This window comes from Citrobacter sp. XT1-2-2 (assembly GCF_023516235.1).
Taxonomy (GTDB): domain Bacteria; phylum Pseudomonadota; class Gammaproteobacteria; order Enterobacterales; family Enterobacteriaceae; genus Citrobacter; species Citrobacter werkmanii.
In genome coordinates this window covers 1,839,527-1,897,197 of sequence record NZ_CP097324.1, presented here as the reverse complement: position 1 = coordinate 1,897,197, position 57,671 = coordinate 1,839,527, and the positions used below count along the sequence as shown (strand labels likewise).

The window sequence follows — 57,671 nt, the reverse complement described above, 5'->3', positions numbered from 1 at the left end:
CCATGTGCAAAACCTTCAGGAATCCACAATTGCTTTTTATTTTCTGCTGACAGATGTACGCCGACCCACTTTCCGAATGTTGGTGAACTGGTGCGGATATCGACTGCGACATCAAATACTTCACCCAGAGTACAGCGCACTAATTTACCTTGTGCATGCTCTCCTTTTTGAAAATGCAGACCTCTCAGTACTCCTTTGCGAGATTTCGAGTGATTATCTTGCACAAAAGATATTTTACGGCCAACTGCTTCCTCAAAAATTCTGTGGTTAAAACTTTCGAAAAAGAATCCCCGTTCATCGCCAAATACTTTCGGCTCAAAAATTAAAACGTCTGGAATTGCTGTTTTAATAACATTCATTTATTAGAAACCTTTAATCATTCTTTTAAGGTATTTGCCATAATCATTCTTTGACAAGGGTTCTGCAAGTTTTGCAACCTGTGCAGCATCAATGAATCCTTTACGATAAGCGATTTCTTCCGGACAGGAGACCTTCAGACCCTGGCGTTCTTCGATAGTGGCAATAAAGTTACTGGCTTCGATTAGGCTTTGATGGGTACCTGTATCAAGCCACGCATAGCCACGTCCCATCATTGCAACAGATAACCTTCCCTGTTCCATATAAATTTGGTTAATGTCGGTAATTTCCAGTTCGCCACGTGCTGAAGGTTTTAAGTTCTTTGCCATTTCAACAACAGCGTTGTCATAGAAATATAACCCTGTCACCGCATAATTACTTTTCGGCTCGAGTGGTTTTTCTTCAAGGCTAACTGCTGTACCACTTTTATCGAACTCAACTACACCGTAACGTTCAGGATCGTTAACATGATAGGCAAATACGGTTGCGCCGCTTTCTTGATTAACAGCTGTATCCATTAATTTAGGCAGGTCATGACCGTAAAAAATGTTGTCGCCAAGCACCAGAGCACAATCATCATTACCGATAAACTCTTCACCAATAATAAATGCCTGGGCCAGGCCATCCGGCGTCGGTTGTACTTTATACTGTATATTTAGTCCCCACTGGCTGCCGTCACCCAGTAACTGTTCAAATCGCGGGGTATCCTGTGGGGTACTAATAATCAAAATGTCACGAATACCTGCCAGCATCAGCGTGGAAAGCGGGTAATAGATCATTGGCTTATCATAGATCGGCAGCAGTTGCTTGCTAACAGCCATAGTGACTGGGTAAAGACGAGTTCCTGAACCACCAGCTAAAATAATCCCTTTACGCGTTTTCATTTCATCATCTCTTTGTGTACAAAATGTCCGTTAACGGGCGTTAAAAAGGTTCAAATCGCCGTTGTCGTGAACAATTCAGTCAGCATACGTTTTACACCCACGTCCCACTGAGGTAATACCAGATCAAAGTTATTCTGGAATTTTTCAGTGTTCAGGCGAGAATTTTCTGGACGGCGTGCGGATGTAGGATAAGCACTGGTCGGCACCGCATTTAACTGGGTTAATGCCAGTTTAATTCCTGCCTTACGGGCTTCCTCAAATACCAGCGCTGCATAGTCATGCCAGGTCGTAGTACCACCTGCAACCAAGTGGTAGAGTCCAGCCACCTCGGGTTTGTTCATCGCAACGCGGATAGCATGTGCCGTACAGTCAGCAAGAAGTTCCGCCCCGGTTGGCGCACCGAACTGGTCGTTAATCACCGAAAGCTCTGCGCGCTCTTTTGCCAGTTTCAGCATCGTTTTCGCAAAATTATTGCCTTTACCGGCATACACCCAGCTGGTTCTGAAAATCAGATGGTTGGCACAGTGCGTTTGTAGTACTTTTTCACCCGCCAGTTTCGTTTCACCGTAGACATTAAGCGGCGCTGTAGCATCTGTTTCTCGCCATGGTGTTTCGCCGGTACCAGGAAAAACGTAGTCCGTGGAGTAATGCACTACCCATGCCCCGATTTCTGCGGCAGCTTTGGCAATTGCCTCCACGCTGGTCGCATTTAGCAATCGCGCAAATTCTATTTCAGACTCGGCCTTATCTACTGCCGTATGGGCAGCTGCGTTGACGATAACGTCAGGCCAGATACGACGGACGGTGTCTGCCACGCCCAGCGGATCGCTGAAGTCACCGCAATAGTCAGTTGAATGTACATCTAACGCAATCAGGTTCCCCAGCGGGGCTAGTGCGCGTTGTAGTTCCCAACCCACCTGCCCTGTTTTACCAAACAGCAGAATATTCATTAGTTGCGTTCTCCGTAATTCTGCTCGATCCACGTCTTGTAGGCGCCGCTTTTCACATTTTCAACCCACTGCGTATTCGACAGATACCACTCAACAGTCTTACGGATCCCGCTCTCGAAGGTTTCCAGCGGCTTCCAGCCCAGTTCATCGCTGATTTTCGCTGCATCAATCGCATAGCGGCGATCGTGCCCAGGCCTATCCGCCACATACGTTATTTGATCGCGGTAAGAACCTTCTTTAGGCACAATCTCATCCAGTAGATCGCAAATAGTATGTACCACGTCCAGGTTTTTCTTCTCGTTATGACCCCCGATATTATAGGTTTCACCTACAATGCCCCTGGTCACAACGGTGTATAACGCTCGGGCATGATCTTCAACATACAACCAGTCGCGAATCTGATCGCCTCTGCCATAAATTGGCAATGCTTTACCCTCAAGTGCATTCAGGATCACCAGCGGAATCAGCTTTTCAGGGAAGTGATACGGGCCGTAGTTGTTGGAACAGTTGGTGACGATTGTCGGAAAACCATAGGTGCGTAACCATGCGCGAACCAGATGATCGCTGGAGGCTTTAGAAGCCGAGTACGGGCTGCTCGGTGCATAGGCCGTATTTTCCGTAAACAACGGCAAAGTGCTACCGGCTTGTACCTCGTCGGGATGTGGCAGGTCGCCGTATACTTCATCCGTGGAGATATGATGGAAACGAAATGCCTGTTTTTTATCTGCATCCAGCCCGTTCCAGTAGCCACGAGCGGCTTCGAGTAATACATAAGTGCCGACGATATTCGTTTCAATAAAGTCTGCAGGACCAGTAATAGAGCGATCAACATGACTTTCAGCAGCCAGATGCATTACTGCATCTGGTTTATGCGCGGCGAAAATATGTTCCATAGCCGCCTTATCACAAATATCCGCGAGTTCAAAATAATATCGACTATTTTCACTGACTTCAGCAAGGGACTCAAGGTTACCGGCGTAGGTAAGTTTATCGACATTAACAACAGTATCCTGAGTATTTTTAATAATATGACGAACTACTGCAGATCCAATGAAACCCGCCCCACCAGTAACTAGTATTTTCACGTTTTAATTCCGAATATCGTTTATATGAATACTATTAACATGCTGGCACATAATGCGCATCTGGGCATTATGCACGCTACCGCCCCTGGCCTTGCAGCAACCAGAGCACTACTTGAATGATAAAGATGTAACCTGCCCGCCAGCTATCGCAAAGCAGGCAAAATTCAAACGCTAATTGTCTTACCAAATGCTTACAGAAACAAGAAAAAATCCAACAAAAAACAGATTAAAATTAGTAGGTTAACTCGTTGTAATTCTTTATTTTTAATATGAAAAACGACAGTAACACTCCACTGCATAAATCATAGGCGTTGGGGTGTTAGCTGCCGCTATTTTTTCTGGCTTACCGTCACAAAGTCCTGTGAAACTCTACTCGTTAAGTAGCTTTTCGATGCTCTTGCGGAACTTAGCCCCTTCCTTCAGATTACGCAAACCATACTTAACGAACGCCTGCATATAACCCATTTTTTTACCGCAGTCGTAACTGTCGCCCGTCATTAACATGGCATCGACAGACTGTTTTTTCGCCAGTTCTGCAATCGCATCTGTTAACTGAATACGTCCCCACGCGCCAGGTTGTGTATGCTCTAATTCAGCCCAAATATCAGCCGAAAGCACATAGCGCCCTACCGCCATCAGATCGGAATCCAGCGTTTGCGGCTGATCTGGTTTCTCAATGAATTCAACGATACGGCTGACTTTACCTTCGTTGTCCAAAGGCTCTTTGGTCTGAATAACGGAATACTCGGACAGATCGCCATCCATACGCTTAGCCAGCACCTGACTGCGCCCGGTTTCATTAAAACGAGCAACCATGGCAGCCAGATTGTAGCGCAGAGGGTCCGCACTTGCTGTATCCAGAACGACGTCCGGTAATACAACGACGAACGGGTTGTCCCCGATAATTGGGCGAGCACAAAGAATTGAATGACCAAGACCGAGTAATTGCGCCTGGCGAACGTTCATGATAGTCACGCCGGGAGGACAGATAGACTGAACCTCAGCCAGCAACTGGCGCTTGACGCGCTGCTCAAGCAACGATTCGAGTTCATAAGATGTATCGAAGTGGTTTTCTACTGCATTCTTTGACGCATGCGTTACCAGAACGATTTCTTTAATGCCAGCAGCTACAATCTCGTCGACAATGTATTGAATCATCGGCTTGTCTACGATCGGCAGCATCTCTTTAGGGATTGCCTTCGTGGCAGGCAACATGTGCATCCCGAGGCCCGCTACCGGAATAACTGCTTTCAAATTAGTCATTAAGTCATTCACCTATTCAATTGTTGCTGAATTATAGCTTTTTAGCTTGTTTTAGCCAGTATGAATTACATTTCACCGATACAGCGCATGTTACGCCGCTTATCTGCGGAATGCAGTAATCTTAAGCTCAAGTAGGTTCAATTCGAGCCAGGAATGGTCGCAAAGTTACCTCCCCTGTCCCGGTAGTCGGAAATTCACCGCTTCAACATTAACCACCTGATGGTTTATACGGTCAATGTCAACTGAACTTTTCCCGGTTTCGTTTACCGCATGGATATTCGCCAGCGATAGCAAGGTATCCTGTTTAGCCATAAATTTTCCGCGTACATCCTGGCGAAGATCAAAATGCATCTTTAGCGCGGGTCCCGTCGTTGATTGCTGCATAACCTTGATGTTACGTAAGAAAAGGTGTTGCGGTTGGTTGTGCAACTCCAGCGTGGCGCGCTTCATCGCCACATTAGTGATGGCCACAAATGACGTGGCATTGCCCGAGGATATCTGAATGCCGCGTAATTTGTATTCAAGTTTTGAGTTATCCAGATGAATATTATTTAATTTAAAGTTTTGCGGAATGGATAAATATCGTCCTTTGATGACGCCATAGCCAATGAGCATACCGGCGCTATTCTCCATATTGATATTATCAATAACGAAATTATCACACCCATAAATCGCGACCGTTGCATTATCAATGCCCGCTTTCTTACTGAAATCCGGAGTGATATTTCGCGCGGTAATATTACGAATGACAAAATGTTTGCCGTTCTCCACATGGACTAACTGTCGACAGTCGGAACCGGTGATGTTCGCCACCACAAAGTTTTTTACCGCCAGTTCCTCGGGATAGCTATTGTCATAAGTACTCCCCGCCAGCCCGATACCGATGCCCCAGTTCACATTGCCGTTGGTACAGTTGATACGTTCGATAACATGGTCAGAAATGAGGATATTGCTGTCGTTAATCGCCACATTCCATTCGATAGCGTCCCCTTGTAAATCGCTAAAACGGCTGTTCGTGATCTTTACGCCGTCCATGCGGTTATGAAAGCCCTGACGCAGGATCCCATAGTTAGCGCGCGTGACGGTAATATCATCGATCGTCAGATTGCGCATCAGCCTTGAGGTTTTGCCGCCAATGTAGATTTGCGTCACCGGAGCAAAACCACTCATGGCAATCCCTTTTATCACGCAGTCCGAACCCCGCACATCGAGAGTAACGTTCCTCAGGCTACCGCCCTGCTCGCCCATGACCTTGCATCCATCCTGCAGAACAAAGCGCCCACGCCCGTTGCCGCTTATGCGGCCTTGCACCGATAGCGTTTTGCCTGGCGGAATAACAATCGCAGTATTGATATTCTTACATTCCAGCCCTTCGGGTACGACTACCGTTTGCCCTTCCGTGAATGCCTGCCTGAAAGATGCGACCCAATCCTTTGGGTTGTAATCCTGAATATTGACGCTGCCAGATGATTCAAGCGCCCGGCTAATGGGAGAGTGCAGCACGACAAGCGCAGAGCCTGCCGCCAGAAAACTACGACGTGAGAGTTTTTTCTCTGACATACAACCTCGATTTACATCGTTTGCAGCAGGCTGGCTAACTGTTTATTGATCGCTAACTGATTAAATTCAGCTTCAATTTTTTCTCGCGCGCATTGCACAATCGGCTGCACCTGTTCGCTGTCGAGCAGGCTGAATGCCGCTAACCGTTCAGCCAACGCCTGGGCATCGTTTTCCGGTGCCAGCCAGCCAGATTTACCCGACTCCACCAGCTCAGGGATCCCGCTGTGAACCGTCGAAATGACCGGGATCCCCACCGCCATCGCCTCCATCAGCGCTACCGGGATCCCCTCCATATCGCCATCTCTGCCGGTAATCGAAGGCAGCAGAAATACATCTGCTTGCTCAAGCATCTCCTTCACCTGATGACTGGGTTTAAAGCCAGGCATCTCAATCACATCATCGAGTTGGTATTGTTCGATCAGCGTCCGCAGACGACGTTCCCAGGGACCAATGCCAAGAATGCGATAGCGAAATAAGACGCCCTGCTCTTTCAACTGCCGGCAGGCTTCGATAGCGACGTGCAGCCCTTTTTTCTCGGTTAAGCGCGCGACAGAAATAATCTCCAACGGCGCGGCTGGCGATTTCAGTTGGCGCGGGGTAAAGCGCGTCATATCGATTCCCATACGCGAGACGGCAATTTTCTGCGGCGGACATCCCATGTTTTTTAAACGTCCGGCCCAGAGATTGCTGATGGGCAGCATCAAGTCACCGCGCTGAAACAGCTGCTGATATTCGGAGGTATAGCGGGCCAATACATCCCGGTGCGAAACATCAACACCATGAAATACCGTGGCTATTTTCCCGCGGATCATTCCCAGCTCACGCAATTTGGCAGCCGTCACGCCTGCAGGGCCAAAGTGCGCAATAAAGACATCCGCCTGAAATGCCTGCGGATTCCCACCGCAAATAGCCGCCAAAATCAAATTGCGCGCCTCGTCGCCATAGCGAGAGATATTCAGCGCTTTCCAGGTGGCTGCGCGGGTGATGCCCTGCAATGCAGCCGCCGCCCTGAATTTGAGCTTTGCCAGTTTGCCGTCCGGTTCATTCAGCAACCAGCGCGTTTTGTCACCCAATTGGTAGGTATTAAATGAGGCATGCGTATTTTCAAGATCGCCCTTATGCATGGCGACAATCTCCACCTCATAGCCCATGTCGATGAACGCAGTGATCTGATTTAATACGAAGGTCTCTGAAGAGAGTGGAAATTTAAGCAGGAAAAAACCAATCTTCATTTTTCCCCCTCAATGCGCGTTAATACCGACTGCACCATACGCACCCCACGTTCGCGTTCACGCATAACCGCGTCCCCTACCCGTATGTTCAGTTCAGGAAGCTGTCCGAGAATATCGGCGACTTTGCCCTCGAGGCTGCCATCCAGCAAATGGCGTATATCGACGGCCATCTCCGGTAGCCCCAGTTGCTGCATGATCCCTGCCGATTTATGCTCATAGTTAATGGCGATGGCGGGCGTCATAAAATTCATCGAAATGATAGCTGAGTGCAGGCGAGTGCCCACCGTCAGGTCGCATGCCCCGAGAATTTTTCCCATCTCAAGGTCGTTGAGTTCATCCATTACCACATGATAACGGGCCGGGTCGTTAACATGCTGACGCAGGTTCAACGCCACCATACGGTCATCTTTGTTGTAACTATCGATACCGGTACAGGTTGACAACGCTATCACCTGGTACCCTTCATCGAGAATGCGGTTCACTACCCCGGCAAAGGCTTGTTCATAAGCCTGTTGCGTCGTCCCCAGACGCTTATCAAAGGGCGCCAGCTCACGCAAAGTAATGGCCACAGTCTTCTGCTTTGCCACCATTTGCAACCAGTGCTGTACGGCATAGCCTGGCTCAAAATCCTCATGATGATTATCGACCAGCCAGGCGGTATCCACGCCTGCCTCTACCTTTTCCGTGGTTATTGCGCTGCGTTTCATCAGTTCCAGACTAACTGATTCGCGCAAAATCAGCGCGTTACAATGGCCAAAAACGTAGTTTGCCAGTTGATTAAACTGCTCATCCTGGAATGGCCCCACGCTGTGCCCAATCATGTACAGCGGTTTTTTCGCCATAAATGAACACAGGGCATGTTCGAACTGCGGCACGCCATACAAATCAACAAAAAACGATCCGCCGACCTGGATGATGGCGTCATAGCGCGACAGTAAACGGACAAAATCGGTAAATCCCTGGGCGATAGCGATGTTGCGCAGATTACCAGAGTCGGTGACGCGCGAGAGCAGTACCTGGTGCTGATAGCGACGGCGCAAGACCTTCTTCACCCGTCCCATGACGCCCGCGGCGTTGTTGTGTTGCTTCATCTGCGAATATAACGGATCGCCCATCACCGGACGATTGAGTAACCATGAGGAGCTTACCGGGTAGCGGCTCATAACATCGACTTCAGTCTCGGGACGCTGCGCGTTAATGGCATCCAGCAAACCGCGCAGAATAGCGCTATCCCCTCGGTTCCCGCAGGTATGGTTGCCCAAAATTAATAGTTTCATTATGACCTCTTAAAGCGTTGTTCTTATCCTGCACGGAGCAAGGTTTTCATTTTTTCACTGCGACAGAGTTGGCGTTTTATTTCCACCACCAGCGGGTGGCGCGACAGCACAATCATCACCGCAAACGCCAGCGTTCCCGCCGCGATTTGCAACCCCAGCACCGCGCTTAACGGCAGTTGGTTGCGCAGGGTAAAACCCAGCACATAGCTCACAACAACGGTTGGCAAGGAGAGATACAACGGTAGCCACAGACTGAGCATGTACTGACGGTAGCTGGAACCCAGAACAGGTTTGATCATCACGAAATAACTGAGGATGGTGTTAATCACCTGAACCAGCAAAAAGCCCAGCGTCACGCCTGTCGCCCCCGCCAGATGTCCACCAATGAAAATGGCCGGAATAAACAGAAAGGTTTTGAACACATTGAATTTGAAGCTGATATCAACCCGCGCCTTCGCCATCAGCAGTGAACCGATCGGATTCCCGACAGAGCGCAGTAGCCCGACAATGCACAACAATTGCAGGACGGGGACAATACCGTTCCACTTCTCGCCAAATACCAGCGGCACCAGATTGTTCGATACCACCATTAATCCCAGCAGCGCCGGAAAATTGATGATCCCGACCACCGACAGTAGTTTGTAAAAATTCACCCGCAATTTTTCGCTGTCGTCCTGAATTTTGGCAAACGCCGGAAACAGAACGCGGGTAATGATCGGGTTCAGTTTGATTGGCGGTACAACCGCCACGTTCCAGGCAAGATTGAATCCCCCCGCGACGCTTGCCCCCAACGTTCTGGCCAGCACCAGCGTAGAAAGATTGGTATTGATATAATTAATAATGCTATCCGCCGTCAGCCATGCGCCGAAACGTAGGTTTGACGAAACAGAAGCCAGCGAGAAATGCAGCCCCGGACGGTAAATCTGGCGACCAAAATAGCCGAACAGCAGCGTACGTAGCGTACTGTTCACCAGATACCCAAGAATAGCCGTCAGCGCGAGCGGCCAGAAATGGGCGCTCACCACGGTAAAGGTAAAGCCGGCCAGCACCGAACTGGTCTCAATCATGCCGATTTTGTTAAAGGCCAGTTCTTTTTGCATCAGCGCGCGAAACTGCTGGCCGTGCGGTATCACCACAAACGCCAGTGATAACGTTTTGATGAGCGGAGCCAGTTCGGGGTTATTGAGTACGCTGGCAATTGTCTCGCTAAGCAGAAACATCGTCACGCATACCACAATACCGAGTCCGACATTGAGCCAGTACAAGGTGGTCAGTTCAAGGTAGCCAATCTCTTTGCGCTGAATAATGGAGTTGGCAATGCCAAAGTCAGACAACGTGTCGGCCAGGGCAATGATCACCAGCGCCACGGTTAACAACCCGAACTGGTGATTATCAATAATCCGCGCCAGGACGGTCATCTGGATAAGTCCGAGGCCAATAATGATCACCGTGGCAATTGCCGACCACTTCGCGCCATTCAGCGTTTTTTCTCGTAAACTCATGTTAATACGCCGCTTTGTTCACAAAGCCTTTAAATATCGTCAGAAAAACAATTTTGATATCGAACCATAAGCTCCACTCACGAATATATTCGAGGTCAAATTCCACACGTTTTTCCATTTTTTCCAGCGTATCGGTTTCCCCCCGCCAGCCGTTGATTTGCGCCCAACCGGTAATGCCCGGCTTCACCTTATGACGTAACATGTAACCCTCAATCAGTTGGCGGTACTGTTCGTTATGCGCCACCGCGTGCGGACGTGGCCCGACGATAGACATCCCTCCCGTCAGCACGTTAATAAACTGCGGTAACTCATCCAGCGACGTCCGGCGCAGAAAATTCCCCACCGGCGTCACGCGTGGGTCGTTTTGCGTCGCCTGCGTCACCACCGCGTCGTTTTCCATCACTTTCATTGAACGAAACTTCCAGACTTTGATCGGCTTCCCATCCATGCCGTAACGGGTCTGGCGGAAAATTACCGGTCCTTTTGAGGTCAGTTTCACCAGTAACGCAATGCCACACAGCACCGGGGAAATCAGCAGCAGGATCAGCGAGGCCAGCACGATATCTTCCGCACGCTTCAACAGACGGTTAATGCCCGAGAGCGGCGTGTCATACAGCGGCACCACCGGAACACCGTTCATCTCTTCAATCCGTGAATGCAGGATGTTGAAGGTAAAGACATCGGGGATGAGGATCACTGAGCAGGTCGTGTCGGCCAGATCGCGCACCAGTTTTTTCACACTGGCACCATCGTTCATCGACATGGCGATATAGACGTTATGAATGCGTGAAGCTTTAGCGTCATCCACCAGTTGTTGCAAATTCCCGGCCCAGTCGCGGGAGTTTTTCCCTGGAACAGGATCGTGATAGACACCGGCTACTTCAAACCCCAGCCACGGTTCATGGCGAAAGCTGTCCAGTAGCATTTGCCCGGCGGGCAGGTTGCCTGCCACCGCAACCCGGCGGGTGTTGTAACCGCGATTACGCAGCCATCCCGCACCGTAGCGAATAAACGAACGGCTCAACACCAGACCCACGCTTGACAGCAGATACCACGCCATCCAGACCGCAAGACGGTTATCGAAATCGTTATTAAAGGCAATTAAACCTGCGCTAAAAATCAGGCTCAACGTCCAGTTTTGCAGCAACAGCACCAGCTCAGTGGATATTTTGACGCCGCGCCATGAGCGATAAAAATCCGTTATCCCGCCGAGCATCTGAAAAACCACCAGCGTGATCAACGCCACCAGCAGGTGCATGTACAGGAAAGGCAAACCGCTTAATTCGCAGATTACCCATAGCCCGCCAAACATGATGGTGATATCCGAAAAACGTTGCACCATCGAAATTAACGACGCATTGGTTTTGGCGCGTTCGCGCTTCTTTAGATGTGTCATCGTGGTTCCTGTTAGTCGCCTTTGGCCCATAACCGGGCAAAGGAAGCACCGGCATTACTGATTCAGCAACGCCAGAAGAGTGCGCGTTCGCGCTTCCATCAACGGAATATCTCCGCGCGATTCCACGTTCAGGCGCACCACCGGTTCGGTATTGGAAGAGCGTAAATTGAAGCGCCAGTCGACAAACGACATGCTGATGCCATCCGTTCTGTCCACCGTCAGCGCTTCCCGGGAAAAGTGCTGCTCCACCCGCGCTATCGCTGCCGTCGGCTCCGCCAGCGTGCTGTTTATTTCTCCACTCGCCGGGTATGCCGCCATCCGGTCACGGACCAGTTCGCCCAGCGACTGTCCTTTCAGACACAGCAGCTCCGCCACCAGCAGCCACGGGATCATCCCGCTGTCACAGTACGCAAAATCGCGGAAATAGTGATGCGCGCTCATCTCGCCGCCGTAAATGGCATCTTCATGGCGCATCCGCTCTTTAATAAACGCGTGTCCGGTTTTTGACATCACCGGTTTACCGCCTGCCGCCGTCACCACATCCACGGTGTTCCAGGACAGGCGCGGGTCGTGGATAATTTTCGCCCCCGGATTCTTCTCCAGAAACGCTTCCGCCAGCAGACCGACAATGTAGTACCCTTCTATAAACTGGCCTTTTTCATCAAACAGGAAGCAGCGGTCAAAATCCCCGTCAAAGGCAATCCCCATATCCGCACCGTGTGCAATCACCGCGTTACGCGTGTCTGCCCGGCACTCCGGCAGCAGAGGGTTGGGAATACCGTTGGGGAAATTGCCATCCGGCGTGTTGTGAATTTTGATGAACTCGACCGGCACGCCCAGCGCCTTAAAACGGGCTTCAATGGCGTCCACCACCGGGCCTGCCGCGCCGTTACCGGAATTGAGTACCAGCTTCATCGGTTTCAGGTTGCCGGGATTGATATAACCCAGCAGGTGGTCAATGTAGGCATCGCGAGGATTAATCCGCTGGTAGCGGCCACGTCTGCTCTCATCAACCGCCGGGAAGTCATTCGCTTCCGCCAGACGCTGCACGTCGCGCAGACCGGTATCGCCGCTGATGGGCCGTGCCCCTTCCCGCACCAGCTTCATGCCGTTGTAATCCAGCGGATTATGGCTGGCGGTCACTTCAATGCCGCCATCAACGCCAAGATGGAAAGTGGCGAAATAAATCTCTTCGGTGCCCGACATGCCAATATCCAGCACATTCACTCCTGCATCCTGCAGGCCTTTCGCCAGCGCCAGCTTCAGCGTCTCGCTGGTCAGGCGGACATCGCCGCCGAGGACGATGGTTTTCGGCTGCAGAAACTCGCCGTAAGCGCGGCCAATACGCCACGCAATCTCTTCATTTAACTCTTCGCCCAGTCGGCCACGGATGTCATACGCTTTAAAACAGGTCAGTTTTGTCATGATTTACCCTTTTTCAGGCAACAGGAAGCCCTGACTCTTAATGAGCCTTTTTAATAAGTGTTAATGCATTGCCCGGTGCGCTTCCCTTACCGAGCCTACGCTGTTGCAGGCCGGATAAGCGCATCCGGCATCAGGCGCGCCCGTATCTGTCCGCAAACCGCACCACATCATCCTCATCGAGGTAAGATCCGGAACGCACTTCAATCAGATCGAGCGGGATTTTTCCGGGGTTCTCCAGACAGTGGGTCGCTCCCAGCGGAATATAGACAGACTCGTTTTCAGCGAGCAGTTTGATATCATCATTAATTGTCACTTTCGCGGTACCTGCAACCACAACCCAGTGCTCAGCCCGATGATGATGCATCTGCACGGACAATCCCTCGCCAGGCTTGACGGTAATTCGCTTGACCTGGTAACGGTCTCCGGCATCAATGGAGTCATATTTGCCCCACGGACGATAAACTTCGCGGTGAATGTGGTGCTCATGGCGCCCGTCAGCTTTAATTTTCTCCACCACTTTTTTGACATCCTGTACCGCGTTGCGATCGGCAATCAGTACCGCGTCTTTGGTCTGCACCACCACCAGATCTTTCACCCCGACGGTCGTCACCAACCCGGATTCGGCATAGACGTAGCTGTTTTCCGTTTTGTGGCTAATGACATCGCCGTGATGCACATTACCTTCGGCAGTATGGGCGCTGATTTCCCACAATGATGACCAGGAGCCGACATCGCTCCAGCCTGCATTCATAGGCATCACCACCGCATCGGCCGTACGTTCCATTACCGCATAGTCCACAGACTCTTCCGGGCAGGCGAGAAACGCCTGTTCATCAACGCGAATAAAATCGAGATCGGGGTCGACGGTGCTCATGGCGTTTTCGCAGGCCTCAAGAATATCGGGACGATACTTTTTCAATTCTTCCAGGTAACGGCCTGCCCGGAACAGGAACATCCCGCTATTCCAGTAGTAGTCGCCGCTTGCCACATACGCCTGTGCGGTTTCCAGATTAGGTTTTTCAACAAACTGCGCCACCTCAAAAGCCACCGCGTCAGTATTCGACGGTGAAACCTCGCCTCGACGGATATAGCCGTAGCCAGTCTCCGGTTGGTCCGGGACGATACCAAACGTCACCAGCTTACCCGCACTGGCATACGGCATCGCATTGCGAACCGCTTCGCGAAATGCCTCTTCGTCGGCAATCATGTGATCGGCCGCCAGCACCAGTAGCAGCGGATCGTCACCTGGACACTGACGTTTTGCCGCCAGCGCAGCCAGCGCTATGGCTGGCGCAGTGTTGCGTCCGGCTGGTTCGAGAATAATGTTCTCGGTCAGTTTGTGCAGTTGCCGTAACTGTTCCGCAACGATAAAACGGTGTTGTTCATTACAGATAACTACCGGGCTTTCGCACTCCACACCGTTCAGACGGCAAATCGTCGTCTGCAACATGGTGAGATCGCCTTTCAGACACAGGAACTGCTTTGGATACAGTACGCGGGACAGTGGCCATAAACGACTACCCGAGCCACCGGCCATGACTACCGGAAAGAGTTTGTTTTGACTCATCATGTACCCCGAATATCAGCAATAAATTGATTCAGCACGTTTTCTTTATCCAACGTGCGTTCGGCATACTCACGTGCCACCGTGTTAACTTTTGGCATGGTTAGCGCCTGTTGAATTCCGCCAACCAGCGCATTGACTGATTCCGGCTCGACACACACCGCGATGCCAGGATAAGCGTCACACAACTGACCCAATTCGGTCTCAGGCTCAGCGGTAATCACCGCGTTACCGCCAACGGCGAGGATATTAGTCAGTTTGGACGGCAGTACTGCATCCGCCGCGCCACGCTTTTGTACGACCAGATGACAGTCCGCGAGCTTGAGCAGCGCAGGCAGCGCTTCATAAGGTTGCAGCGGAAAGAACATTACGTTGCGCAGGTCGCGTTCGCTGACCATAGTCTCCAGTCGCGCTTTGCCCCCGCCCTGCCCAACGATCGCAAACAGCCAGGGTTGCTCACTCAATTGGGCCGCCGCGTCGATGACGCTCTCAAGCCCCTGCTTTTCACCGATATTGCCCGAGTAGAGAATGATTTTTTGATCCGCGGGCAATCCCAGTTTCTGGCGCAACGCCAAAGCATCGGCGTCGGTCACGTCACGAAAGCGCGCCACTTCCGACCAGTTAGGAAAGAAAATAACCTTGCGTGGCGCAACGCCTTTTTCCAAGGCTTTGCGCATCATGGAACGGGAAATCGTCGAAATATTGTCCACGTTGTGCAAACCACTGCGTTCAAACACGCAGGCCAGTTTCGCCACCATACCGCGCTTACCTTTGCCTGCCATGCCAAGTCCCAACATGGCATCGACTTCATAATCCTGAATGTGCAGCAGCGTGCGCGCGCCGCTGAGTTTTGCCAGCAAGCGCATCCCCGGCGTACAAAACAGCGTCGGCACCACGCCGATGATGCGATCCGGCTTCCAGCGACGTTGCGCCAGCAGCGGGAAGAAACTGCTCAGGGCGAAACTGCCCAAATGCAGCAGACGCTTGAGCGTTGAGGGTTGCTCAGGCACATACAGCGGACAACGCCAGACGGTGGCATCCCCCTCCTCGCGACGATAGCGCCAGGATGAATAGCGACCATTAACTTTCCATTGCGGATAATAAGGCGGTGCGGTGATCACCCGCACGTCATGACCTTGTTGCGCCATCCACTCCACCATTTCACCGGTGTACTTACCGATACCGGTCAGCTCCGGCGAGTAGTTAATGCCATACACCAGGATCTTCATAGCCCTGGTACTCCGCTCTGACTTGCCTGGCAGAAGTAAGCCCGGCTGTTGGCGTGTACGCTGTCACTGGCCTGAATCTCTGTCGCCGCCAGCCAGCGGTAGGCATCATGTTGTGCATCAGGCAGTTGCAGGTCGTTTTCTGATACGCGCAGACGAAATCCCAGCACGATGTAATGCGTTGAGAAATCATCCCCGGAAAAGTTGTCGTCATAGAAGTGCTGCCAGACACCATAAAACTCAGCGGCGGACAGCGGTAGACGCAACCCCAACTCAGCTTCAGTCAGCCGTTCAAAAGCCGCATGTAGCGATTCATCTTTTTGCACACGACCGCCGGGAACGAACCAGTAGCCCTGCGCCGGACGATTGAGACGCTTACCGAGCAGAAACTCTCCCTCGGCGTTTTCCACGATCAAGTCGATAGAAATCAGCGGGGTTGAACGTACGACGGTGGCAAAATCCTCATGACGTAAAAACATGCTTACCCCCGATAACGCTGCTGGTTTTCAAGGAACCACTGCCAGGTGCTGGCAAGCCCTGTCTCAAGTGATATCTCGTGATACCAGCCCAACTGATGCAAACGCGTAACATCGAGTAATTTGCGCGGCGTCCCGTCCGGTTTGCTGGCGTCAAACACCACGCGCCCCTTGTAACCCACTACCTTGGCAATGGTCTGGGCCAGTTCACGGATGGTGCAGTCCACGCCGGTACCCACATTGATATGCGACAGCATCGGCTGGGTATATTCCTGCCAGACTTCATGAGCCAGCTCCATTACGTGGATGCTGGCCGCCGCCATATCATCCACATGCAGAAACTCGCGCATCGGCGTGCCGCTTCCCCACACCACCACATCCGGCGCATTTTGCTCGCAGGCTTGGTGAAAGCGGCGCAGCAGCGCCGGGATCACATGCGAATTGCTTGGATGAAAGTTGTCATGCGGCCCGTACAAATTCGTCGGCATCACCGAGCGATAATCACGGCCATACTGACGGTTATACGATTCACACAGCTTGATGCCAGCTATTTTGGCAATCGCATACGGCTCGTTGGTCGGCTCCAGTTGCCCCTGCAAGAGTTCGCTTTCTGCTATTGGCTGGCTAGCATGTTTGGGATAAATACAGGATGATCCGAGAAACAGCAGTTTATTCACGTTATGCAGATGCGCCGCATGAATAATGTTGCTCTCAATCATCATATTTTCGTAAATAAAATCAGCGGGATAAGTGTTATTGGCCACGATCCCACCCACTTTTGCCGCCGCCAGGTACACCTGGTCAATACGTTCAGCGGCGAAGAAGTGACGCACCGCGTCTCCATCCAGCAGGTTAAGCTCATCTCGGGTACGCAGCACCAGTTCGACATTATCTCGTTGGGCCAGCTGTCTTACGATGGCGGCCCCCACCATCCCGCGATGGCCCGCCACAAAAATACGTTGTTTCTTCATCCTCAGTACTCCAGCGCGATGGCAACCTCGTAACCGTGCGACTTCAGCAGGGAATGTTTCTTCGCTGCTTCAAGGTCGTTAGCAACCATTTCAGAGATCATCTGGCGCAGCGTAATTTCCGGTTTCCAGCCGAGTTTTTCATGTGCTCTGGCCGGGTCGCCCAATAGCGTTTCTACTTCTGCCGGACGGAAATAGCGCGGATCGACGGCGATTATCACGTCCCCAGGTTTCACACCTGGCGCATCGTGTCCGGTCACGGAAACCACAATGCCTTTTTCATTCACGCCTTCACCTTCAAAACGCAGTTTGATACCCAGTTGCGCCGCCGCCATTTCTACAAACTGACGCACGGAATATTGCACGCCGGTGGCAATGACGAAATCTTCCGGCTGATCCTGCTGCAGCATCATCCACTGCATCCTGACGTAATCTTTGGCATGCCCCCAGTCACGCAGCGAATCCATGTTGCCCAGGTACAGGCACGACTCCAGGCCCTGAGCGATGTTGGCAATGGCGCGGGTGATTTTACGGGTGACGAAAGTTTCACCACGGCGTGGAGATTCGTGGTTAAACAGGATGCCGTTACAGGCATACATACCGTAAGATTCGCGGTAGTTAACGGTAATCCAGTAGGCGTAAAGCTTAGCCACCGCATAGGGCGAACGCGGGTAAAACGGCGTGGTCTCTTTCTGCGGAATTTCCTGTACCAGGCCGTAGAGTTCTGAGGTGGAGGCCTGATAGAAACGGGTCTTCTTTTCCAGACCAAGGAAGCGGATAGCCTCCAGCAAACGCAACGTACCTATTGCATCGACGTCCGCGGTGTATTCCGGTGAGTCAAACGACACCGCGACATGACTCATGGCGCCCAGGTTATAGACCTCATCCGGTTGGACCTCTTTTAAAATACGGGTCAGGTTGGATGAATCCGTTAAATCGCCATAGTGCAGATGGAATTTGGGGTTGCTTGAATGTGGATCCTGGTAGATATGGTCCACACGTTCGGTGTTGAATGATGAAGCGCGACGCTTAATGCCGTGCACTTCATACCCTTTTTCCAGCAGGAATTCTGCCAGGTAAGAACCATCCTGCCCGGTTACGCCAGTGATGAGAGCGACTTTTGACATGTTATTACCTCTTAAATGATCCCCTCAGGGAGTAACTTTCTCGACGCGTTCGCGCGTGACTACTGCGGGGTTTCCCCGACAAACGACATTTGCTGGCAGCGATTTAAATACGCTGCTGCGTGCTCCAACGACGGTGCCATCGCCAATCGTCACGCCTGGCGCGACAAAGACATCTGTCGCCAGCCAGCATTTATCGCCAACCACAATCGGTGTGGCGTTAATATCAAAATATTGGCTGGCGTAATCATGACTTCCGGTACATAAATAACTTTTTTGCGAAATAACCGCGTGTGCGCCAATCGTAATATTACCCAACGTATATAAAACCGCGTCATCACCCACCCAGGCATAATCTCCCAGGGTTAATTTCCACGGATAAGTAATTTTTACTGAAGGTCGAATAACTACGTTTTTTCCTATTTTCGCACCGAACATTCGTAATAAAAACGCACGCCAGCGATACATTACCTGGGGTGACCAGCGAAACAGTGTCGCCTGTACCGCCCACCATAATTGCACTTTAATGACACCGCTACCGCGAAAACCTTTCGGCACGCTGAAGCCGCTTAAATCCTGCATAATGTGCCCTTACGTTTTGCCATATAAAGTTTTTGTTTTACCGGTTGTACGCAGCCGTAAATATTCAGAAACCCCAGTCAAAAAACCTGGCATATGTAATATCTGCCGCTGAACTTTTTTTGCATCGCGGCATAATTCCAGATTATTCGTCGTTGACACTCCGCCCATCGAAAACTCCGACACCAGCCCGTCCAGTTTTTTGAAAACGTAACCAGACTTGTATAATTGGGCGGCCAGCGCGTAATCGGACGATATTTTATATTGCAAATCATAGCGCCAGACATTCAGTCCTGAGAGCGGAAAAAAGATGGCCTGATGGCTGGCAGGCAGGCTGTGATAAATATACCAACCCGGCTTTGCCCGGCGCTTAATTTTGTTGCCATTGCCAAAATCCAGCAACGCATCGCCGATAACCATGGCTTTATCACTCTGCGTTTTTAACTGGCGGATAAACTGAGCCGCATCGGCATGCAGAATATCCCCGGAATTGAGGAACAGCGCAAAGCGCCCGCGCGCCATCGCAATGCCTTTGTTCATCGCATCATAAATGCCGTTATCCGGTTCGCTGACAAACCGTAACCGGTGCTCTCCACCGAGACCTTCAAGAAACGCCGACGTACCGTCAGAGGAGCCGCCATCAACAACAATCCACTCAAAACTGATATCGCCTGCCTGCGCCAGGTGTGCCAGCGAGGCGTGAGTTTTGACGATCCCTTCCAGATTGCGAAAGGCGACGGTAATAATACTAAGCAGCATGTGATTTACCTCGCGATATTCAGCGCCTTGCGCAAAATAAACGGACACACAATTAAAAACGCGTATTCCGGACTAAATACTGACCCTGTAAAAAACAGCGACAGCGGCGTAAAAAGATATAGCTGCACCTGATAATTCTGATTATCACCAAAAGCAGTGATCATCATCTTCATGACTTTCCCCATGTACCACAGGGTTAATATCACGGCGAACCACGAAAAATAAATAATCAGCAGATACAAACCATTGTCTATCGTTTTACCCACATCCGCACCGTTAAAAATTCCGAATGACGCGACATATTCATAAAGCGAACCGAATCTTACGACGCCATCAACATGCATTAACGAATAACCGACCATCACTAGCGGCCCCACGATTCGATAATACGATGATGACCCCTCGGTGCCTAAATCCCCAAGGCGCGTTGCGATGTACGGAAACGCAAATATCACACCGACTAAAAACACGCTTAATGAGATTATCGCCAGCGGCAACTTCTTTTTTATCGCATCCTTATTCAGGTACTGAAACGCCCACTCCAGGAGATAAAACAAAATAAACGTCATCACCCCGGAAAACGACCCTGATAATATTATCCCTGCCAGAATCATAGCATCGGACTTAGGCGTTTTGATACCAAACTGTTTGATACTGAGCCAAATTGAGATTAACGCCAGAGCGAAGAATGCCGGTTCGAAATAAAGCGCAGTGGTGCGTTTTCCGCCAAACTTAATAAAGTTCAGAACATAGCTGTTACTGTAAATAAGATATTTCGAAATAACTTCCATTAAACTGCTGCCGCCGCTGAGAATGATCTGCGCCATTTCAACTGCCGCTAACCCTACCACCAGCCCGACAACCAGCCAGAAAAAACGCAGGATCTTAACATAGTTATGCGGCGAAATGGTTTTGAAGCGAATACTCCACACCATTCCAATAATCACCACGGTATAGACAAACAGCATCGCGGACGTGACGTATTTACTGGCATTCAGCGATTGACCGAACAGGTAGTTAAACGCCGTCAGCCCTCCCCCCACGCCCAGCGCAATCATTAATTTTTTAATATTGATGCGCTCGACAAACAGCAACAGCAGAACGGGCAAGAATGTGACAATCGTTATCGGGAAGCTCTCGCCAAGCTGGGCAAGTTTGACGTTAACCAGCAGATAAAGCAGCGGTAGCAGCAGATAGCTACAGATTCTGATAGAACGAGACATATTCCTCCAGCATCTGTTGTCCACTGTATGCCACCCGGCTGCGCTGGCTGAACGCGGCAAGCGATGTGTCGAATACCGCCTGCGCAATGTCTGATTTTTTCAGTTGTACCAGCCGCAATACATCCGCTTCACTGAACGTTTTGCCGCCCGCTTTCGCCAGTACCTCTTGTGCCGCCTCGCTGTGCGTAGCAATCACCGGTACCCCGATGGAAAGCGCTTCGCACAGAATCAGCGGGTAATTATCAACGCGGGAGCTGAACACCAGTCCATCCATCTCGTTAAGCGCGCTCATCAACGTTCGCTTATCGCTTTCGAAGCCATGATTGATGACATTATCGCCAGCAAAGGGAGAAAATTTGCCGAAGGTATGCAGCTCAATTTTTTCCCCGAGCGCCATCATCTCCTGCACCAGGCGCTGATTGGTTTTACCGTCATAGCGCAGGTCATGAGCCACCACCGCGATTTTCGGTCTGCCGTGTGGTTCATGTCTGGCGGGCAGTTCGGCAAGAATGGCTTCGGTTGCCACATCAATACCGTTGTTAATAATGCGGCAGCGCCCCATGCCATACAGACTGTTGAACGCGTCGGCCACATGCTGGCTGGGAGAGATAAACTGGCAGCCAAGCGCTAACATGTCGCGAAACCTCTGCCGTTTAGCGGACACCTGCTGATGGGCTTTGTCGATTTTTACCGGCGGATAGTTGCTTAACGTCGGGCATTTCTGGCAGCCTGTTTTCCAGCTTTCACACCCGTCTGTGAAAGCGCAACGCCCGGTCACGCTCCAGTGATCGTGCAGCGTCCAGACAAAGGTGATGTCCGGTTTATGCGCCTTCACCTTTTCGCAAAAGGTCACGACCTCTTCCAGGTTCAACCAGTAACTGTGCAGCACATGAAAATGCAGTACCAGCGGGCCGGATGTGCGGGTCACCGTACGATATAAACTGTTAAGATTGCCAAACAGGTCGCGGTTAGCGAAACGAAATAGCGCAATATTCGCCGCCGACGTCAGGCGCGGCGTATGTTTGATAACATGCGGATAATTACCGTGGCTGGCGCTTTTCTTGCCGCCTTTGCCATAGCCGTACACAAAGCGTGACGTCAACCCTTTCGCTAGCGCGCGAAGATGCAGATCTAACGCCACACCTGCCGCTCCACCTTCTGCGAGTCGCACATTAAATTGTAAGATATTCATTTTGTTACCTTCACTCGTGCTTTCTCGCCCACCACCAGCGTGTTGTCAGGGATGCTATCCACTACCACGCTCCCGGCGCCAATGGTCACGTTATCGCCAATAGCGACATCGCCGAGCACAGTGACGTTGGCCCCCAGTTCGACACCGTTACCGATGACCGGACAGGACAAATCTTTGCCGCCAGGATTGCCAATGGTGACACCGTGGCGCAGGGTTAAATCGTCCCCTGCCACCACGTGTTTATTGATCACTACGCCATAACCATGATGGATAGTGAAACGACGACCGATAGATGCAGCGGCCTGAATTTCATAACCAAACAGGCATTCAGTGATCAGGCGATACAACACCAGCACCGGCGCAGCCCACAGGTTGTTCAAGATATTTTTTTTACGCCAGACGGAGCAAAAATGGGCAATCCGATAGGCCACTACCATACAGCAGGGGCGCAGACTCCAGCCGTTCGCACGTAAATCTTCCAGCATACTTAGCGTCCTCGCAGTCCGTCGGCCAGACGCTTACTGTTGCGAATGGAAAGCAACGTCAGCAGCGTGCGCCAGTTCATTCGTTTATTGCGGATCTGATAGAGCGTAAACAGCTGATATTTCTTACTCGCCCGGTCAAATTTACCTTTGTGCTTACGATAGAACTGAAAGTAGCCGGAGAATTTATGCGGTGACGAGGTAATGCGCATCTCACCGTGGTTCACATGCAGGATCTGCGTCGCCTCTTTGACCTTCCACGGTTTGCCGTACGCCACCACCATCCTGAGAAAAATGTCGTAATCCTGCGCGGCTTTCAGTGTGGTATCGAACAGGCATGCTTTAAAACGCCATGCCCACGTAAATACCTGATTACCAATAATATTGCGCTTGTAAAACTTGCGTCGGGAGTAAACTGACTTCGGATAGAGCGGCAGACTGGCCGGTTGCGAATACACTTCGCCTTCACAAACATAATCATTGGCATACAGAAACGCGTGCGTAACCAGTTGATGACGATGCTGCAGAAACACGCTCAGGCGATTCGGCGTCCATTCATCATCATCATCAATACCCGTAATATATTGCCCATTAGCCTGCATGATGGCCTGATTGCGTACCGCGCAGGCCCCAGAGTTCGTCGCGTTATGCGTATAGCACACGCGTGGGTCGTTCAGTTCCTCAACGAACTGCTGTAGTTGCTCATACGAGGAAGAACAGTCATCCACGATGATCATCTCCCAGTGAGGATAGTCCTGGCGCAACACCGATTTAATCGCCCGAATGGCCAGCTGTTGGCGATTCCAGGTTGGCATATAAATTGAAATGAGTGGGTTTTCTGTCGTCATTTTCGTTTCCCAAATAAAGTTGCCTGATGGCGCTACGCTTATCAGGCCTACATTCGATATGCGTTGCTGTTCGTTATCTATTTCGAATCCGACGTGTATTCGTATTCGTAGTAACCGTAATCCTGATAGCCACTGGCACGGCGGAAGATCGAGTTCAGAATCACCCCTTTAACCTGAATGCCGTTTTGCTCAAACCGACTCAGGCTGGTTTCCACCTCTTTCAGCGTATTGACCGCATAACGCGCCACCATCAGCGTGGTGCCGACATGGCGGCCAACAATTGCCGCATCGGTCACCGCCAGTATTGGCGGGGTATCTATCAGGACCAGGTCATAGTGCTCGCTGGCCCACGTAATCAGTTGGCCAAAGCGTTCACTCATCAGAAGCTCAGATGGATTAGGGGGGATTTGTCCGCGAGGGATCAGATCAAAATTCGCAATGGAGGTCGGTTTCGCGCTGGAGGAGATATCCCCCTTACCGACGAGGATCTCAGACAGACCGTTGACGTTACTGGTACCCAGCAGTTCGTGGGTATAGCCTTTGCGCATGTCACAGTCGATCAACAGCACGCGCTTGTGGGTCTGGCTAATGACCGCCGCCAGGTTAGCGCAGACAAATGTTTTACCTATCGACGGGCTGACGCCGGTCAGCATCAACACGTTGTTGCGCGCCTGCATCATGGCGAAATGCAGACTGGTACGCAGGCTACGGACCGCTTCTATGGCGAGATCCGTTGGATTCCCCACCGCCAGTAACTGGGTTTGTTTGTAACGCTTCACACCTTTAATCGTCTGAACGTTATCGCGCGCTTTTTGCCATTCTGAAAGCGGGATGCTGGCATAGACGCTGATGCCATGCTCTTCCAGCGCCTGTGGGCTTTCAATGCCGCGATTAAACAGGGAACGCAGCAATACGCCCACCACCGAAAGCATCAAACCAAGAATAATGCTACCGAGAATAATCAACGCCTTTTTCGGCTTCAGCACGCCTGGCTGGGCAATTGCGGGATCGACGATGCGTACATCTCCGACCGTACTCGCCTCGGTGATCTTCAGTTCCTGTTGCTTATTTAACAGCTGCATATAGACCTGCTGACCGGACTCCACATCGCGGGTCAGCCGGACAATTTCCTGCTGCGTTTTCGGCATTGCCGTAACACGCCCGTTCAGCTTGCTTTTCTCATCTTCCAGCGCCTGGCGTTTTTCCAGCAATGTACGATACGCCGGGTGCGCTTTGGTGAATAACTTGGAGATTTCCGCTTCTTTAAAGGTCAGTTCGTTGAGCTGCGCATCGATATTTACCATGGAATCGAGCACAGCTTTAGCTTCCAGCGGCAAATCCACGGAGTCTTTATCCTGACGGAAGGCATTCAGCTTATTTTCGGCAACGTCCAGCCGGTTACGCACCTCAGGCAACTGTTTTGCCAGAAACGCCAGACTTTTAGCGGCCTCTTCTGACTTACGTTCTACGTTTTGTTGCAGATAGTTGCGGGTAATACTGTCGAGGATCTGGCGGATTTGTTCGCGGTCTTCGCCGGTAAAAGTCAGGCTCAATACGCCAGTATCTTTGCCGGTTTCTGTCACCATCAGGTTATTTTGCAGGGTGTTAATCATGCCCAATGTGGAAAATTTGCTGACGGTAAATTGGCTCTCAGGGCTGGCATGAATCGCCTCAACCAGCATCGTCACGCCATCGTGATTCAACAATTGCCCAACCTGACCGCGGGCGCTAAATCCCCCATCACTGACTAATTGATAACTTTTATCGTTCAACACGCTTAGCGTAAAAGTCTGTTCCTTCATCGCCTTTGGCAGCGTAAAGGTGGTGACATTAACGGTTTCATTCTGGCGCCCCATCAACCGATCCCAGCCTGCGCCAAAAATCGGAAATGTATCTTTCGTCACCGCGATATCCAGATTGAGATCGTCTACCGTTTTTCCCAGTACCAGCCGTGACTGAATGAGCTGAATTTCCGCTTCCGAAGCCGGCGGTTTATTCGACAACGCCGAGCCAATATCCTGCACCAGGGAATTCCCGGTATTTTGCTCAATTTGCACCAGCGCATCCGCACTGTAGATCGGCGTGGCAAACAGCGTGTAGACCGCCGCACATAACGCAAACGTCGCCGTAATACCAAGCACCCACCAGCGAGCTTCCACCACCGTTCCTACCAGACGACCAATATCGATTTCATCATTGCCCGTAACCGGCGCGGCAGACTGTTTTACTTTTTCTGTCATTGTTTTCCCTGCTCCGCGTTCAATGCCTGAGCCCACTGGCGGGCAGACCGTTCAAGTAATGCGTACACCGCGTCAAACGCATCCCGACTTTTACGGTATGGGTCGGGAATTTCACGTTCGCTGTCCCAGTGACCAAAAAGCATCACTTTGCCGCGCATCTCCGGCACCATTTCGCACAGGGCTGAAATATGGCGTTTTTCCATGGTCAGGATCAGGTCATACTCCCGGCACATGCGTCCTGAGATCTGGCGGGCACAATGATTTTCCAGTGACAGGTTGTGCGCCTGCGCGACGCTAATAGCACAGGGATCCGCACCTTTACCCACCAGCGCCCCTAGACCTGCAGAAGAGACCGTCAACGCCGGATGAAACTTCCTTAACAAGCGTTCTGCCGTCGGGGAACGGCAAATGTTCCCCACACAGACAACCAATATTTTGTTAAACATGACGATTACCAGTTGTGAAGGTCGCTGGCCGTGTCCGTCATATAGCGAACACCGCTAATGGTCGGCAGCAACTGATTGATCAAACGGTTCCAGCGGGCAACCGGCGCGGTCGTGACATACACCACATCGTAAGGCTGGAGTCGGAATGACGTCGCCATCACCAGCGAAGTCGCATCGGACATATCAAGCTGATAGATATTGGCGATCTTGCCGTTGTGCCCGCTTTCGCCTTTCAACGGACGAATAACGAAAATGCCGCTGGCGTTGGAGGTGGTCAGATCGATACCTTCCGCATTGCCAAGCGCTTCGGTGAGCGTCATACCGCTGAAGTCCATTTTGAGGGTGCTCTGCTTCTTCACTTCCCCCATCACGAAGACTTTCAAATCGTCATTACGCGGAACAAACAGAATGTCGCCAGGATAGAGCAGACGGTTCTGGCTCAGGTCGCCATTTTGCATCAGCGCTTGCAGTGAAATTCGTTGCTCCTGCCCTTTGTGAGTCAGTACAACATTGCGCCAGTCAGCCGCCTCGGTGAGACCACCTGCGGCGTTAATGGCATCAAGAATGGTAAGCGGTACGTTGGTGATGGCCTGCTGGCCAGATTTATTCACCTGCCCGGAGACATAAGCCTTCTGCGAGCGGAAAGCGGCGATATTAACGTCCACCTGCGGGTCAGCAATGTACTTCGCTAAGCGCCCGGTAATATCACTACGAATTTCTGCCAGCGTTTTTCCCACCACGCTGACTTTGCCAATGTAGGGGTAAAACATGGTGCCATCAGGCTGCACCCAGTTGCCGGTATCGCTTGAGCTACGATACTGCCCGGCCGGGGTTGTGAGTTCAGGATGATCCCAGACGGTCACATTCAGGACATCGCCTGGACCGACCCGATACTGATATCCTGCAATCTCCTGCTCCAGCGACATGTTAGGCTGTGCAACATTCGGACGAGGACGTAATTGCTCGACCAGTCGCGGGGTCAGTGGATAAACATTCACCATCCGATTGATATCAAAATCAGCGTCCTGCTGTTTAATCACATCTTTGCCCATCGTAGACATATTGCTGCCCGGAAGCACGGTACAACCGTTTATCAAGATTACCGATACCAGGACTGGTATCAATTTAAGTTTGGAGTTCATCATTGATTATTTATCACTTTGGCAGAGTAATTATCACGTGCGTTCTAAATAGTGGCTTCGCCTGTACACATTTACCTTGCCGTTAATTGAAAAGGAATTTAACTGGCATCAGTCCTAAAAATAATGGATTCATCTGCGGTCTCTTGACAGAATAATTTAGGCTTGTTTTCAGGTGACCAGACACGCTACCGCCCCTGGCTTCATTAGCTACCAATGCACTGATTAATTTAAATTTTTATCTTCTCCTTTATTTTCATCATATTCAGAACAGCAACGCATCGGGAATAACGTCACCGGTTAATGAGGAAATATTATCTTTTGATTATTACCGCAAGAATTGTTGCAGCTAAGTGAATAGCAGGCAAGATAACAAGCCTCCGTTCACTTGCTTTTAAGATTAATATTAAGCGAGGAATTTATATGTTTTTAGGATTTTATCGATATTGACAGCATGACTAAAAAAATACGCCACCTGCGATATTTCCTAAATATAATTGGCTAAAGAAATTTATTTCCTGTAGTTACATTACGGCTATTATCCCGCAGGCATCCTGATATAACCGCCAGAGAAATCCCTTTCCGGCATTGCATTTTCCGCCAGTTTTACCCATGATCGAATTGTGACAATTGTCATACAACTATGGGTATAGCATTTACTATGGAATGGATTGCCGATCCGTCAATCTGGGCCGGACTCGTCACGCTAATCGTGATCGAACTTGTTCTTGGCATTGATAATCTTGTTTTTATTGCCATCCTCGCGGAGAAACTCCCTCCTGCCCAGCGGGATAAGGCGCGTATTACCGGGCTCCTGCTGGCGATGGTCATGCGACTGCTGCTACTGGCATCAATATCCTGGCTGGTGACGCTGACAACGCCACTGTTCAGCATTCGCGGCCTCAGTTTCAGTGCGCGCGATCTGATTATGCTGTTTGGCGGTTTCTTCCTGTTGTTTAAAGCCACAATGGAGCTAAACGAACGGCTGGAAGGCAAAGACAGCGACAATCCCACCCAGCGTAAAGGCGCTAAGTTCTGGGGAGTGGTCGCGCAAATTGTGGTGCTTGACGCCATCTTCTCTCTGGATTCCGTCATTACCGCCGTCGGGATGGTCGATCACCTGGCGGTGATGATGGCGGCGGTGATTATCGCCATCAGCCTGATGATGCTCGCCAGTAAGTCGTTGACTCGCTTTGTCAACAGCCACCCAACCATCGTTATTCTGTGCCTAAGCTTCCTGCTGATGATTGGTTTCAGCCTGGTCGCCGAAGGGTTCGGTTTCCATATCCCGAAAGGTTACCTGTACGCCGCTATCGGCTTCTCGGTTATGATCGAAGCCTTGAACCAGCTGGCAATCTTTAACCGTCGTCGCTTCCTGTCAGCCAACCATACCTTGCGTCAGCGCACTGCGGAGGCGGTGATGAGGCTGCTGAGCGGTCAAAAAGAAGATGCCGAACTGGATGCCGAAACCGCTGCTATGCTGGCGGATCATCAGGAAGGGCAGATTTTTGCGCCTCAGGAACGGCGGATGATTGAGCGCGTACTGAATCTTAATCAGCGTACCGTCAGCAGCATCATGACCTCACGCCACGACATTGAACACGTCGATCTCAACGCACCCGAAGCAGAAATTCGCGCTTTACTGGAAAAAAATCAGCATACGCGCCTGGTTGTTACCGGGGAAGACGAGGAGGAAGAGCTGCTGGGCGTAGTGCATGTCATCGATCTGCTGCAGCAGTCTCTGCGCGGCGAGGCGCTCGACTTACGCGCCCTGATTCGTCAGCCGCTGGTGTTCCCGGAAACCCTGCCGCTGCTTCCGGCGCTGGAGCAGTTCCGTAATGCCCGCACGCACTTCGCTTTTATTGCAGATGAATTTGGTTCTGTCGAAGGGATCGTAACGCTCAGTGACGTAATGGAAACCATCGCCGGTAATCTGCCAAATGAGGTAGAGGAGATTGATGCCCGCCATGATATCCAGAAAAATGCCGATGGTTCGTGGACAGCTAACGGTCACATGCCGCTGGAAGATCTGGTGCAGTACGTCCCTATTCCGTTAGATGAAAAACGTGAATATCACACCATTGCCGGGCTTTTGATGGAATATTTACAGCGTATTCCAAAAACCGGAGAGGAAGTTCAGGTTGGCGACTACCGACTAAAAACTCTGCAGGTGGAAAACCATCGCGTGCAAAAAGTCCAGTTGATACCGCTACACGGTGAAGAAGAGATGGATTACGAGGTGTAAATCACCCGCCGGATGGCGCATTAGCTGCCATCCGGCAATGTGAATCAGAGTTTATCCAGCAACTTTTTAACATCTTTACCGTTGCGGGAGTCTTTATTGCGATCGGCCCAATCGTTCAGACGACGTTTCGCTTCATCCTGCAGATGCTTACGCAGCAACTGATCGACCTGCAAGTTATAGTTCAGCGCCTGCCACTGGCCATAAACCCTGAGAGGAACCGGCGTGGCTTTCAGGAACTTAATCAGCTTGCTTTCGCCATCCCAACCGCCCAGCACGCGAATGTTAAACAGCGTGTCGCAATTCTGCTTCACCAGGTCTAACGTCCCCTTGCCAGTCAGCGCAAGCATCGCCGACTCACCGGCCATGTTATCCAGCGTAACCTCGCCGTTATCCAGCGTCATATCGGTGACAAAGCGATCCAGACGGGTGACGTTATCCAGATTTTGCTGTGATTTCACATCACCGCCGCTGCGTTCTACGGCTTGTTGTATCATCTGTTGGAAGTTCATTCCTTCCATTCGCGTATCACTCATTTCGACATGAGCCTGGCCTTGCCAACTATGGCGAAACGCCTGGGCGTCAATATCCGAGCCGGAAAAATCTCCCGCCAGTGACAGCTTGCCGGTCAGCGCGATGGGGTAATTGAAGGCTTTGAGGATAGCGCCTATTTCTACGCCTTCCAGCCGCGGATGAAAGACTGCTCGCGGCGCATCTTTTCTGGCGTCCAACGTACCGGGAAGCGAAACACGTCCACCGTTACTTTTGCCTTCCAGCTGTGCGATATTCATTAAGCCGAACTGGTTATTTATTTTTGCCGAGACATTCTCAAACGCCATTTTACGCCACAATACTTTGTCAGCCTGTAACGTGATGTCTGCCGAAAATCCCTTGAGTCCCTGGTAAGAGACGGCATCAACCTGCGAAGCAATGACGGGGCGCGCCAGCGTCGACTGACTCTGCCCTTGCTGAACCTCACCGTTTGTCGCCGCCACGGCATCGCGTTGCACAATCAGATTGTCCAGATTGAGCTGACCAAATTTCAGATCGACGAGCCATTCTGGTTTATCTAACAACGACACCTGGGCTTGCCCGGCGAGAGAGCTGTCGTTAGCGGTTAAATGAATCTGGTTAAACGCGAGCTGTTTTTTCTCTTCCAGCCACTGCGCCTGAAGCTGTCCCTCACCTTTAATGCCCTGCGACGGAAGATCGGCCCCCTGTAGCTGCCAGCTTAACTGCTCAATATTAGCGGACAAATTATGCGGGTAGTCGGAGGCATCGACGGTGCCGTTAAACGATAGCGCAAGGTCACGCTGATCGCGGTTCACACGCCCGGAGAAATCAAACGTACCGCGGTGCTGGCTATCCTGTTCCATCTCCAGACGAATATCGCGAACCGTTACCTGCTCGTCGTCTTCATGCTGGAATACCAGAACGCTGTCGGCGATGCGCAGACGGGCGATATCAAACGACCATCCTTTGTCTTCCGCCAGATCGGGCAACGTATTGTCTTTGGGGGCAACGGGCGCATCTTGTCCACGCACCGCCTCAGTTTGCGGGGTCAGTTGAATCACAGCCCCCTTGAGCATCACCTGCTTCACACTGAGCTGATGACTCAACAACGGCCACAACGCGACGTCAAGGCGCATATTGTCGGCACGAATCAGGGGTTCGCTGGCACCTTCAGCCGTCAACGCCATGCGCCCCGAGAGGATGCTCAACTGAGGCCATACGTGCCAACGTAAAGGACCATCCAACTGCAGCTGATATCCGCTACGCACAGCAACCTGCTTGACCATATACGCGCGGAAATCATTCGGATTCACCAACAGTACTAACGCAGAAAAACCGGCCACCAGCACGACCAGAAGGATCATCAGCGTTGTCAGAAATCGTCTCATGCTATCCCCAATGGACTGAAAACATTCAGTCTTTATCGATCCGGCTGGCAACGGCGCCCTGCTGATCGCGATACTTTGCATCCTGACGACGATTGTAAGGTCGCGCAGCCGGACCGGAAAGCGGTTCGAAACTCAACGCGCCAATTGGCATGCCAGGGCGCAGGGCCAGCGGTAATTTTCCGGAGTTGTAAAACTCCAGTACGATGCACCCTGACCAGCCCGGATCGATACGGTGTGCGGTAACGTGTACCATCAGTCCCAGACGCGCTAATGAAGAACGTCCATCTAACCAACCGACGAGATCGGAAGGCAACGTCACGGATTCGAACGTCACCGCCAGCGCAAGCTCCCCCGGATGCAGGAAAAATGCCTCGCCGTCCTTAAGGACGATTTCATCGCTCATCACGCGATCCAGCGCAGCGCTGACTTCATCTTTCGGTCCACTCAAATCGATATACGCCGCCGTATGACCGCGGAACGTACGGAATTTGTTACCAAGACGCACATCTACCGTGGCGCCATTGATTCGCTCGACAGGAGGGCGTGGAGTGATCGACAGGCGACCTTCATCCAACCAGGCTTCAATATCTCGGTCACATAAACGCATGGCACTTTCTCCTTTCGTGCTTCAACCCCTTAATGCCAGGCGCGTTAAGGGTGAGCCAGGTTATTACTGAACGGTACACAATTCGCTGAACTTATTCAAAGAACTGACTGATTTTAGCCTTCAGAATATCGATGGCGATGCGGTTTTTACCCCCGCGCGGTACGATGATGTCGGCGTATTGTTTTGAAGGCTCAATAAATTGCAGGAACATTGGACGTACGGTTTTTTGGTATTGCGCCATCACCGAATCCATGGAACGGCCACGCTCGTTCACGTCCCGTTTAATACGGCGCATCAGGCATATATCCAGCGGCGTATCAACAAAAATAGAGAAGTTCATCTCGTCACGCAAACGCGCGTCTGTCAGCAGCAGAATGCCTTCCAGGATGATCACTTTCTTGGGTTCGATATGAATAGTGTCTTGCGTGCGTGTATGCTCAACATAACTGTAAACGGGTAGTTCAATGGCACTTCCGCGTTTAAGCGTCTGCAGATGTTGAAACAGCAGGCTGTGATCCATCGCGTTCGGATGGTCGTAGTTGGTTTTTACACGTTCTTCCATCGACAGATGGCTTTGATCTTTGTAATAGCTGTCTTCGGGAATAACGCCAATATGTTCGTCACCGACTTGTTCACGTAATTCGCGGTAAAGCGTGCTGGCAATAAGACTCTTGCCGGAAGCCGATGCGCCGGCGATGCCGATAATGACGCACTGATGGGACTGATCAGTCATAAATTTAGCGACCTGATTAACCTGGATGTTAAGGAAGGGCGGCGTCGAAACGCCAAACGCGGCAATTATAGGGATTTCAGCGGCGCGATGCCAGTCCAGCCTGCGCCAATGCTTTCCTTGTCGCAAATTAAAATGATCAGTTTTAAAGCAGGTGCTAAATTTATCTATCAGCCTTAGGAATTAATAGCTTGAGAGTGTTAATTTATGCGCAGCTGGCGTATAAATTGTAAATTATTTGTACTAGCATAATCGCAGATTAAACAAGATGTATTCGGCATATCTCCCGGACGACATCGGCTATTTGGGTAGAGTGGTAATGAGTAAACAATCCCAACATGTTTTAGTTACCTTACCTCATCCTCTACTGCGCATGGCCAGTTTAGGTCTGGTGGCTTTCATTTTTACGCTATTCTCGCTGGAACTGTCACGTTTCGGCGCGCAGCTGGCGCCGCTTTGGTTCCCAACGTCAATCATGATGGTGGCTTTTTACCGTCATGCGGGAAAGATGTGGCCGGGAATTGCGCTGGCTTGTTCATTTGGTAATATCGGCGCTTCCTTACTCTTCTTCCCCGGTGAATCGCTTAGCTTCACCTATACGGCTATCAACATTATTGAGGCTGTCGTTGGCGCAATGCTATTGCGTAAACTGCTGCCCTGGTACAACCCCTTACAAAATCTCAACGACTGGGCGCGCCTGGCTTTTGGCAGCGCCGTGGTTCCTCCCGTGTTGGGCGGCTTGCTACTGTGGTTATTGCTGCCAAAGGAAACCTCGTTAAATACCTTTCTTATTTGGGTGCTGTCAGAATCCATCGGCGCGCTGGCGCTGGTGCCGTTAGGTTTGCTGTTTAAGCCCCATTATCTGCTCCGCCACCGCGACCCACGGTTACTGCTTGAAACCGTCATCACACTTCTGGTGACCTTGACGCTCAGTTGGCTGTCCATGATGTATCTTCCATGGCCTTTTACCTGCGTTATCGTCCTGTTGATGTGGAGCGCTGTTCGTCTGCCGCGAATGGAGGCATTTTTAATTTTCCTCAGCACCGTAATGATGGTCTCGATGATGTTGGCCGCCGACCCTTCGCTGCTCTACATCCCAAAACCCAACTTGACGACCAGCCTGCCTTGGCTGCCGTTTTTGATGATCCTGCTGCCGGCCAATATGATGACGATGGTGATGTACGCGTTTCGGGCCGAACGCAAACATATCTCTGAAAGCGAATCGCGCTTTCGCAATGCCATGGAATATTCCGCGATTGGTATGGCGCTGGTGGGGACCGAGGGGCAATGGCTCCAGGCGAATAAAGCGTTGTGCCAGTTTCTGGGCTACAGCCAGGATGAGCTACGTTCGCTAACCTTCCAGCAATTAACCTGGCCGGAAGATCTGAACAATGATCTCGAACAGTTGGATATGCTGGCGCGCGGGGAAATCAACAGCTACTCCATGGAAAAACGCTATTACACGCGCTCCGGTGATGTCGTCTGGGCCTTGCTGGCCGTTTCATTGGTGCGTAATAGCGATAATACCCCACTCTACTTTATTGCGCAGGTTGAGGATATTAACGATCTGAAGCATACCGAGTGGATTAATAAACGGTTGATGGAGCGCATTACCCTCGCCAATGAAGCCGGGGGAATTGGCATCTGGGAATGGGAGCTGCAGCCTGACGTAATCAGTTGGGATAAACGCATGTTTGATCTCTATGAAGTCCCTGCGCATATCAAACCCAGTTGGCAAGTCTGGTATGACTGCGTTGTGCCCGAAGATCGTGAACATGCTAAAAATGTCATTCGTGATTCGCTGGCCGCACGGGCCCCCTTTAAGCTCGAGTTTCGTATTGCGGTCAAAGATGGCGTGCGGCACATCCGCTCACTGGCAAACCGGGTACTGAATAAAGATGGTGAAGTTGAACGCTTCCTTGGCATCAATATGGATATGACCGAGGTGAAGCAGCTTAACGAAGCGTTGTATCAGGAAAAAGAACGTCTGCACATTACGCTGGATTCGATTGGCGAAGCAGTGATTTGTATTGATGTCGATATGAACGTGACCTTTATGAATCCGGTCGCAGAGAAGATGAGCGGCTGGCAGCAGGAAAGCGCCATCGGCATTCCGCTGCTGACGGTACTCCGTATTACTTTCGGCGACAACGGACCGCTGATGGAGAATATCTACAGCGCTGACATGTCGCGTACGGCCATCGAGCAGGAAGTCGTCCTGCATTGTCGCAACGGCAACAGTTATGACATTCAGTACAGCATCACCCCCCTCAGCACACTCGATGGCGGCAGCATTGGCTCGGTGCTGGTGATTCAGGATGTCACCGAGTCACGTAAAATGCTGCGCCAGCTTAGTTACAGCGCCTCGCATGACGATCTGACGCAGTTGGCAAACCGGGTCAGCTTCGAAAATCATCTAAAACAGTTACTGCATACGGTTCACGACACGCACCAACGTCATGCATTGGTTTTTATCGATCTCGATCGTTTTAAAGCCGTAAACGATAGCGCTGGTCACGCCGCAGGCGATGCCCTGCTACGCGAACTCTCTTCACTGATGCTCAGCATGCTGCGTTCCAGCGATATGCTGGCGCGCCTTGGCGGTGACGAGTTTGGTCTGTTGCTGCCGGATTGTAATATCGAAAGCGCCCGCTTTATCTCAGGTCGCATCATCAGCGCCATCAACGATTACCACTTCATGTGGGATGGACGCTTGCACCGTATTGGCGCCAGTGCGGGAATTACGCTAATTGATGAAAAAAACCATGTCGCGAGCGACGTCATGTCCCAGGCGGATATAGCCTGTTATGCGGCGAAGAACAGTGGACGTGGGCGAGTCTGCGTTTATGAACCCCAGCAAAGCGAGGCCCATGCGGCGCGAAGCCAACTGTCATTGGATGAACAAAGACACACCATTACGCACAATCCAATGTTAATCATCGCCAGGGGCGTGGCCTCCCCGCGGATACCAGAGACGTTTAGCTTCTGGCTGCTCTCGCTACGCTTAGGGACAGCTGAAGGGGAAATTATTGAAGAGCACGCTTTCCGTGCCGGGTTGGTCGATTCTACATTGAATCAGGCGCTTGACCGCCGGGTATTTACCGAGTTCTTCCAGAGCGCAGCCCCGGCCGTCGCCAGTAAGGGACTCAGCATTGCCCTGCCCCTTTCCGCCGCCGGATTGCTGAATACAGAACTTGTTGACGAACTGCTGGGGCAACTGCAAAGAAGTCCGTTACCACCACGACTGCTGCACCTGACCGTTCCGTCTAACGTGATAAAAACAAACCCAACGCAGGCTATATCCACACTACATCGACTGCGACAGTGCGGATGTCGAATTATTTTAAGTCATGTCGGTCGCGATTTAGATCTTTTTGACAACCTGAAGTATCACATGGTTGATTACCTTCTACTCGACAGCGAGCTAAGCGCCAGTGTCCACGGTAATTTGATTGACGAAATGTGGGTGTCCATTATCCAGGGCCATGCTCAGCGTCTGGACATTAAAACCATCGCTGGCCCGGTGCAGTTGCCGCTAATCATGGATGCGCTTTCTGGCATCGGGATTGATATGATTTATGGCGATATCATTGCCGACGCTCAACCGCTGGATCTGCTACTGAATACCAGTAATTTCGCCATCAACTGACGGCTGCCAGCCATCCGTATACCAGATATGTAATAACGCATAGGAGCGCCAGGGCTTCCAGCGCTCTGCATATCGCCGAATCTGGGCGGGCGTCATGCCGGCAAAACGTTGTTTAATCAGATAGTCATCCGGCAGAAAAACATCTTTCGCCTGCCAGCCGCGCAGCGCAAAGTAGTTGGCGGTCCAGCGCCCTATGCCGGGGAACGTTTGCAGATGTTTGACGCCTTGCTCGATATCCGCAGGCGCTTGTGTCGCAAGCGTTCCATCCAGCGTCGCGCGAGCCAGATGAATTAACGCTTCAGCGCGTTTGAGCGGCATCCCTAACGCTTTCAGGTGTAATGGATCGGCATCAGCGAGCGCTTCAGGGGTGGGAAAACACACATACTCTGGCGCATCCTCCAGCGTGTCCCCATAAGTATGCGCCACTTTAGCCGTCAGTTTCGCCGCCATAGCTACGCTGACTAACTGCCCTAAAATCGCCCGTACTCCTTGTTCAAACGCATCAACACTGCCCGGCAAACGCAGTCCCGGACGCGCTGCCCCAAGGCTTCCCAGCGCGCTGACGATTTGCTGCGGGCAACAGGTAAGATCGAATAAGCGCGTCATTTTAGCCAGACACTCTGCGGCAACCGGCTGTAGCCCCGGACTCAACGTCACGTGTAGTTGATGGGTGTGTAGATCCGGTATCACGCGCACCAGACCACGATGATTCCCGACAGTCAGGCTTCTGGCATAACGCAGATCCCCCACGGTTTCTACCCCTTCCACCGCACGGGCGGCCAGGAACTCCAGCATCCAGGGCCAGTCATAAGGCGGTTGCCAACTCAGCGTGAACATTGCGTTTTCCTTTTCAAGCAAACCTACAGCATAAACGGTATTCAAACGATACGCCTTGCTTTCATATTCCAGTTGTCGGGACGTCGACATTTCGTTAAAGTCACGCCCCTTCTTCACTGGCATGGGGATTTTTACGGTGTTTATTGGTTTTGACTACGGTACGGCAAACTGTTCAGTGGCCGTTATGCATGACGGGCAGCCACACTTGCTCAAAATGGAAAACAACAGCACGCTTCTGCCCTCAATGCTGTGTGCGCCAACGCGCGAAGCGGTCAGCGAATGGCTGTATCGCCATCACGACGTGCCAACCACGGATGACGAAACGCAGGCGCTGCTGCGTCGTGCGATGCGCTATAACCGCGAAGAAGATATTGAGGTTAATGCCAACAGCGTGCAGTTCGGTCTGGCTTCACTGGGTCACTATATTGACGATCCGGAAGAGGTGTACTTCGTTAAATCACCAAAATCCTTTCTCGGCGCCAGCGGTCTGAAACCGCAGCAGGTTGCGCTGTTTGAGGATCTGGTCTGCGCCATGATGCTACATATTCGTAATCAGGCACAAAGCCAGTTGCCGGAAGCCATCACCCAGGCCGTTATTGGTCGCCCAATCAACTTCCAGGGTTTAGGCGGCGATGACGCTAATGCTCAGGCGCAGGGGATTCTTGAACGTGCGGCAAAACGCGCTGGTTTTCAGGATGTTGTTTTTCAATACGAACCGGTAGCGGCTGGCCTGGATTACGAAGCCACGCTGCAGGAAGAAAAACGCGTATTGGTCGTGGACATTGGCGGGGGGACGACCGACTGTTCATTGTTGCTGATGGGACCGCAATGGCATCAACGCGGCGATCGCGAAAACAGCCTGCTGGGGCACAGCGGCTGCCGCGTAGGCGGGAACGATCTGGACATTGCGCTGGCATTTAAACACTTGATGCCGCTCCTCGGCATGGGTGGAGAAACGGAAAAAGGCATCGCCTTACCTATTCTGCCCTGGTGGAACGCGGTCGCGATTAACGATGTCCCCGCGCAAAGTGAGTTCTACAGTAGCGCCAACGGACGCTTACTGAACGATCTTGTGCGCGACGCCCGGGAAGCCGATAAAGTCGCCCTGTTGCTCAAAGTCTGGCGCGAGCGTCTGAGCTACCGCCTTGTACGCAGCGCAGAAGAGAGCAAAATCGCACTGTCCGACCAGAACATCGTTACGGCGGCGATACCGTTTATCAGTGAAACGCTGGCCACCGATATCAGCCAACACGGACTGGAAGCCGCGCTCAATCAGCCCCTGGTGCGCATTCTCGAGCAGGTTCAACTGGCGCTGGAAAACGCGCAGGAAAAACCGGACGTGATTTACCTGACCGGCGGCAGCGCGCGTTCGCCGTTGATCAAAAAAGCTCTCGCAGAGCAGCTTCCGGGGATCCCAATTGCCGGTGGCGATGATTTCGGTTCCGTCACCGCCGGACTGGCCCGCTGGGCTGAGGTTGTTTTCCGCTAAGCCGCTCACATGCTGAAAAGGACGTGTATTGACATCACCTTAGCTGTAGCTTATTTTCAGGAGTGAGGGTTAGGGAAGGTTTCCCCTCCCCCTGGTGTCTTAGTAAGCCGGTAAGCTAATCACTAAGAGTATCACCAGTATGATGACGTACTTCATCATAACCCTTTCCTTATTTTGGCCCCTTCCTCAGGAGGGGCTTTCCCGTTCCAGCGTCCCGCTGAAATCTCTGGCTTACCTCCTTTTGCCTTGAACGCACTCTAACGCACTATTTCTTGTTCGCCGTTTTCACCGCTTAATGTTGCGTAATACCTCGCAAAGCCGCGTCAGCATTCAGACGAATCCCGACAGTGTTTCATAATTCCTCCATTTTTCTCCCTTGTTCGCTGGCTAAACTAGTATCATTCCGCGAATCGTTTCAGGATGAGAAACTCATAACAATGAAAGGCAGTAACAAATCCCGCTGGGTGATAGCAATTGTGATCGTCGTGGCCGCCATCGCCGCATTCTGGTTCTGGCAAAGCCGCAGTGAACCCCAGGGAACCGCACCAGGCGCGACTAAACCAGCACAGCACTCGCCAGGGGCTGGGCGTCGTGGTATGCGTTCCGGGCCGTTGGCTCCCGTTCAGGCTGCCACCGCCACCGAGGAAGCCGTTCCACGTTATCTGACGGGGCTAGGCACCATTACTGCCGCCAATACCGCTACGGTGCGAAGCCGGGTAGATGGCCAGCTCATCGCGTTACACTTCGAGGAAGGGCAACAGGTAAAAGCTGGCGACCTGCTGGCAGAGATAGACCCCAGCCAGTTTAAAGTTGCTCTGGCTCAGGCGCAGGGGCAACTGGCAAAAGATAAAGCCACGCTGGCGAATGCCCGTCGCGACCTTGCGCGTTATCAGCAGTTGGTAAAAACCAATCTGGTCTCCCGCCAGGAGCTGGATGCCCAAGAGGCGCTGGTAAATGAGACGTTAGGGACAATCAAAGCGGATGAAGCCAGCGTCGCCAGCGCCCAATTGCAGCTCGACTGGAGCCGTATAACTGCCCCTGTCGATGGTCGGGTCGGTTTGAAGCAGGTGGATGTTGGCAACCAGATTTCCAGCGGCGATACCACCGGTATCGTCGTCATTACACAAACCCATCCTATCGACCTGATATTTACCTTACCTGAAAACGACATCGCCACCGTGTTACGGGCGCAAAAATCGGGGAACCCGTTGAAGGTCGAAGCCTGGGACCGTACTAATTCGCAAAAACTGAGCGAAGGCGTCCTGCTGAGTCTCGACAATCAGATCGACACGAGCACCGGAACCATCAAAGTTAAGGCCCGGTTTAACAATCAGGATGATGCCTTATTCCCGAACCAGTTCGTTAACGCCCGCATGCTGGTCGATACGGAACAAAATGCCGTAGTCATCCCCACGGCTGCCCTGCAAATGGGTAATGAAGGTCACTTTGTCTGGGTGCTGAACAGCGACAATAAGGTGAGTAAACACCTGGTGAAGCCGGGTATCCAGGATAGCCAGAAAGTGGTGATTACCGCCGGGCTGTCCGCAGGAGATCGCGTGGTGACCGACGGTATTGACCGCCTGACGGAAGGGGCAAAAGTTGAAGTCGTGGAGGGGCAAGACGCCTCAGTGACAGACGAGAAAACTGCGCCGCGCGGCTACGGCAAAAAAGGAGCTAACTCCTGATGCAGGTGTTACCGCCCGGCAACTCAGGCGGCCCATCGCGCCTGTTTATTCTGCGCCCCGTCGCCACCACGCTGCTGATGGTCGCCATTTTGTTGGCCGGTATTATCGGTTATCGTTTCTTGCCGATCGCCGCCTTACCGGAAGTGGATTACCCCACGATTCAGGTCGTAACGCTCTACCCCGGCGCCAGCCCGGACGTCATGACCTCGGCAGTGACCGCGCCGCTTGAACGTCAGTTTGGACAGATGTCCGGCTTAAAACAGATGTCATCGCAAAGTTCCGGCGGTGCCTCGGTCGTGACATTGCAGTTTCAACTGACGCTCCCGCTGGATGTCGCCGAGCAGGAAGTACAGGCTGCAATTAACGCCGCGACCAATTTATTACCGGGCGATCTGCCCAACCCGCCGGTTTACAGCAAGGTAAACCCGGCGGATCCACCAATCATGACGCTGGCTGTCACCTCCAGCGCCATGCCGATGACGCAGGTGGAAGATATGGTCGAAACCCGCGTCGCACAGAAAATCTCTCAGGTTTCCGGCGTGGGTCTGGTAACGCTTTCCGGTGGGCAACGTCCGGCCGTCCGCGTCAAGCTTAATGCGCAGGCCATTGCCGCGCTCGGTCTGACCAGCGAAACCATCCGTACGGCAATTACCGGCGCTAACGTCAACTCGGCCAAAGGCAGTCTTGATGGCCCAACGCGCGCCGTCACCCTCTCAGCTAACGACCAGATGCAGTCTGCAGATGAATATCGTCAGTTGATTATTGCCTATAAAAACGGTGCGCCGGTACGTCTGGGCGATGTCGCGACCGTGGAGCAAGGGGCAGAAAATAGCTGGCTGGGCGCATGGGCCAATAAGCAACAAGCCATTGTGATGAATGTTCAGCGCCAGCCTGGGGCAAACATCATTTCCACTGCTGACAGCATCCGCCAAATGCTGCCGCAGCTCACTGAAAGCCTGCCTAAATCAGTAAAAGTCAGCGTGCTTTCGGATCGTACAACCAATATTCGTGCATCCGTAGCTGATACCCAGTTTGAGCTGATGCTGGCGATTGCGCTGGTTGTTATGATTATCTACCTGTTTCTGCGCAATATCCCGGCGACGATTATACCCGCGGTCGCCGTTCCGCTGTCGCTAATCGGCACCTTTGCGGTAATGGTATTTCTTGATTTCTCTATCAATAACCTGACCTTAATGGCGCTAACCATCGCCACCGGTTTTGTGGTGGATGACGCCATCGTGGTGATTGAGAACATTTCACGTTATATCGAAAAAGGCGAAAAACCGCTGACCGCCGCCCTGAAAGGTGCGGGCGAGATTGGTTTTACCATCATCTCTCTGACATTTTCGCTGATCGCCGTGCTGATCCCACTGTTGTTTATGGGCGATATTGTCGGGCGATTGTTCCGCGAGTTTGCCGTAACACTGGCCGTGGCGATCCTGATTTCTGCCGTGGTGTCGCTCACCCTTACGCCGATGATGTGCGCCCGCATGCTCAGCCAGGCATCGTTACGTAAACAGAACCGCTTCTCTCGCGCTTCGGAACGGATGTTTGATCGCGTCATCGCCGGGTACGGCCACTGGCTGGCAAAGGTGCTCAACCATCCGTGGCTGACGCTCAGCGTGGCGCTTGGCACGCTGGCGCTGAGCGTCATGCTGTGGATCTTTATTCCAAAAGGATTCTTCCCGATACAGGATAACGGCATCATTCAGGGCACGCTGCAGGCGCCGCAGTCCAGTTCGTTTGCCAGCATGGCCCAGCGTCAGCGTCAGGTTTCAGATGTCATCCTGCAAGATCCGGCGGTTGAGAGCCTGACCGCTTTTGTTGGCGTGGACGGCACCAATCCGGCATTAAACAGCGCACGTATGCAAATCAACCTTAAGCCACTGGATGAACGTGACGATCGCGTGCAGAAAGTGATCGCGCGGTTACAAGAGGCAGTAAACAACGTTCCTGGCGTCGACCTCTATCTTCAGCCTACTCAGGACCTGACGATTGATACTCAGGTCAGCCGGACGCAATATCAATTCACGCTGCAAGCAACCTCCCTGGATGCGCTCAGCACCTGGGTTCCCCAACTGTTGGAAAAGCTACAACAGCTACCGCAGGTGTCTGATGTCAGCAGTGACTGGCAGGACAAAGGGCTGGTAGCCTATGTGAACGTCAATCGCGACAGCGCCAGCCGTTTAGGCATCAGCATGGCGGATGTCGATAACGCCCTGTACAACGCCTTCGGCCAGCGTCTGATTTCAACCATCTATACGCAGGCAAACCAGTATCGCGTCGTGTTAGAACATGACACCAACACGACGCCAGGGCTTGCGGCCATGGACACTGTTCGTCTGACCAGTAGCGACGGCGGCGTGGTGCCGCTCAGCGCTATCGCCAGCATTGAACAGCGTTTTGCCCCACTGTCGATTAACCATCTCGATCAGTTCCCGGTGACAACCATCTCGTTCAATGTGCCAGACGACTATTCATTGGGCGATGCGGTACAGGCGATTCTGGATGCCGAAAAAACGCTTAACCTGCCAGCGAACATTACCACCCAGTTCCAGGGCAGTACGTTGGCCTTCCAGGCCGCGTTGGGCAACACTATCTGGCTAATTGTGGCAGCGGTTGTCGCGATGTATATCGTACTCGGCGTGCTGTATGAAAGCTTTATTCACCCGATTACCATTCTCTCCACGCTGCCCACGGCAGGCGTTGGCGCACTGCTGGCGTTAATGATTGCCGGCAGCGAACTGGACGTCATTGCGATTATCGGCATTATTTTGCTCATCGGTATCGTCAAGAAAAACGCCATCATGATGATCGACTTTGCCCTGGCCGCAGAGCGCGAACAGGGTATGGCGCCGCGTGAAGCTATTTTCCAGGCCTGCCTGCTGCGTTTTCGCCCGATCCTGATGACCACGCTGGCGGCGCTGCTGGGCGCGTTGCCCCTGATGTTAAGTACCGGTGTGGGTGCTGAATTACGCCGTCCATTAGGGATTGGTATGGTCGGTGGTCTGCTGTTAAGCCAGGTATTAACGCTGTTCACCACCCCGGTGATTTATCTGCTGTTTGATCGTTTGTCGCTGTATGTGAAAAGCCGTTTCCCACGTCAGGAAGAGGAAGCGTAAATGAAATTTTTCGCGCTTTTCATTCATCGTCCGGTGGCGACTATTCTCATTTCTGTGGCCATCACTCTGTGCGGCATACTGGGCTTTCGTCTGCTGCCGGTGGCCCCGCTGCCGCAGGTGGATTTCCCGGTGATTATGGTTAGCGCCTCATTACCCGGCGCATCTCCTGAAACGATGGCCTCCTCCGTCGCCACCCCGCTGGAGCGCTCTCTGGGCCGCATCGCGGGCGTGAATGAAATGACCTCAAGCAGTTCGCTTGGCAGCACACGCATTATTCTCGAATTTAATTTCGACCGTGACATCAACGGCGCTGCGCGAGACGTTCAGGCCGCGATTAACGCCGCACAAAGCCTGCTACCAAGCGGAATGCCCAGTCGCCCAACGTACCGCAAAGCCAACCCTTCCGACGCGCCGATTATGATCCTGACGCTCACTTCTGATACGTATTCTCAGGGTGAGTTGTACGATTTCGCCTCGACCCAACTGGCGCAAACCATCGCGCAAATCGACGGCGTCGGTGACGTGGATGTGGGAGGCAGTTCTCTGCCCGCCGTGCGTGTAGGACTCAACCCGCAAGCGTTGTTTAACCAGGGAGTCTCACTCGACGACGTGCGTAGCGCAATTGATAACGCCAACGTGCGTAAGCCGCAGGGAGCTATCGAGAGTGAAACCCATCGTTGGCAGGTACAAACCAACGATGAGCTAAAAACGGCAGCCGAATACCAACCCATTATCATCCACTACAATAACGGCGCTGCGGTGAGGTTAGGTGACGTTGCGTCGGTGAGCGACTCGGTGCAGGACGTGCGCAATGCGGGGATGACCAATGCCAAACCGGCCATCCTGCTGATGATCCGCAAACTGCCGGAAGCCAATATCATTCAGACAGTAGACAGCATCCGGGCCAAACTACCGGAGTTACAAGCCCTGGTCCCGGCCACCATCGATCTGCAAATTGCCCAGGACCGCTCTCCGACCATTCGCGCCTCGCTGGAGGAAGTTGAACAGACGCTGATTATCTCCGTGGCGCTGGTCATCCTGGTGGTCTTTGTCTTTCTGCGTTCCGGACGCGCAACACTTATCCCCGCCGTCGCGGTTCCGGTCTCGCTAATCGGCACATTTGCCGCCATGTATTTGTGCGGATTCAGCCTGAACAACCTGTCGTTAATGGCGCTAACCATTGCCACGGGTTTTGTCGTCGATGACGCCATCGTGGTACTGGAAAATATTGCCCGCCATCTGGAAGCCGGAATGAAACCACTTCAGGCAGCGTTACAAGGCACGCGCGAAGTCGGTTTTACGGTGCTCTCCATGAGCCTGTCACTGGTGGCAGTGTTTCTGCCGCTGCTGCTGATGGGCGGCCTGCCGGGGCGGCTGTTACGCGAATTTGCCGTCACGCTGTCGGTTGCCATCGGCATTTCCCTGCTGGTGTCGCTGACATTAACGCCAATGATGTGCGGCTGGATGCTTAAATCCAGCGCCCCGCGCGCCCAGACGCGTAAGCGGGGATTTGGTCGCGTGTTGTTAGCGCTGCAACAGGGTTACGGCACATCGCTTAAATGGGTGCTGCGCCATACGCGGCTGGTGGGCGTGGTATTACTCGGTACCATTGCGCTGAACATTTGGCTCTACATTTCCATCCCGAAAACCTTCTTCCCTGAGCAGGATACAGGCGTATTGATGGGTGGGATTCAGGCTGACCAAAGCATCTCTTTCCAGGCGATGCGCGGCAAACTGCAGGACTTTATGCAGATCATCCGCGACGATCCGGCGGTGAATAATGTCACTGGCTTCACCGGCGGTTCCCGGGTCAATAGCGGGATGATGTTTATTACCCTCAAGCCACGCGATGAACGCCGTGAAAGCGCGCAACAGGTGATCGACCGCCTGCGCGTCGCGCTGGCAAAAGAGCCGGGCGCGAATCTGTTTCTGATGGCGGTGCAGGATATTCGCGTCGGCGGACGCCAGGCCAACGCCAGCTATCAGTACACATTGCTGTCAGACGACCTGGCGGCGCTGCGTGAATGGGAACCTAAAATTCGTAAGGCGTTAGCCGCCCTGCCCCAACTGGCGGACGTCAACTCCGATCAGCAGGACAATGGCGCGGAGATGAATCTGATTTACGATCGCGACACCATGTCCCGTCTGGGAATCGATGTTGCCGCCGCCAACAGCCTATTGAATAACGCTTTCGGACAACGGCAGATTTCGACAATTTATCAGCCGATGAACCAGTACAAAGTCGTGATGGAGGTCGATCGGCGCTATACCCAAGATATTAGCGCGCTGGACAAAATGTTCGTCATCAACAATGACGGTAAGGCGATCCCATTATCGTATTTTGCCAAATGGCAACCGGCGAATGCCCCGCTGTCGGTGAATCATCAGGGCTTATCCGCCGCGTCAACGGTGTCGTTTAACCTGCCGACGGGCTCTTCACTTTCTGAAGCGACAGAGGCCATCAACAGGACGATGACCCAGCTTGGCGTGCCCTCAACGGTTCGCGGTAGTTTTGCCGGTACCGCGCAGGTCTTTCAGGACACCATGAACTCGCAGGTGATCCTGATTATTGCGGCCATCGCAACGGTCTACATTGTGTTGGGCATGCTGTATGAAAGTTATGTTCACCCTCTGACTATTCTTTCCACACTGCCTTCAGCGGGCGTCGGGGCGTTACTGGCACTGGAGCTATTCAATGCCCCGTTCAGCCTAATCGCCCTGATAGGGATCATGCTATTAATTGGTATTGTGAAGAAAAACGCCATCATGATGGTCGATTTTGCGTTGGAAGCGCAGAGAAACGGTAAGTTGCAACCGGAGGAAGCCATTTTCCAGGCCTGCCTGTTACGCTTTCGCCCAATAATGATGACCACGCTGGCTGCGCTGTTTGGCGCGCTGCCGCTGGTGTTATCCGCAGGTGATGGCTCCGAACTGCGCCAGCCATTAGGGATCACCATCGTCGGCGGGCTGGTAGTGAGTCAACTCCTGACGCTGTACACCACGCCCGTGGTGTATCTCTTTTTCGACCGTCTGCATCTGCGTTTTTCGCGTAAAAATAGCAAACCGGTAGCCGAGTTATGACAGAACTTCCCGACAGCACCCGCTGGCAACTTTGGATTGTGGCATTTGGCTTTTTTATGCAGTCGCTGGATACCACCATCGTTAATACCGCGCTTCCTTCGATGGCCGCCAGCCTCGGAGAAAGCCCGTTACATATGCATATGGTCATTGTGTCGTATGTATTAACCGTTGCCGTAATGCTGCCTGCCAGCGGATGGCTGGCCGATAAAGTTGGCGTGCGCAATATCTTCTTCACCGCCATCATCCTGTTTACGCTTGGCTCACTGTTTTGCGCGTGGTCCGGCACGCTCAACGAGCTGGTGATGGCGCGCGTCTTACAAGGCGTTGGCGGCGCGATGATGGTGCCGGTTGGCAGGCTAACGGTGATGAAAATCGTCCCGCGTGAGCAATATATGGCGGCGATGACGTTTGTCACGTTACCCGGTCAGATTGGCCCATTGTTGGGTCCGGCGTTAGGCGGCGTTCTGGTCGAGTATGCCTCCTGGCACTGGATATTTTTGCTGAACATTCCGGTTGGTATTGTCGGCGCGATAGCAACGTTAATGCTGATGCCCAACTATACGATGCAAACGCGACGCTTTGATCTTTCGGGATTCGCGATGCTGGCGGTCGGCATGGCGGTGCTAACGGTGGCGCTCGATGGCAGTAAAGGAACCGGCATCTCCGGTATTACGCTGGCAGCGCTGGTTATCTGCGGGGTGTTGGCTATTGCGCTGTATCTGAAACACGCCCATCGTAATCCACGCGCGCTGTTTAGTTTGAATCTGTTTCACACACCAACCTTCTCGTTAGGTCTGCTCGGCAGTTTTGCCGGACGCATCGGCAGCGGTATGCTGCCGTTTATGACGCCGGTGTTTTTACAGATTGGCCTCGGTTTTTCACCTTTTCATGCCGGGCTGATGATGGTCCCGATGGTGCTCGGCAGTATGAGCATGAAGCGCATTGTGGTACAGGTCGTTAACCGCTTTGGCTACCGTCGCGTACTGATCGCCACAACGCTTGGCCTGTCGCTGGTCAGCCTGTTGCTGATGACCACCGCGTTGCTCGGCTGGTATTACGCCCTGCCCTTGGTGCTGTTCTTACAGGGAATGGTCAACTCAACGCGTTTTTCATCCATGAATACCCTGACGCTTAAAGACCTGCCAGACGATCTCGCCAGCAGCGGCAACAGCCTGCTGTCGATGATCATGCAATTGTCGATGAGTATCGGGGTGACTATCGCTGGCCTGTTGCTAGGTATGTTTGGCCAGCAGCATATCGCTGTCGACAGCGGCAGTACGCATACCGTCTTTATGTATACCTGGCTGTGCATTGCATTCATTATTGCGCTGCCCGCCATTATTTTTGCCCGCGTGCCGAACGACACGCAAACTAACGCGGTGATCTCACGGCGCAGAAGGAGCACCTGATGAAGTTCTGGCGGCCCGGTATTACCGGCAAACTGTTTCTGGCGATTTTCGCCACCTGCATCGTGTTGCTGATCAGTATGCACTGGGCCGTACGCATTAGCTTCGAACGGGGTTTTATTGACTATATCAAACACGGTAACGAGCAGCGTCTGCAAATGCTCAGCGACGCGTTGAGCGAGCAGTATGAGCAGCATGGCAACTGGCGGTTCTTACGCAATAACGATCGTTTTGTTTTTCAGATCCTGCGCTCATTTGAACACGACAACGACGATGATAAACCTGGTCCCGGCATGCCGCCGCACGGCTGGCGTACCCAGTTTTGGGTTGTTGATCAAAACGCTCGCGTGTTGGTCGGCCCGCGCGCTCCGGTCCCTCACGACGGTATGCGCCATCCTATCCGTGTCAACGGTAGCGAAGTGGGCGCCGTGATTGCCTCTCCCGTAGAGCGCTTAACGCGAAATACGGATATCAATTTCGACATGCAGCAAAGACGCTCCAGCTGGCTTATCGTCGCGCTCTCCACAATTCTGGCGGCGCTGGCAACGTTTACGCTGGCGCGCAGCCTGTTGGCCCCGGTCAAGCGACTGGTGGAAGGCACGCATAAACTGGCGGCAGGCGATTTCACCACCCGCGTTGCGCCGACCAGTACCGATGAGCTGGGCAAACTGGCGCAAGACTTCAACCAGCTTGCCAGTACGCTGGAAAAAAACCAGCAGATGCGGCGTGACTTTATGGCCGATATTTCTCACGAACTGCGTACGCCGTTGGCGGTGCTACGCGGCGAGCTGGAAGCCATTCAGGATGGCGTACGCCAGTTTACCCCTGACTCCATTACCTCTTTACAGGCAGAAGTCGCAACGCTCACCAAACTGGTGGACGATCTTCATCAGCTCTCCATGTCCGATGAAGGCGCGCTGGCCTATCAGAAAACATCGCTGGACCTTATTCCCCTGCTGGAAGTGGCAAGCGGTGCATTTCGTGAACGCTTTGCCAGTCGTGGATTGACGATACAACTTTCTCTCCCGGACAGCATGACGGTATTTGGCGACAGAGATCGTCTGATGCAATTATTCAACAATCTGCTGGAAAACAGCCTGCGCTATACCGACAGCGGCGGTGGGCTGCATATCAGCGCCGAACAACGTGAACGCATGGTGTTATTAACCTTCGCGGATTCCGCTCCCGGCGTGAGTGAAGAGCAGTTGCAGAAGCTGTTTGAACGGTTTTATCGCACCGAAGGCTCGCGTAACCGCGCCAGCGGAGGTTCCGGCTTGGGGCTGGCGATTTGCGTCAATATCGTCCAGGCGCATAATGGTCTGATCCGCGCCGCCCATTCGCCTTTTGGCGGGGTTAGCATTACAGTAGAGCTACCGCTCGAACGCGATTTACAGAGAGATGTATGACAGAATTACCCATTGATGAAAACACGCCGCGTATTCTGATCGTGGAAGACGAACCCAAGCTGGGACAACTGCTTATCGACTATCTGCGGGCGGCAAGCTACGCGCCTACGCTCATCAGCCATGGCGATCTGGTTCTGCCTTACGTACGTCAAACGCCGCCCGATCTGATCTTATTGGATCTGATGCTGCCCGGCACCGATGGCCTGACCCTGTGTCGGGAAATTCGCCGTTTCTCTGAAGTTCCCATCATGATGGTAACCGCAAAAATCGAAGAGATTGATCGCCTGCTGGGACTGGAGATTGGTGCGGATGATTATATTTGTAAACCCTACAGCCCGCGCGAAGTCGTCGCTCGCGTGAAGACGATCCTGCGTCGTTGTAAACCTCAGCGCGAACTGCAACAAATGGATGCAGACAGCCCGCTGATTGTCGACGAAAGTCGTTTTCAGGCGTCATGGCGGGGGAAAATGCTCGACTTAACGCCCGCGGAATTCCGCTTACTCAAAACGCTGTCACATGAGCCGGGAAAAGTGTTCTCCCGCGAGCAGTTGCTCAACCATCTGTATGACGATTACCGCGTCGTTACCGATCGCACCATCGACAGCCATATTAAGAACCTGCGACGCAAGCTGGAATCGCTGGATGCGGAGCAGTCATTTATCCGCGCGGTGTATGGCGTAGGGTATCGCTGGGAAGCCGATGCGTGCCGAATTGCGTAATCAGCGATAGTCCAAATGATATCGGGTAAGGCGAAGCGACCACCAGCACAATGACTTTACCTGCCCGCCCCTCAGCGCTACAATGCCCGCCCTTAATATGGGGGCACTCCCCTAACCGCCTCATTAAGTGAGGCGAGTCTGACCTGTCATCAGAACGAGATAATTATGTTTAAACCGGAACTCCTTTCCCCGGCGGGAACGCTGAAAAATATGCGTTACGCTTTCGCCTATGGCGCAGATGCTGTCTATGCGGGCCAACCGCGTTATTCACTGCGCGTACGCAACAACGAATTCAACCACGAAAACCTGCAGCTCGGCATTAATGAAGCCCATGAACTGGGTAAAAAATTCTATGTGGTGGTTAACATCGCGCCGCACAATGCCAAGCTGAAAACCTTCATTCGTGATTTGAAACCGGTGGTGGAAATGGGGCCGGATGCGCTGATCATGTCGGACCCGGGTCTGATTATGCTGGTGCGCGAGAACTTCCCTGACATGGATATTCACCTGTCGGTGCAGGCTAACGCCGTTAACTGGGCGACGGTCAAATTCTGGAAGCAGATGGGGCTGACCCGCGTGATCCTCTCTCGTGAACTGTCGCTGGAAGAAATTGAAGAGATCCGTACCCAGGTGCCCGATATGGAGATTGAGATCTTCGTTCACGGCGCATTGTGCATGGCCTATTCCGGGCGCTGCCTGCTCTCTGGTTACATCAACAAACGCGACCCGAACCAGGGCACCTGTACCAATGCCTGCCGCTGGGAATACAACGTGCAGGAAGGGAAAGAAGACGTGGTGGGCAATATCGTCCATAAGTACGAGCCGATCCCGGTACAAAACGTCGAACCCACGCTGGGTATTGGCGCGCCGACAGATAAAGTCTTTATGATTGAAGAAGCCCAGCGACCGGGTGAGTACATGACCGCGTTCGAAGACGAGCACGGCACTTACATCATGAACTCGAAGGATTTGCGTGCTATTGCCCACGTTGAACGTCTGACGCAGATGGGCGTGCATTCGCTGAAGATCGAAGGCCGTACCAAGTCATACTATTATTGTGCACGTACCGCGCAGGTTTATCGCAAAGCGATTGATGATGCCGCTGCCGGCAAACCGTTCGACCCGCAACTGCTGGAGACGCTGGAAGGTCTGGCGCATCGCGGTTACACCGAAGGATTCCTGCGCCGCCATACGCATGACGACTATCAGAACTACGAATACGGTTTCTCTGTGTCGGAGCGTCAGCAGTTTGTTGGCGAATTTACCGGCGAACGTAAAGGCGAACTTGCAGCCGTACTGGTGAAAAACAAATTCACCGTCGGCGACAGCCTGGAGTTGATGACCCCACAGGGCAATATCAACTTTACCCTTGAGCAGATGGAAAACGCGAAAGGCGAAGCCATGCCGGTTGCTCCGGGCGATGGTTACACCGTGTGGATGCCGGTACCTGAGGATATCGATCTGAATTATGCCTTGCTAATGCGTAATTTTGCCGGTGAGTCCACACGTAACCCGCATGCTAAGTAGTTAATTACGGTTATTTTTCAGCGATCGGAAGATTCTTAGAAATCGATCACATACCGTTTCGTTCATTAAGGGTATTATCCCACCCGCTGAAAAACATAACCCATAAATGCTAGCTGTACCAGGAACCACCTCCTTAGCCTGCGTAATCTCCCTTACGCAGGCTTATTTTTTGCCTATAATCTTCTGAAATAAATGGATTTATTTCTTCCAATGTCCACACATTGACCACATCGATACACAAAGCCCCGCAATGCGGGGCTTTGTGTTAATAATGACCTGACGAAGAAGTGGTTTCTCTCGCAAGCAAATGTATGATTCAACCCGCAACACAGAGGCTTATCGCACACAACAGTTTCTTAACGAGTTAAGGTTGTCTATTTGCACCATTGCTCACATTTTAAACCCAGCACCCTATAATGGTTCAGGCCAAATGATAAAATTCAGCTAACTATTCCATACAAGAGTAAGATGTTATATGAGCAATAATTGGATATATGTTGGTGCCGATACTGATGATCATCAATGGTCAAAAGTTGGTAAAACAACACTTGGCCTACATACCCGCCATACCTCTTCACAGAGACCAGGATATTTCATTTTCACTGCTTATAATATAATCAATGGTGATGTTCACAAAATTGAATCCGATCTCTTGAATCACTTAGAAAATATGCAAGATATTGAGAGGCAAAATCACTTTAGTACAGGTAGCAAAAGCGAATGCTTTCGCCTAAACCCTATCGAAATGAGTGAGTTAGTCGAATGTTTCATTGAACAACGCTATCCTTCCTCAGTGTATTACGACAATTTGACTAATAGCCTAAGCCGATTTCAATGTATTGATTCGGTGTATCGGCTGTTTGTTCCAAATTTGGTACCTACTCTGGATTTATCAGGCTGGGATACGCAACCGCAAGCAACTCCTCCAAGTAGTTTGAATCTTACGAGTGATCGATATTTTTCCGGTAATCAGGTTGAGACAGTTATAGATTTAGGCGATGGTATGTTTCTTGATCTTGAATCAGGAATGGAATTTTACAGAGATGACGATGGAAATGTTGAGTGGAAAGAATGGAAATAGCACGACTAATCCACTGCAATTTATTTTCTCTCGATGAACCTCAGATACCAGCACTCATCACTTTGCTGTAAGTCATGTGGGTGGATGGAATCAAGGTTGTGCCGCTGAGTGAAGTCGCCACGAAAGATGACTTTTTCAATATCAAAAAGGTGAGCGCCGCTGACCTGCTCGATACACACCGCGTACCGTTCCAGCTCATGGGCGGTAAGCCGGTAAATATTGGCTCAATGGGGGATGTGGAGAAGGTGGCGCGGGTGTTTGTGCGTAACGAGCTGACCCCGCTTCAGGAGCGCTTTAAAGAGATTAACGACTGGCTTGGGATTGAAGTAATAAAATTTAAGGACTACGACCCAGAGTAATTTAAATAAGGGAGTGCATAATGCGCACTCCCCTCCTCATGTGATCGTGACAATTCTATTTCTATATTGATTCTGTAAACTCCGACATATTCCATGCTTATATTCAGAAGAAGAGTAATTAAAAAAACGCTTTGCCAAATTTATAATAAATTTATTATTATTTATCAGTTTTAAAATCTTATCCTCAGTACCAATAAGATTATAACCATCTTCTAATAATTCTTTAGTAACTGAGTTCATACAAGCGTTTGTATTATCTTCGAAGCACCATGAATTTCCTTTAAATTGATAATTGACCTCTCCTCGTATTTCTGAAGGATTAAATCTATGATCATTTACAGCTATAAAATTCTTATGGGAAAGCAAATCAACTTCTAGTGATGAATACTCGGCATGATCTTTTTTGCATTCAACAATTAACTGATTAATTATTTTAACCCATATAGCCCACGCATCTTTATGAGAACCACCTCCCTTTTCATTTTTTATTATTATCAGCTCTTTGCAGTCTAGAGAAAATTCTATTGTACTCAATCCAGAACGTATTCCGTCTAGTGGAACAACTGCCCCCTCTTTGACTTTTTTGATAGCTTTATCATCGATATTCGTCAAGCTATAACCTAATACCCGCATGAGGTAATGGACTGAATAATATGCAGCATAATAATGCTCAACTACTTGCCATGATAAATTATGTTGCTGCACTTGCCGCGATCTATCCAGAGAAACCATCGCAGCAAGAAAGAATTTATGGGCCTCACCGGCAATAAATTTACCAAACTTCACATCATCTATCATCAGCATGTCAATAATCTGAGGTGAAGCAGGAATGGCAGGTGAAGTCGCTGTTGCATGCGTTTTAGTTGAAGCAGGAGAAAACCCTCTCACAAGAAAGTTTAAATTTTCCAAGTTTTCACTAAATCTAGTTACGCTTTTCTTTCTCGCTCCAGCAACGAGATCTCGCGCGGAATAAGAAATTAGCCGTAATAATTTATCATCATTACTCATATTGTCAGATTTTGCTTTAAGAGTTTTTTGTCTAATGCTTCTATCGATTTAGCAGTAGTTCTGCTACTCAATAGAGTGTCAGCATTATTATCAATACTGCGAGAAAGATAACGCTTATGTTCACTAATCAAGGAAAGTTTGTCTGGAGCATTATCAGAAATAATAGATATAATCGCCTTGCTATGTCCTATCAATATTTTAAAAGAAGTTGGCTTAGTAATTAAAGAGTTAAAATCGATAGAGTAATTTTGCAACGCATCTTTTACTGCATACAAATAAGCATTAATAATACCATAAAGATTATCAGGATTGTCAATATTAAATGCTTTTAACAATGGTTTAAAAGCCTCATAGAAAGTTACTTTTGATAATTTAGAACGTTGCTTTTCAAATCGAGACAACTTATTTTTCAAACAACTATCATTCTGCTCTTCAAACAATGTAAATATAACATCAAGAAGAGCTTCATCACTGGTTTCTGTAGCAGCTAATTTCTTTATGTCCAGTAATAACTCTTTAGGAACAGGTTTTTGTTGAGTATTAACATCAATGAATATTTTTGCTTCATGAACGGGAGATAGATCACTAAAAATTACAACGGGCACTCGCAATTTAATCCCATCAAATCCCATTTCGTTTAGCATCCTGAAACCATAAACGCGATGCTGCCCATCTATAATAAGAAATGAAGCAGGATCAACATTAAAACCTACAGTTTTATTTTTACTTAGATATTCAAACCCTGCTTTGGATTGTGCAGAAAGAATAATACTCGAAGGAATAACATTACCTCTACGTATATACTCTGCGATACTCGCTGCCCTTTTTACATCTAATGAACGCTGGAATCCTGATATTGGATCTTCATCACGTGGATTAGTTGAGCAACATTCTGCAATAACATCTATTGGAAGAGTTAATGTGTAAAATTTATGCTGACCTTGCGTGATTAAGGAAGCGCTGAAGAACTCGCGTTCAGCCATGATTCAATCCTATGAAAATTATAATTTGTGTTTACATTGTTGCTCTTACTTGTCAAAAAAACAAGGTATAAGTAACTGGCGCGCAGTGCTATCCCCGCCTCGCCTACCCGCTTTATGGGTCGGTTTTAATGCAGTTGCATGACCACTCTGGATCCGCGCCATCTCTGGCTGCGCACGCCCAGAACGGGCTTCCCCAACGCATGCAAAGCAATGCACCTGTTACATGCACGGCTAAAAAACCGGGAAATTGTGGGAAAATGGAATAATAAAACCTGCTTTAATCGTGCCGGTTGGGGGTGATCTCTACGGGACAGGCTAACGCCTCGCGGGGCTCATTGTTCAACCCCGCTGGCACTGAAAACAAGTTTCAGCACCGGCGGCGTTTGCTATGGTCGACGCAGTGGTGGCTTCGTCATATTTGATGGCCGAAACGCCTTAATTTTCGGATTGCTGATATCGCTGTATTTGCGGTGATTATCCGGACGACACCGGCACACCCGACCAGTTCGTCAGGGGTCAGATTCTCGTTAATCATAATTTGTTGCAGGCGATTCACGACGGCCATCAGCTTAATGTTTTGCGTTGAATGTACCGGCGGCACTGGCATCATTCGCATATGACTCATTTAAACCACCCATTTTTTTAGCATCTGCGACCAGCTTGTCGGAATATTGCCTGACACCATCATCAGCGACATAAGCCCCACCCGAAACGCCGTTAAGTGTTTCATATCCAATAGCCAGCCTTAACGGGTGTAGAAATACCGACTACTCTCTCGATATCTTCCTCGTGTTCATTGACCTCATCAGTCACCTTACGGGCGACCCTGACAGCCCGGCTGTCACGTGGTTTATTCGCACCAACCTGCGCGGCGATATACAGGTCGAACTCCCCCTCATCTGCAGCAACTCGCGCAGCTTCGACACGGTAGTCAAAATCACTGGCGATACTCACGCCGCGCGGTAGCTTTCGCAGCTCTCGATATGCGCCCATTGTCGGCAGGCTAATAGCTTTGAATTGAGGAACGCGCCATGTTGACCCCATGCGGTAACGGCTGCGGCGGTGTCTTTCAGTGGCTTGCCAGTGTCTTTATCAACCGCACCATCAAGGGCATAACCATTGATATTCTTTGAAATATATTTAGCGATATAACCTATTGCACCCCCGCGATTGAGGCGTTTAGATTCAAAGCGTTGTTTCGTCGCCGTCCTCTTTGAGGGCATACCGGCGCATAATCTCGGTGATGGCTTTACGCTGACCGGGTTTGCAAAACAGCATCATGTGCTAGTGCGGCGTTCCGTCGTGGTGCGGTTCTCTGAGGAAGTAGCTGTAATGATTGCGGGTAAGGGTTATCTGTTCCCTGATACCTCATACCCGAAGTTCAGGCGAACAATGAAAGATGTAAAACCGGATCTACCGGATGGACAAGCAACCCACGCATTGCGTCACAGTTTTGCTACCCACTTTATGATTACGGCGGGAGTATCATCACCTTGCAGAGAATACTGGGGCATTCACGGATAGAGCAGACAATGGTCTATGGGTACTTTGCCCGGAGTATCTACAGGATGCTGTTTCACTCAATCCGCTACGTGGTGGTGTTGACTTCCAGAGTGTCCACAGTAGGGTAGTTCATTTGGCTTTCAGTGGTCTTGCGTGCCGCGCAAATGCGCATTGCACCGCTGAAAGCCCATGTTACTTACCCCGAAAAACGCACTTACGCAGGCTTATTTTTTGCCTGCTGGTTTACGCCATCAATCCACAATAAACAACTTTGCTCCCGTTGCGGTTGATGAGCGATGCGCTTCTGCATGATCGGCCACCTGGTAACTCATACCTGGCTTTAGATCGAACGCGCGGCCATCTTCCAGTTCCGTGCGTAACTCACCTTCCAGACAAAACAGAACGTGTCCTTTCGAACACCAATGGTCGGCCAGATATCCCGGCGAATATTCGACAATTCGCACCCGAACATCACCCGCAAAAGCCACTTTCCATGTAGCATATCCAGACTCACCAGGATGCTGCTCGGGAATAACCTGCGACCAGTCGGTCACATGGAATGGAATATTGTCCAGTTTCATCATTTAGCTCCACGGTAAGTCGTCTTCAGGCGAAAAAAAACCGGGCATTACGCCCGGCTCATTAGTGATTAGAACTTAATGTGCGGCTTCTGGCTTGTGCTTTTGCGCACTCTGGAAACCATAGGTCAGCTCATTTTTCTCTTTATCCAACTCAACGGTTACCTGGCCACCATCCACCAGCGAACCAAACAGCAGTTCGTTGGCCAATGGTTTTTTCAGGTTGTCCTGAACAACACGCGTCATTGGACGTGCGCCCATCGCGCGGTCATAGCCTTTCTCAGCCAGCCAGTTACGTGCTTCCTGGCTTACTTCCAGCGAGACGCCTTTCTGATCCAGCTGTACCTGCAACTCGACAATAAACTTATCAACAACCTGATGAATCACCTCGGTAGAGAGATGGTCAAACCAGATAATATTGTCGAGACGGTTACGGAACTCCGGCGTAAACACTTTTTTGATTTCGCCCATCGCATCAGTGCTGTTGTCCTGATGAATAAGCCCAATCGATTTACGCTCGGTCTCACGTACCCCGGCGTTGGTGGTCATGACCAGCACCAC

General features: G+C 51.4%; 45 protein-coding genes and 3 pseudogenes (2 of these 48 running past the window's edge). 13 read left to right on the top strand and 35 right to left on the bottom strand.

The genetic code is table 11. The features are described 5' to 3' along the window. The 25 genes from rfbC to M4I31_RS08730 all read right to left on the bottom strand — a co-directional run. On the bottom strand, positions 1–359 hold the 5' portion of the coding sequence (rfbC, locus tag M4I31_RS08850) for a dTDP-4-dehydrorhamnose 3,5-epimerase (RefSeq protein WP_085047936.1). The gene continues 190 nt to the left of window position 1, outside the view; 359 of the gene's 549 nt are visible here — the first part of the coding sequence; the start codon lies at positions 357–359; its stop codon lies beyond the left edge, outside the window. 3 nt (positions 360–362) lie between these two features. Further along, entirely contained in the window at positions 363–1,241 is an 879-nt protein-coding gene (gene rfbA / locus M4I31_RS08845; RefSeq protein WP_085047935.1) for a glucose-1-phosphate thymidylyltransferase RfbA, read from the bottom strand. Between the two features lie 50 nt (positions 1,242–1,291). After that, positions 1,292–2,191 carry a dTDP-4-dehydrorhamnose reductase gene (gene rfbD / locus M4I31_RS08840; protein ID WP_085047934.1) on the bottom strand — a complete coding sequence of 300 codons (900 nt, stop codon included), beginning with the start codon at positions 2,189–2,191 and terminating at the stop codon, positions 1,292–1,294. Beyond that, positions 2,191–3,276 (bottom strand): dTDP-glucose 4,6-dehydratase, encoded by a 1,086-nt coding sequence (gene rfbB, locus M4I31_RS08835; RefSeq protein ID WP_085047933.1) that lies wholly within the window; start codon positions 3,274–3,276, stop codon positions 2,191–2,193. Before rfbB ends, rfbD begins: the two co-directional genes overlap by 1 nt. Positions 3,277–3,645: 369 nt before the next feature. Further along, positions 3,646–4,539, bottom strand: a complete 894-nt coding sequence (gene galF, locus M4I31_RS08830; protein ID WP_085047932.1) for a UTP--glucose-1-phosphate uridylyltransferase GalF — start codon at positions 4,537–4,539, stop codon at positions 3,646–3,648. A gap of 165 nt (positions 4,540–4,704) precedes the next feature. Beyond that, positions 4,705–6,099, bottom strand: a complete 1,395-nt coding sequence (wcaM, locus tag M4I31_RS08825) for a colanic acid biosynthesis protein WcaM (RefSeq protein WP_085047931.1) — start codon at positions 6,097–6,099, stop codon at positions 4,705–4,707. An 11-nt stretch (positions 6,100–6,110) separates the two neighbouring features. Continuing rightward, complete coding sequence (gene wcaL, locus M4I31_RS08820) at positions 6,111–7,331, bottom strand: colanic acid biosynthesis glycosyltransferase WcaL (RefSeq protein WP_085047930.1); 1,221 nt, start codon at positions 7,329–7,331, stop codon at positions 6,111–6,113. Beyond that, complete coding sequence (wcaK, locus tag M4I31_RS08815) at positions 7,328–8,608, bottom strand: colanic acid biosynthesis pyruvyl transferase WcaK (RefSeq protein WP_085047929.1); 1,281 nt, start codon at positions 8,606–8,608, stop codon at positions 7,328–7,330. The genes wcaL and wcaK overlap by 4 nt, the downstream gene beginning before the upstream one ends. Before the next feature lie 23 nt (positions 8,609–8,631). After that, on the bottom strand, positions 8,632–10,110 hold the full coding sequence (wzxC, locus tag M4I31_RS08810) for a colanic acid undecaprenyl disphosphate flippase WzxC (RefSeq protein WP_085047928.1): 1,479 nt from the start codon (positions 10,108–10,110) through the stop codon (positions 8,632–8,634). A gap of 1 nt (position 10,111) precedes the next feature. Continuing rightward, on the bottom strand, positions 10,112–11,506 hold the full coding sequence (gene wcaJ, locus M4I31_RS08805) for an undecaprenyl-phosphate glucose phosphotransferase (protein ID WP_085047927.1): 1,395 nt from the start codon (positions 11,504–11,506) through the stop codon (positions 10,112–10,114). A 54-nt stretch (positions 11,507–11,560) separates the two neighbouring features. Further along, positions 11,561–12,931 (bottom strand): colanic acid biosynthesis phosphomannomutase CpsG, encoded by a 1,371-nt coding sequence (gene cpsG, locus M4I31_RS08800; protein ID WP_085047926.1) that lies wholly within the window; start codon positions 12,929–12,931, stop codon positions 11,561–11,563. Positions 12,932–13,061: 130 nt separating this feature from the next. Then, positions 13,062–14,498, bottom strand: a complete 1,437-nt coding sequence (cpsB, locus tag M4I31_RS08795) for a mannose-1-phosphate guanyltransferase (protein ID WP_038641772.1) — start codon at positions 14,496–14,498, stop codon at positions 13,062–13,064. Beyond that, entirely contained in the window at positions 14,498–15,724 is a 1,227-nt protein-coding gene (wcaI, locus tag M4I31_RS08790; protein ID WP_085047925.1) for a colanic acid biosynthesis fucosyltransferase WcaI, read from the bottom strand. The genes cpsB and wcaI overlap by 1 nt, the downstream gene beginning before the upstream one ends. Further along, entirely contained in the window at positions 15,721–16,200 is a 480-nt protein-coding gene (locus M4I31_RS08785) for a GDP-mannose mannosyl hydrolase (RefSeq protein ID WP_038641775.1), read from the bottom strand. The genes wcaI and M4I31_RS08785 overlap by 4 nt, the downstream gene beginning before the upstream one ends. 2 nt (positions 16,201–16,202) lie before the next feature. Then, on the bottom strand, positions 16,203–17,168 hold the full coding sequence (locus M4I31_RS08780; RefSeq protein ID WP_085047924.1) for a GDP-L-fucose synthase: 966 nt from the start codon (positions 17,166–17,168) through the stop codon (positions 16,203–16,205). A 2-nt stretch (positions 17,169–17,170) separates the two neighbouring features. Next, the gene (gmd, locus tag M4I31_RS08775; RefSeq protein ID WP_038641779.1) at positions 17,171–18,292 is read right to left on the bottom strand and encodes a GDP-mannose 4,6-dehydratase; all 1,122 of its coding nucleotides are present in this window, start codon (positions 18,290–18,292) and stop codon (positions 17,171–17,173) included. Positions 18,293–18,316: 24 nt separating this feature from the next. Beyond that, the gene (wcaF, locus tag M4I31_RS08770) at positions 18,317–18,871 is read right to left on the bottom strand and encodes a colanic acid biosynthesis acetyltransferase WcaF (RefSeq protein ID WP_069323493.1); all 555 of its coding nucleotides are present in this window, start codon (positions 18,869–18,871) and stop codon (positions 18,317–18,319) included. A 9-nt stretch (positions 18,872–18,880) separates the two neighbouring features. Further along, positions 18,881–19,627: a colanic acid biosynthesis glycosyltransferase WcaE gene (gene wcaE / locus M4I31_RS08765; RefSeq protein WP_085047923.1), complete on the bottom strand. Its 747-nt coding sequence runs from the start codon at positions 19,625–19,627 to the stop codon at positions 18,881–18,883. A 5-nt stretch (positions 19,628–19,632) separates the two neighbouring features. Beyond that, complete coding sequence (gene wcaD / locus M4I31_RS08760) at positions 19,633–20,850, bottom strand: colanic acid polymerase WcaD (protein ID WP_085047922.1); 1,218 nt, start codon at positions 20,848–20,850, stop codon at positions 19,633–19,635. After that, entirely contained in the window at positions 20,825–22,042 is a 1,218-nt protein-coding gene (gene wcaC / locus M4I31_RS08755; protein ID WP_085047921.1) for a colanic acid biosynthesis glycosyltransferase WcaC, read from the bottom strand. Before wcaC ends, wcaD begins: the two co-directional genes overlap by 26 nt. Further along, positions 22,039–22,527 carry a colanic acid biosynthesis acetyltransferase WcaB gene (wcaB, locus tag M4I31_RS08750; protein WP_038641791.1) on the bottom strand — a complete coding sequence of 163 codons (489 nt, stop codon included), beginning with the start codon at positions 22,525–22,527 and terminating at the stop codon, positions 22,039–22,041. The genes wcaC and wcaB overlap by 4 nt, the downstream gene beginning before the upstream one ends. A gap of 2 nt (positions 22,528–22,529) precedes the next feature. Beyond that, positions 22,530–23,372: a colanic acid biosynthesis glycosyltransferase WcaA gene (wcaA, locus tag M4I31_RS08745; RefSeq protein ID WP_069323489.1), complete on the bottom strand. Its 843-nt coding sequence runs from the start codon at positions 23,370–23,372 to the stop codon at positions 22,530–22,532. 77 nt (positions 23,373–23,449) lie between these two features. After that, the gene (wzc, locus tag M4I31_RS08740) at positions 23,450–25,612 is read right to left on the bottom strand and encodes a tyrosine-protein kinase Wzc (RefSeq protein ID WP_085047920.1); all 2,163 of its coding nucleotides are present in this window, start codon (positions 25,610–25,612) and stop codon (positions 23,450–23,452) included. After that, on the bottom strand, positions 25,609–26,058 hold the full coding sequence (gene wzb / locus M4I31_RS08735) for a low molecular weight protein-tyrosine-phosphatase Wzb (RefSeq protein ID WP_038641798.1): 450 nt from the start codon (positions 26,056–26,058) through the stop codon (positions 25,609–25,611). Before wzb ends, wzc begins: the two co-directional genes overlap by 4 nt. 5 nt (positions 26,059–26,063) lie before the next feature. Continuing rightward, complete coding sequence (locus M4I31_RS08730) at positions 26,064–27,203, bottom strand: polysaccharide export protein (protein ID WP_038641800.1); 1,140 nt, start codon at positions 27,201–27,203, stop codon at positions 26,064–26,066. A 655-nt stretch (positions 27,204–27,858) separates the two neighbouring features. Between M4I31_RS08730 and M4I31_RS08725 the strand changes: the two genes are divergently transcribed. Further along, positions 27,859–29,442, top strand: coding sequence for a TerC family protein (locus tag M4I31_RS08725; protein ID WP_085047919.1), 1,584 nt, complete (start codon positions 27,859–27,861; stop codon positions 29,440–29,442). 44 nt (positions 29,443–29,486) lie between these two features. Here the strand turns inward: M4I31_RS08725 and asmA are convergent, their stop codons facing one another. The 3 genes from asmA to udk form a co-directional block, all read right to left on the bottom strand. After that, positions 29,487–31,340 carry an outer membrane assembly protein AsmA gene (gene asmA, locus M4I31_RS08720; RefSeq protein WP_085047918.1) on the bottom strand — a complete coding sequence of 618 codons (1,854 nt, stop codon included), beginning with the start codon at positions 31,338–31,340 and terminating at the stop codon, positions 29,487–29,489. A gap of 25 nt (positions 31,341–31,365) precedes the next feature. After that, the gene (gene dcd / locus M4I31_RS08715; protein ID WP_003834269.1) at positions 31,366–31,947 is read right to left on the bottom strand and encodes a dCTP deaminase; all 582 of its coding nucleotides are present in this window, start codon (positions 31,945–31,947) and stop codon (positions 31,366–31,368) included. Positions 31,948–32,038: 91 nt separating this feature from the next. After that, positions 32,039–32,680 carry a uridine kinase gene (udk, locus tag M4I31_RS08710; protein ID WP_003036776.1) on the bottom strand — a complete coding sequence of 214 codons (642 nt, stop codon included), beginning with the start codon at positions 32,678–32,680 and terminating at the stop codon, positions 32,039–32,041. A 316-nt stretch (positions 32,681–32,996) separates the two neighbouring features. Here udk and M4I31_RS08705 point away from each other — a divergent pair, with 316 nt between their 5' ends. Continuing rightward, on the top strand, positions 32,997–36,326 hold the full coding sequence (locus M4I31_RS08705) for a diguanylate cyclase (protein ID WP_038641812.1): 3,330 nt from the start codon (positions 32,997–32,999) through the stop codon (positions 36,324–36,326). Here the strand turns inward: M4I31_RS08705 and alkA are convergent. Next, on the bottom strand, positions 36,294–37,163 hold the full coding sequence (alkA, locus tag M4I31_RS08700) for a DNA-3-methyladenine glycosylase 2 (protein ID WP_085048258.1): 870 nt from the start codon (positions 37,161–37,163) through the stop codon (positions 36,294–36,296). The genes M4I31_RS08705 and alkA overlap by 33 nt on opposite strands. A 136-nt stretch (positions 37,164–37,299) precedes the next feature. On the opposite strand from alkA, the gene yegD reads away from it, so the two are divergent. Continuing rightward, positions 37,300–38,652 carry a molecular chaperone gene (yegD, locus tag M4I31_RS08695; protein WP_085047917.1) on the top strand — a complete coding sequence of 451 codons (1,353 nt, stop codon included), beginning with the start codon at positions 37,300–37,302 and terminating at the stop codon, positions 38,650–38,652. Positions 38,653–38,751: 99 nt separating this feature from the next. Here yegD and M4I31_RS08690 read toward each other — a convergent pair whose 3' ends face one another. Further along, on the bottom strand, positions 38,752–38,811 hold the full coding sequence (locus M4I31_RS08690) for a type I toxin-antitoxin system Ibs family toxin (protein WP_106672390.1): 60 nt from the start codon (positions 38,809–38,811) through the stop codon (positions 38,752–38,754). Between the two features lie 278 nt (positions 38,812–39,089). On the opposite strand from M4I31_RS08690, the gene M4I31_RS08685 reads away from it, so the two are divergent. The 9 genes and pseudogenes from M4I31_RS08685 to M4I31_RS08645 all read left to right on the top strand — a co-directional run. Beyond that, positions 39,090–40,337 carry an MdtA/MuxA family multidrug efflux RND transporter periplasmic adaptor subunit gene (locus tag M4I31_RS08685; RefSeq protein WP_085047916.1) on the top strand — a complete coding sequence of 416 codons (1,248 nt, stop codon included), beginning with the start codon at positions 39,090–39,092 and terminating at the stop codon, positions 40,335–40,337. Then, the gene (locus M4I31_RS08680; protein ID WP_085047915.1) at positions 40,337–43,459 is read left to right on the top strand and encodes an MdtB/MuxB family multidrug efflux RND transporter permease subunit; all 3,123 of its coding nucleotides are present in this window, start codon (positions 40,337–40,339) and stop codon (positions 43,457–43,459) included. Before M4I31_RS08685 ends, M4I31_RS08680 begins: the two co-directional genes overlap by 1 nt. Beyond that, the gene (gene mdtC, locus M4I31_RS08675) at positions 43,460–46,540 is read left to right on the top strand and encodes a multidrug efflux RND transporter permease subunit MdtC (protein WP_085047914.1); all 3,081 of its coding nucleotides are present in this window, start codon (positions 43,460–43,462) and stop codon (positions 46,538–46,540) included. Beyond that, positions 46,537–47,949: an MFS transporter gene (locus tag M4I31_RS08670; protein ID WP_085047913.1), complete on the top strand. Its 1,413-nt coding sequence runs from the start codon at positions 46,537–46,539 to the stop codon at positions 47,947–47,949. Before mdtC ends, M4I31_RS08670 begins: the two co-directional genes overlap by 4 nt. Beyond that, a complete protein-coding gene (baeS, locus tag M4I31_RS08665) occupies positions 47,949–49,352 on the top strand; it encodes a two-component system sensor histidine kinase BaeS (protein WP_085047912.1) in 1,404 nt (467 codons plus the stop codon). Before M4I31_RS08670 ends, baeS begins: the two co-directional genes overlap by 1 nt. Continuing rightward, a complete protein-coding gene (gene baeR, locus M4I31_RS08660) occupies positions 49,349–50,071 on the top strand; it encodes a two-component system response regulator BaeR (RefSeq protein ID WP_038641831.1) in 723 nt (240 codons plus the stop codon). The genes baeS and baeR overlap by 4 nt, the downstream gene beginning before the upstream one ends. A 165-nt stretch (positions 50,072–50,236) precedes the next feature. Next, positions 50,237–51,598 carry a tRNA 5-hydroxyuridine modification protein YegQ gene (gene yegQ / locus M4I31_RS08655; protein ID WP_006683890.1) on the top strand — a complete coding sequence of 454 codons (1,362 nt, stop codon included), beginning with the start codon at positions 50,237–50,239 and terminating at the stop codon, positions 51,596–51,598. 475 nt (positions 51,599–52,073) lie between these two features. Continuing rightward, positions 52,074–52,679, top strand: coding sequence for a GIY-YIG nuclease family protein (locus M4I31_RS08650; RefSeq protein ID WP_006683889.1), 606 nt, complete (start codon positions 52,074–52,076; stop codon positions 52,677–52,679). A gap of 83 nt (positions 52,680–52,762) precedes the next feature. Further along, positions 52,763–53,038: pseudogene (locus M4I31_RS08645) on the top strand (Presumed portal vertex protein); the annotation flags it as partial. Between the two features lie 36 nt (positions 53,039–53,074). On the opposite strand, the gene M4I31_RS08640 reads toward M4I31_RS08645, so the two are convergent. The 3 genes and pseudogenes from M4I31_RS08640 to M4I31_RS08625 form a co-directional block, all read right to left on the bottom strand. After that, positions 53,075–54,046: a hypothetical protein gene (locus M4I31_RS08640; protein WP_085653147.1), complete on the bottom strand. Its 972-nt coding sequence runs from the start codon at positions 54,044–54,046 to the stop codon at positions 53,075–53,077. After that, positions 54,043–55,029: a DGQHR domain-containing protein gene (locus M4I31_RS08635; RefSeq protein WP_085047910.1), complete on the bottom strand. Its 987-nt coding sequence runs from the start codon at positions 55,027–55,029 to the stop codon at positions 54,043–54,045. The genes M4I31_RS08640 and M4I31_RS08635 overlap by 4 nt, the downstream gene beginning before the upstream one ends. Positions 55,030–55,779: 750 nt before the next feature. Further along, positions 55,780–56,346, bottom strand: a pseudogene (locus M4I31_RS08625) (replication endonuclease); the annotation flags it as partial. Between M4I31_RS08625 and M4I31_RS08620 the strand changes: the two are divergent. Beyond that, positions 56,335–56,653 (top strand): annotated as a pseudogene (locus M4I31_RS08620) (tyrosine-type recombinase/integrase); the annotation flags it as partial. The pseudogenes M4I31_RS08625 and M4I31_RS08620 overlap by 12 nt on opposite strands. A 130-nt stretch (positions 56,654–56,783) precedes the next feature. On the opposite strand, the gene M4I31_RS08615 reads toward M4I31_RS08620, so the two are convergent. Both M4I31_RS08615 and clpA read right to left on the bottom strand, forming a co-directional pair. Further along, positions 56,784–57,113, bottom strand: a complete 330-nt coding sequence (locus M4I31_RS08615) for a DHCW motif cupin fold protein (RefSeq protein ID WP_032939562.1) — start codon at positions 57,111–57,113, stop codon at positions 56,784–56,786. A gap of 75 nt (positions 57,114–57,188) precedes the next feature. After that, positions 57,189–57,671, bottom strand: the end of a protein-coding gene (gene clpA, locus M4I31_RS08610) for an ATP-dependent Clp protease ATP-binding subunit ClpA (protein ID WP_038641840.1). Its footprint extends 1,794 nt past the window's final position; the window shows 483 of its 2,277 coding nt (coding positions 1,795–2,277); its start codon lies beyond the right edge, outside the window; its stop codon occupies positions 57,189–57,191.

What these genes read in the sequence shown, in the direction of transcription:
- rfbA (WP_085047935.1), bottom strand. Translation starts at nt 1,241, where the DNA reads ATGAAAACGCGTAAAGGGATTATTTTAGCTGGTGGTTCAGGAACTCGT.
- rfbD (WP_085047934.1), bottom strand. Translation starts at nt 2,191, where the DNA reads ATGAATATTCTGCTGTTTGGTAAAACAGGGCAGGTGGGTTGGGAACTA.
- galF (WP_085047932.1), bottom strand. Translation starts at nt 4,539, where the DNA reads ATGACTAATTTGAAAGCAGTTATTCCGGTAGCGGGCCTCGGGATGCAC.
- wcaM (WP_085047931.1), bottom strand. Translation starts at nt 6,099, where the DNA reads ATGTCAGAGAAAAAACTCTCACGTCGTAGTTTTCTGGCGGCAGGCTCT.
- wcaL (WP_085047930.1), bottom strand. Translation starts at nt 7,331, where the DNA reads ATGAAGATTGGTTTTTTCCTGCTTAAATTTCCACTCTCTTCAGAGACC.
- wcaK (WP_085047929.1), bottom strand. Translation starts at nt 8,608, where the DNA reads ATGAAACTATTAATTTTGGGCAACCATACCTGCGGGAACCGAGGGGAT.
- wzxC (WP_085047928.1), bottom strand. Translation starts at nt 10,110, where the DNA reads ATGAGTTTACGAGAAAAAACGCTGAATGGCGCGAAGTGGTCGGCAATT.
- wcaJ (WP_085047927.1), bottom strand. Translation starts at nt 11,506, where the DNA reads ATGACACATCTAAAGAAGCGCGAACGCGCCAAAACCAATGCGTCGTTA.
- cpsG (WP_085047926.1), bottom strand. Translation starts at nt 12,931, where the DNA reads ATGACAAAACTGACCTGTTTTAAAGCGTATGACATCCGTGGCCGACTG.
- cpsB (WP_038641772.1), bottom strand. Translation starts at nt 14,498, where the DNA reads ATGAGTCAAAACAAACTCTTTCCGGTAGTCATGGCCGGTGGCTCGGGT.
- wcaI (WP_085047925.1), bottom strand. Translation starts at nt 15,724, where the DNA reads ATGAAGATCCTGGTGTATGGCATTAACTACTCGCCGGAGCTGACCGGT.
- M4I31_RS08785 (WP_038641775.1), bottom strand. Translation starts at nt 16,200, where the DNA reads ATGTTTTTACGTCATGAGGATTTTGCCACCGTCGTACGTTCAACCCCG.
- M4I31_RS08780 (WP_085047924.1), bottom strand. Translation starts at nt 17,168, where the DNA reads ATGAAGAAACAACGTATTTTTGTGGCGGGCCATCGCGGGATGGTGGGG.
- gmd (WP_038641779.1), bottom strand. Translation starts at nt 18,292, where the DNA reads ATGTCAAAAGTCGCTCTCATCACTGGCGTAACCGGGCAGGATGGTTCT.
- wcaF (WP_069323493.1), bottom strand. Translation starts at nt 18,871, where the DNA reads ATGCAGGATTTAAGCGGCTTCAGCGTGCCGAAAGGTTTTCGCGGTAGC.
- wcaE (WP_085047923.1), bottom strand. Translation starts at nt 19,627, where the DNA reads ATGCTGCTTAGTATTATTACCGTCGCCTTTCGCAATCTGGAAGGGATC.
- wcaD (WP_085047922.1), bottom strand. Translation starts at nt 20,850, where the DNA reads ATGTCTCGTTCTATCAGAATCTGTAGCTATCTGCTGCTACCGCTGCTT.
- wcaC (WP_085047921.1), bottom strand. Translation starts at nt 22,042, where the DNA reads ATGAATATCTTACAATTTAATGTGCGACTCGCAGAAGGTGGAGCGGCA.
- wcaB (WP_038641791.1), bottom strand. Translation starts at nt 22,527, where the DNA reads ATGCTGGAAGATTTACGTGCGAACGGCTGGAGTCTGCGCCCCTGCTGT.
- wcaA (WP_069323489.1), bottom strand. Translation starts at nt 23,372, where the DNA reads ATGACGACAGAAAACCCACTCATTTCAATTTATATGCCAACCTGGAAT.
- wzc (WP_085047920.1), bottom strand. Translation starts at nt 25,612, where the DNA reads ATGACAGAAAAAGTAAAACAGTCTGCCGCGCCGGTTACGGGCAATGAT.
- wzb (WP_038641798.1), bottom strand. Translation starts at nt 26,058, where the DNA reads ATGTTTAACAAAATATTGGTTGTCTGTGTGGGGAACATTTGCCGTTCC.
- M4I31_RS08730 (WP_038641800.1), bottom strand. Translation starts at nt 27,203, where the DNA reads ATGATGAACTCCAAACTTAAATTGATACCAGTCCTGGTATCGGTAATC.
- M4I31_RS08725 (WP_085047919.1), top strand. Translation starts at nt 27,859, where the DNA reads ATGGAATGGATTGCCGATCCGTCAATCTGGGCCGGACTCGTCACGCTA.
- asmA (WP_085047918.1), bottom strand. Translation starts at nt 31,340, where the DNA reads ATGAGACGATTTCTGACAACGCTGATGATCCTTCTGGTCGTGCTGGTG.
- dcd (WP_003834269.1), bottom strand. Translation starts at nt 31,947, where the DNA reads ATGCGTTTATGTGACCGAGATATTGAAGCCTGGTTGGATGAAGGTCGC.
- udk (WP_003036776.1), bottom strand. Translation starts at nt 32,680, where the DNA reads ATGACTGATCAGTCCCATCAGTGCGTCATTATCGGCATCGCCGGCGCA.
- M4I31_RS08705 (WP_038641812.1), top strand. Translation starts at nt 32,997, where the DNA reads ATGAGTAAACAATCCCAACATGTTTTAGTTACCTTACCTCATCCTCTA.
- alkA (WP_085048258.1), bottom strand. Translation starts at nt 37,163, where the DNA reads ATGTTCACGCTGAGTTGGCAACCGCCTTATGACTGGCCCTGGATGCTG.
- M4I31_RS08685 (WP_085047916.1), top strand. Translation starts at nt 39,090, where the DNA reads ATGAAAGGCAGTAACAAATCCCGCTGGGTGATAGCAATTGTGATCGTC.
- M4I31_RS08680 (WP_085047915.1), top strand. Translation starts at nt 40,337, where the DNA reads ATGCAGGTGTTACCGCCCGGCAACTCAGGCGGCCCATCGCGCCTGTTT.
- mdtC (WP_085047914.1), top strand. Translation starts at nt 43,460, where the DNA reads ATGAAATTTTTCGCGCTTTTCATTCATCGTCCGGTGGCGACTATTCTC.
- M4I31_RS08670 (WP_085047913.1), top strand. Translation starts at nt 46,537, where the DNA reads ATGACAGAACTTCCCGACAGCACCCGCTGGCAACTTTGGATTGTGGCA.
- baeS (WP_085047912.1), top strand. Translation starts at nt 47,949, where the DNA reads ATGAAGTTCTGGCGGCCCGGTATTACCGGCAAACTGTTTCTGGCGATT.
- baeR (WP_038641831.1), top strand. Translation starts at nt 49,349, where the DNA reads ATGACAGAATTACCCATTGATGAAAACACGCCGCGTATTCTGATCGTG.
- yegQ (WP_006683890.1), top strand. Translation starts at nt 50,237, where the DNA reads ATGTTTAAACCGGAACTCCTTTCCCCGGCGGGAACGCTGAAAAATATG.
- M4I31_RS08650 (WP_006683889.1), top strand. Translation starts at nt 52,074, where the DNA reads ATGAGCAATAATTGGATATATGTTGGTGCCGATACTGATGATCATCAA.
- M4I31_RS08640 (WP_085653147.1), bottom strand. Translation starts at nt 54,046, where the DNA reads ATGAGTAATGATGATAAATTATTACGGCTAATTTCTTATTCCGCGCGA.
- M4I31_RS08635 (WP_085047910.1), bottom strand. Translation starts at nt 55,029, where the DNA reads ATGGCTGAACGCGAGTTCTTCAGCGCTTCCTTAATCACGCAAGGTCAG.
- M4I31_RS08615 (WP_032939562.1), bottom strand. Translation starts at nt 57,113, where the DNA reads ATGAAACTGGACAATATTCCATTCCATGTGACCGACTGGTCGCAGGTT.